The organism is Streptomyces sp. NPDC004838 (assembly GCF_053600955.1).
The window spans coordinates 1-55,750 of the sequence record NZ_JBSGAW010000037.1 but is presented as its reverse complement, the minus strand read 5'-3'; the positions used below and the strand labels follow the sequence as shown (position 1 = coordinate 55,750).

Annotated in this window: 49 protein-coding genes, 1 tRNA gene, 2 pseudogenes and 2 CRISPR repeat arrays (1 of these 54 cut by a window edge); of the genes and pseudogenes, 29 read left to right on the top strand and 23 right to left on the bottom strand. The window is 70.4% G+C overall.

Annotation, left to right across the window (positions count from 1 at the left end; all coding sequences use genetic code 11):
- On the bottom strand, window positions 1-1,081 hold the 5' portion of the coding sequence (locus ACWEFL_RS31965; protein ID WP_451719428.1) for a GNAT family N-acetyltransferase. 14 nt of this gene lie to the left of the window's left edge; only the first 1,081 of its 1,095 coding nucleotides appear in the window; the start codon lies at window positions 1,079-1,081; the stop codon falls past the left edge of the window.
- Between the two features lie 497 nt (window positions 1,082-1,578).
- Here ACWEFL_RS31965 and ACWEFL_RS31960 point away from each other — a divergent pair, with 497 nt between their 5' ends.
- The 5 genes from ACWEFL_RS31960 (at window position 1,579) to ACWEFL_RS31940 (ending at window position 6,826) form a co-directional block, all read left to right on the top strand.
- Window positions 1,579-3,846 (top strand): ATP-binding protein, encoded by a 2,268-nt coding sequence (locus tag ACWEFL_RS31960; protein WP_451719426.1) that lies wholly within the window; start codon window positions 1,579-1,581, stop codon window positions 3,844-3,846.
- On the top strand, window positions 3,843-4,289 hold the full coding sequence (locus ACWEFL_RS31955; RefSeq protein WP_451719423.1) for a roadblock/LC7 domain-containing protein: 447 nt from the start codon (window positions 3,843-3,845) through the stop codon (window positions 4,287-4,289). The genes ACWEFL_RS31960 and ACWEFL_RS31955 overlap by 4 nt, the downstream gene beginning before the upstream one ends.
- On the top strand, window positions 4,286-4,645 hold the full coding sequence (locus tag ACWEFL_RS31950; protein ID WP_451719420.1) for a DUF742 domain-containing protein: 360 nt from the start codon (window positions 4,286-4,288) through the stop codon (window positions 4,643-4,645). The genes ACWEFL_RS31955 and ACWEFL_RS31950 overlap by 4 nt, the downstream gene beginning before the upstream one ends.
- Before the next feature lie 145 nt (window positions 4,646-4,790).
- Window positions 4,791-5,513: a GTP-binding protein gene (locus ACWEFL_RS31945; RefSeq protein WP_451719418.1), complete on the top strand. Its 723-nt coding sequence runs from the start codon at window positions 4,791-4,793 to the stop codon at window positions 5,511-5,513.
- The gene (locus tag ACWEFL_RS31940) at window positions 5,510-6,826 is read left to right on the top strand and encodes a cytochrome P450 (protein WP_451719415.1); all 1,317 of its coding nucleotides are present in this window, start codon (window positions 5,510-5,512) and stop codon (window positions 6,824-6,826) included. The genes ACWEFL_RS31945 and ACWEFL_RS31940 overlap by 4 nt, the downstream gene beginning before the upstream one ends.
- Window positions 6,827-6,899: 73 nt before the next feature.
- Here the strand turns inward: ACWEFL_RS31940 and ACWEFL_RS31935 are convergent, their stop codons facing one another.
- Entirely contained in the window at window positions 6,900-7,850 is a 951-nt protein-coding gene (locus ACWEFL_RS31935; protein ID WP_451719413.1) for a helix-turn-helix transcriptional regulator, read from the bottom strand.
- Between the two features lie 64 nt (window positions 7,851-7,914).
- Between ACWEFL_RS31935 and ACWEFL_RS31930 the strand changes: the two genes are divergently transcribed.
- Together ACWEFL_RS31930 and ACWEFL_RS31925 are read left to right on the top strand one after the other, a co-directional pair.
- A complete protein-coding gene (locus ACWEFL_RS31930) occupies window positions 7,915-8,289 on the top strand; it encodes a VOC family protein (RefSeq protein ID WP_451719410.1) in 375 nt (124 codons plus the stop codon).
- Window positions 8,290-8,685: 396 nt separating this feature from the next.
- The gene (locus tag ACWEFL_RS31925) at window positions 8,686-9,231 is read left to right on the top strand and encodes an AAA family ATPase (RefSeq protein ID WP_451719408.1); all 546 of its coding nucleotides are present in this window, start codon (window positions 8,686-8,688) and stop codon (window positions 9,229-9,231) included.
- A 180-nt stretch (window positions 9,232-9,411) separates the two neighbouring features.
- Here ACWEFL_RS31925 and ACWEFL_RS31920 read toward each other — a convergent pair whose 3' ends face one another.
- Window positions 9,412-9,867 (bottom strand): ATP-binding protein, encoded by a 456-nt coding sequence (locus ACWEFL_RS31920; RefSeq protein ID WP_451719406.1) that lies wholly within the window; start codon window positions 9,865-9,867, stop codon window positions 9,412-9,414.
- A 178-nt stretch (window positions 9,868-10,045) separates the two neighbouring features.
- On the opposite strand from ACWEFL_RS31920, the gene ACWEFL_RS31915 reads away from it, so the two are divergent.
- The 3 genes from ACWEFL_RS31915 to ACWEFL_RS31905 all read left to right on the top strand — a co-directional run bounded on the left by ACWEFL_RS31915 (window position 10,046) and on the right by ACWEFL_RS31905 (window position 11,544).
- On the top strand, window positions 10,046-10,996 hold the full coding sequence (locus tag ACWEFL_RS31915; RefSeq protein WP_451719404.1) for a helix-turn-helix domain-containing protein: 951 nt from the start codon (window positions 10,046-10,048) through the stop codon (window positions 10,994-10,996).
- Window positions 10,914-11,084, top strand: a complete 171-nt coding sequence (locus ACWEFL_RS31910; protein ID WP_451719481.1) for a DUF397 domain-containing protein — start codon at window positions 10,914-10,916, stop codon at window positions 11,082-11,084. The genes ACWEFL_RS31915 and ACWEFL_RS31910 overlap by 83 nt, the downstream gene beginning before the upstream one ends.
- Before the next feature lie 106 nt (window positions 11,085-11,190).
- A complete protein-coding gene (locus tag ACWEFL_RS31905) occupies window positions 11,191-11,544 on the top strand; it encodes a DUF397 domain-containing protein (RefSeq protein WP_451719401.1) in 354 nt (117 codons plus the stop codon).
- A gap of 104 nt (window positions 11,545-11,648) precedes the next feature.
- Here the strand turns inward: ACWEFL_RS31905 and ACWEFL_RS31900 are convergent, their stop codons facing one another.
- Window positions 11,649-11,981 carry a glyoxalase superfamily protein gene (locus ACWEFL_RS31900; RefSeq protein WP_451719399.1) on the bottom strand — a complete coding sequence of 111 codons (333 nt, stop codon included), beginning with the start codon at window positions 11,979-11,981 and terminating at the stop codon, window positions 11,649-11,651.
- Between the two features lie 275 nt (window positions 11,982-12,256).
- Between ACWEFL_RS31900 and ACWEFL_RS31895 the strand changes: the two genes are divergently transcribed.
- Window positions 12,257-13,759: an amidase gene (locus tag ACWEFL_RS31895; RefSeq protein ID WP_451719396.1), complete on the top strand. Its 1,503-nt coding sequence runs from the start codon at window positions 12,257-12,259 to the stop codon at window positions 13,757-13,759.
- Between the two features lie 168 nt (window positions 13,760-13,927).
- On the opposite strand, the gene ACWEFL_RS31890 is transcribed toward ACWEFL_RS31895, so the two are convergent.
- The gene (locus ACWEFL_RS31890) at window positions 13,928-14,893 is read right to left on the bottom strand and encodes an SGNH/GDSL hydrolase family protein (RefSeq protein ID WP_451719393.1); all 966 of its coding nucleotides are present in this window, start codon (window positions 14,891-14,893) and stop codon (window positions 13,928-13,930) included.
- A gap of 813 nt (window positions 14,894-15,706) precedes the next feature.
- Here ACWEFL_RS31890 and ACWEFL_RS31885 point away from each other — a divergent pair.
- Window positions 15,707-16,918, top strand: coding sequence for a cytochrome P450 family protein (locus ACWEFL_RS31885; RefSeq protein ID WP_451719478.1), 1,212 nt, complete (start codon window positions 15,707-15,709; stop codon window positions 16,916-16,918).
- 202 nt (window positions 16,919-17,120) lie between these two features.
- Here the strand turns inward: ACWEFL_RS31885 and ACWEFL_RS31880 are convergent, their stop codons facing one another.
- Entirely contained in the window at window positions 17,121-18,005 is an 885-nt protein-coding gene (locus ACWEFL_RS31880) for a sigma-70 family RNA polymerase sigma factor (protein WP_451719390.1), read from the bottom strand.
- Between the two features lie 288 nt (window positions 18,006-18,293).
- On the opposite strand from ACWEFL_RS31880, the gene ACWEFL_RS31875 reads away from it, so the two are divergent.
- The gene (locus tag ACWEFL_RS31875) at window positions 18,294-19,424 is read left to right on the top strand and encodes an oxidoreductase (protein ID WP_451719387.1); all 1,131 of its coding nucleotides are present in this window, start codon (window positions 18,294-18,296) and stop codon (window positions 19,422-19,424) included.
- A 449-nt stretch (window positions 19,425-19,873) separates the two neighbouring features.
- On the top strand, window positions 19,874-20,782 hold the full coding sequence (locus ACWEFL_RS31870) for an NAD(P)H-binding protein (RefSeq protein WP_451719385.1): 909 nt from the start codon (window positions 19,874-19,876) through the stop codon (window positions 20,780-20,782).
- A gap of 119 nt (window positions 20,783-20,901) precedes the next feature.
- Here the strand turns inward: ACWEFL_RS31870 and hutI are convergent, their stop codons facing one another.
- The 4 genes from hutI to hutU all read right to left on the bottom strand — a co-directional run bounded on the left by hutI (window position 20,902) and on the right by hutU (window position 26,992).
- Window positions 20,902-22,143 (bottom strand): imidazolonepropionase, encoded by a 1,242-nt coding sequence (hutI, locus tag ACWEFL_RS31865; RefSeq protein ID WP_451719382.1) that lies wholly within the window; start codon window positions 22,141-22,143, stop codon window positions 20,902-20,904.
- Window positions 22,144-22,539: 396 nt separating this feature from the next.
- Window positions 22,540-23,892 carry a formimidoylglutamate deiminase gene (locus ACWEFL_RS31860; protein ID WP_451719379.1) on the bottom strand — a complete coding sequence of 451 codons (1,353 nt, stop codon included), beginning with the start codon at window positions 23,890-23,892 and terminating at the stop codon, window positions 22,540-22,542.
- Window positions 23,874-25,073 (bottom strand): allantoate amidohydrolase, encoded by a 1,200-nt coding sequence (locus ACWEFL_RS31855; RefSeq protein ID WP_451719475.1) that lies wholly within the window; start codon window positions 25,071-25,073, stop codon window positions 23,874-23,876. The genes ACWEFL_RS31860 and ACWEFL_RS31855 overlap by 19 nt, the downstream gene beginning before the upstream one ends.
- A 227-nt stretch (window positions 25,074-25,300) precedes the next feature.
- Window positions 25,301-26,992 (bottom strand): urocanate hydratase, encoded by a 1,692-nt coding sequence (gene hutU / locus ACWEFL_RS31850; RefSeq protein ID WP_451719376.1) that lies wholly within the window; start codon window positions 26,990-26,992, stop codon window positions 25,301-25,303.
- Between the two features lie 101 nt (window positions 26,993-27,093).
- Between hutU and ACWEFL_RS31845 the strand changes: the two genes are divergently transcribed.
- The 5 genes and pseudogenes from ACWEFL_RS31845 to ACWEFL_RS31825 all read left to right on the top strand — a co-directional run bounded on the left by ACWEFL_RS31845 (window position 27,094) and on the right by ACWEFL_RS31825 (window position 31,797).
- Window positions 27,094-28,686 carry a diaminopimelate decarboxylase gene (locus ACWEFL_RS31845; protein ID WP_451719374.1) on the top strand — a complete coding sequence of 531 codons (1,593 nt, stop codon included), beginning with the start codon at window positions 27,094-27,096 and terminating at the stop codon, window positions 28,684-28,686.
- Between the two features lie 315 nt (window positions 28,687-29,001).
- Window positions 29,002-29,511 carry a hypothetical protein gene (locus tag ACWEFL_RS31840; protein ID WP_451719371.1) on the top strand — a complete coding sequence of 170 codons (510 nt, stop codon included), beginning with the start codon at window positions 29,002-29,004 and terminating at the stop codon, window positions 29,509-29,511.
- Window positions 29,508-30,188, top strand: a pseudogene (locus ACWEFL_RS31835) (transcriptional regulator); the annotation flags it as partial. The gene ACWEFL_RS31840 and the pseudogene ACWEFL_RS31835, both read left to right, overlap by 4 nt.
- Before the next feature lie 667 nt (window positions 30,189-30,855).
- Entirely contained in the window at window positions 30,856-31,284 is a 429-nt protein-coding gene (locus ACWEFL_RS31830; protein ID WP_451719369.1) for a roadblock/LC7 domain-containing protein, read from the top strand.
- Between the two features lie 138 nt (window positions 31,285-31,422).
- On the top strand, window positions 31,423-31,797 hold the full coding sequence (locus tag ACWEFL_RS31825; RefSeq protein WP_451719366.1) for a hypothetical protein: 375 nt from the start codon (window positions 31,423-31,425) through the stop codon (window positions 31,795-31,797).
- Window positions 31,798-31,932: 135 nt separating this feature from the next.
- On the opposite strand, the gene ACWEFL_RS31820 is transcribed toward ACWEFL_RS31825, so the two are convergent.
- Together ACWEFL_RS31820 and ACWEFL_RS31815 are read right to left on the bottom strand one after the other, a co-directional pair.
- Window positions 31,933-32,493: a hypothetical protein gene (locus ACWEFL_RS31820; RefSeq protein ID WP_451719363.1), complete on the bottom strand. Its 561-nt coding sequence runs from the start codon at window positions 32,491-32,493 to the stop codon at window positions 31,933-31,935.
- 142 nt (window positions 32,494-32,635) lie between these two features.
- Complete coding sequence (locus ACWEFL_RS31815) at window positions 32,636-33,472, bottom strand: MurR/RpiR family transcriptional regulator (RefSeq protein ID WP_451719360.1); 837 nt, start codon at window positions 33,470-33,472, stop codon at window positions 32,636-32,638.
- Between the two features lie 678 nt (window positions 33,473-34,150).
- On the opposite strand from ACWEFL_RS31815, the gene ACWEFL_RS31810 reads away from it, so the two are divergent.
- On the top strand, window positions 34,151-34,573 hold the full coding sequence (locus ACWEFL_RS31810) for a hypothetical protein (protein WP_451719357.1): 423 nt from the start codon (window positions 34,151-34,153) through the stop codon (window positions 34,571-34,573).
- Between the two features lie 723 nt (window positions 34,574-35,296).
- Here the strand turns inward: ACWEFL_RS31810 and ACWEFL_RS31805 are convergent.
- Complete coding sequence (locus ACWEFL_RS31805) at window positions 35,297-36,697, bottom strand: cystathionine beta-synthase (RefSeq protein WP_451719354.1); 1,401 nt, start codon at window positions 36,695-36,697, stop codon at window positions 35,297-35,299.
- Window positions 36,698-36,823: 126 nt separating this feature from the next.
- Between ACWEFL_RS31805 and ACWEFL_RS31800 the strand changes: the two genes are divergently transcribed.
- The 3 genes from ACWEFL_RS31800 (at window position 36,824) to ACWEFL_RS31790 (ending at window position 41,022) form a co-directional block, all read left to right on the top strand.
- The gene (locus ACWEFL_RS31800; protein ID WP_451719472.1) at window positions 36,824-37,828 is read left to right on the top strand and encodes an SGNH/GDSL hydrolase family protein; all 1,005 of its coding nucleotides are present in this window, start codon (window positions 36,824-36,826) and stop codon (window positions 37,826-37,828) included.
- Between the two features lie 520 nt (window positions 37,829-38,348).
- Window positions 38,349-39,569 (top strand): acetyl-CoA C-acetyltransferase, encoded by a 1,221-nt coding sequence (locus ACWEFL_RS31795; RefSeq protein WP_451719352.1) that lies wholly within the window; start codon window positions 38,349-38,351, stop codon window positions 39,567-39,569.
- Between the two features lie 592 nt (window positions 39,570-40,161).
- Window positions 40,162-41,022 (top strand): hypothetical protein, encoded by an 861-nt coding sequence (locus ACWEFL_RS31790; RefSeq protein ID WP_451719470.1) that lies wholly within the window; start codon window positions 40,162-40,164, stop codon window positions 41,020-41,022.
- A gap of 219 nt (window positions 41,023-41,241) precedes the next feature.
- Here ACWEFL_RS31790 and ACWEFL_RS31785 read toward each other — a convergent pair whose 3' ends face one another.
- Entirely contained in the window at window positions 41,242-41,568 is a 327-nt protein-coding gene (locus ACWEFL_RS31785; RefSeq protein ID WP_451719349.1) for a hypothetical protein, read from the bottom strand.
- 98 nt (window positions 41,569-41,666) lie between these two features.
- Between ACWEFL_RS31785 and ACWEFL_RS31780 the strand changes: the two genes are divergently transcribed.
- Window positions 41,667-41,897 (top strand): DUF4287 domain-containing protein, encoded by a 231-nt coding sequence (locus tag ACWEFL_RS31780; protein ID WP_451719347.1) that lies wholly within the window; start codon window positions 41,667-41,669, stop codon window positions 41,895-41,897.
- A 145-nt stretch (window positions 41,898-42,042) separates the two neighbouring features.
- On the opposite strand, the gene ACWEFL_RS31775 is transcribed toward ACWEFL_RS31780, so the two are convergent.
- The 3 genes from ACWEFL_RS31775 to ACWEFL_RS31765 form a co-directional block, all read right to left on the bottom strand.
- Entirely contained in the window at window positions 42,043-42,945 is a 903-nt protein-coding gene (locus ACWEFL_RS31775) for a Bax inhibitor-1/YccA family protein (protein ID WP_451719345.1), read from the bottom strand.
- A 241-nt stretch (window positions 42,946-43,186) separates the two neighbouring features.
- Window positions 43,187-44,050 (bottom strand): SAM-dependent methyltransferase, encoded by an 864-nt coding sequence (locus ACWEFL_RS31770; RefSeq protein ID WP_451719343.1) that lies wholly within the window; start codon window positions 44,048-44,050, stop codon window positions 43,187-43,189.
- Between the two features lie 665 nt (window positions 44,051-44,715).
- Window positions 44,716-45,966 carry a helix-turn-helix domain-containing protein gene (locus tag ACWEFL_RS31765; protein ID WP_451719340.1) on the bottom strand — a complete coding sequence of 417 codons (1,251 nt, stop codon included), beginning with the start codon at window positions 45,964-45,966 and terminating at the stop codon, window positions 44,716-44,718.
- Between the two features lie 455 nt (window positions 45,967-46,421).
- A CRISPR array of direct repeats spans window positions 46,422-46,877; the repeat unit is 29 nt; unit sequence GGGACCATCCCCGCAGGCGCGGGGAGCAG.
- A gap of 479 nt (window positions 46,878-47,356) precedes the next feature.
- Between ACWEFL_RS31765 and ACWEFL_RS31760 the strand changes: the two are divergent.
- Together ACWEFL_RS31760 and ACWEFL_RS31755 are read left to right on the top strand one after the other, a co-directional pair.
- Window positions 47,357-47,476, top strand: a pseudogene (locus tag ACWEFL_RS31760) (NUDIX hydrolase); the annotation flags it as partial.
- Window positions 47,477-47,760: 284 nt separating this feature from the next.
- Window positions 47,761-48,072, top strand: coding sequence for a DUF4429 domain-containing protein (locus tag ACWEFL_RS31755; protein ID WP_451719338.1), 312 nt, complete (start codon window positions 47,761-47,763; stop codon window positions 48,070-48,072).
- A 104-nt stretch (window positions 48,073-48,176) separates the two neighbouring features.
- Window positions 48,177-48,450: a CRISPR direct-repeat array (repeat unit 29 nt).
- 191 nt (window positions 48,451-48,641) lie between these two features.
- Here ACWEFL_RS31755 and ACWEFL_RS31750 read toward each other — a convergent pair.
- Both ACWEFL_RS31750 and ACWEFL_RS31745 read right to left on the bottom strand, forming a co-directional pair.
- On the bottom strand, window positions 48,642-48,764 hold the full coding sequence (locus tag ACWEFL_RS31750; protein ID WP_451719335.1) for a hypothetical protein: 123 nt from the start codon (window positions 48,762-48,764) through the stop codon (window positions 48,642-48,644).
- A 279-nt stretch (window positions 48,765-49,043) separates the two neighbouring features.
- The gene (locus ACWEFL_RS31745) at window positions 49,044-49,991 is read right to left on the bottom strand and encodes a helix-turn-helix transcriptional regulator (protein ID WP_451719332.1); all 948 of its coding nucleotides are present in this window, start codon (window positions 49,989-49,991) and stop codon (window positions 49,044-49,046) included.
- Window positions 49,992-50,180: 189 nt separating this feature from the next.
- On the opposite strand from ACWEFL_RS31745, the gene ACWEFL_RS31740 reads away from it, so the two are divergent.
- Window positions 50,181-51,134, top strand: coding sequence for an alpha/beta fold hydrolase (locus ACWEFL_RS31740; RefSeq protein ID WP_451719329.1), 954 nt, complete (start codon window positions 50,181-50,183; stop codon window positions 51,132-51,134).
- Window positions 51,135-51,574: 440 nt separating this feature from the next.
- On the opposite strand, the gene ACWEFL_RS31735 is transcribed toward ACWEFL_RS31740, so the two are convergent.
- On the bottom strand, window positions 51,575-52,069 hold the full coding sequence (locus ACWEFL_RS31735) for a DUF6194 family protein (RefSeq protein ID WP_451719326.1): 495 nt from the start codon (window positions 52,067-52,069) through the stop codon (window positions 51,575-51,577).
- 43 nt (window positions 52,070-52,112) lie between these two features.
- On the opposite strand from ACWEFL_RS31735, the gene ACWEFL_RS31730 reads away from it, so the two are divergent.
- On the top strand, window positions 52,113-52,970 hold the full coding sequence (locus ACWEFL_RS31730) for a MerR family transcriptional regulator (protein ID WP_451719323.1): 858 nt from the start codon (window positions 52,113-52,115) through the stop codon (window positions 52,968-52,970).
- Here the strand turns inward: ACWEFL_RS31730 and ACWEFL_RS31725 are convergent.
- From ACWEFL_RS31725 to ACWEFL_RS31715, 3 genes are all read right to left on the bottom strand, one after another.
- Window positions 52,957-53,385, bottom strand: a complete 429-nt coding sequence (locus ACWEFL_RS31725; protein WP_451719320.1) for a hypothetical protein — start codon at window positions 53,383-53,385, stop codon at window positions 52,957-52,959. The genes ACWEFL_RS31730 and ACWEFL_RS31725 overlap by 14 nt on opposite strands.
- Window positions 53,386-53,451: 66 nt before the next feature.
- Window positions 53,452-53,949 (bottom strand): GbsR/MarR family transcriptional regulator, encoded by a 498-nt coding sequence (locus ACWEFL_RS31720; RefSeq protein WP_451719317.1) that lies wholly within the window; start codon window positions 53,947-53,949, stop codon window positions 53,452-53,454.
- A gap of 284 nt (window positions 53,950-54,233) precedes the next feature.
- Window positions 54,234-54,316: transfer RNA gene (locus tag ACWEFL_RS31715), tRNA-Leu, on the bottom strand.
- A gap of 460 nt (window positions 54,317-54,776) precedes the next feature.
- On the opposite strand from ACWEFL_RS31715, the gene ACWEFL_RS31710 reads away from it, so the two are divergent.
- Entirely contained in the window at window positions 54,777-55,547 is a 771-nt protein-coding gene (locus ACWEFL_RS31710) for an ABC transporter ATP-binding protein (protein WP_451719314.1), read from the top strand.
- Window positions 55,548-55,750 lie beyond the last annotated feature (203 nt).

Sequence of the window (55,750 nt, the reverse complement as noted above, 5' to 3'; positions counted from 1 at the left end):
GTTTGCCCAGCCGGTTCAGCGTCTGCTGTGCGAAACGAGCCAGCCGGGGCCGTTCGCGTACGAATCCATGAGCGCGCCGGACGGGCTCGCGGGAGGCCCAGTGAAGTGCCGCTCCCGGACCGGGCCGGGCCAGGAATCCCTCGGAGACCTCCAGCTCACCGGTCCTGAAGGCGTCCTTGTAGACGGCGTCCCCCCGGCCGAAGTCGAAGGTGGCGATGCCTTCGGCCGCGGCGGCCTCCAGCATGCGCAGATGAAGGATGAGTCCGGGCGAGTACTTGGCGAAATCGGTGTCGTACGCGGGGAACCAGCAGCACAGGACGGACTGCGAGCGCAGCCCGAAGTGGGCGGCGATGGGCCGGTCACCCACGTACAGCACGGAGAGCACCCCGGAGCAGCCGGGTGTCCGGGTGTCGTGGAGCAGGTTCACCAGGGTGTTGATCCACCCCTTGGCGAACCGGTCGCGACGGCCGGTTCTTCGGTACTGCGCGGACTTCCAGCCCATGAGGGTGCGGAGCAGTGCGGGGTCGCGCTCGTCGAAGACGAACCGGACCTCGCCCTCCCGGCGGCCAAGCCTGCGCTCCTTGGCGAGGGTGGACTTGAGGAACTTGGGCGACCGGGCCCGCAGCGCCTGCTCGTACGCCGGGAAGCCCTCGCTTATGTCGGCCGTGGGGGCGTCGAAGCGCTCCTCCGCGGCGGAGGCGAATCGTTCCTGGCCCGCTTCGAGGTTGTCGTACTCCCAGGTGGACAGGGAGCAGGCCCGCATCAGCTCGCGTGCGGTGATCCGCACGTCGGGCCGGATGACCGCGCCCTGGCAGTCGGAGACGCCGAAGCCGATGGCCCGGCCCAGGCCGAGCGGACCGCGTTCGTACGGAAAGAACCCGACGATCTCGCCGGTCTCGCCGGTCTCGCCGTCCTTCTCCAGGACGGCGACCCTGGCGGCCTGACTGACCCGGCCCACCGCGACCGTGAACTCCGGCTCCATGAACGGACTGCTGGACACGGCGGCCTCGGCGCGCAGCCGACGCCAGGTGTCGAGCTCCGATTCTCCCAGGTCAGCGGGTTTTACGACCCGAATACGCAAGCCGCGAATGGTGGTGCCGCGGTTTTGCGCACCCTGATTTCGCGCGCCGCTCTTCAGTACGCTGCTCAATTTCCGAACCCCCCGGCCCTTCCCACTCCCACGCGCATTCCCCCGGGACAGGACGGTACCGGGCTGTATACCCAACAGGATAGGAGCCCTGGTCATCCTGTGACGGACCTGTGAAACCTTGGGAAACACGTTACGCGTGATGCTGCAGTTATGGATGGGACGTAACGTCCAATCTTGACCTGAGTTGGCCAACTGATATTCGAACAGGCCCGGTTGATCGTAGGATTCTGTTTGCTCCCGTCCCCCTGCGGGTGTACGACGTGTCCTGGAAGGGCTCTGTCTGCAGTGATTCTGGTCTACAAAGTCGTGGATTGCAGTGACCTGATTCTCAAACGCTTCATAGCGAGCGGGCCGGAATCGTCGCAGGTCCCCGCCCTGTCGAAGCCGTCGGAGCCCCTCGGGTGGCGCTTGGCGCCGGGCCCCGCGTGATGAGCCGCAGACGCGATCGGGCCCCGCTCTGGTGGCCCCTGGCGACCCTGGTGGCCGTCGCCGCCGCGGGCGCGGCGGCGAGCCGGTACACCCCCGCCGACTGGCGGCAGATCCTGACGGGCGTGTGCGCGGCCGTCGCAGTGCTGGCGCTGTCCTGGCTGCTTCTGCTGGCCAGGCTGGGGCGCGCCCAAGGCGCCCGCTACGCGTCCGAACTGCGGACCGCCGAGGCGCGGGACGCGGAAGTGACCCATCTCGCGTCCGTACGGGTGCCCGCGATCGGCGAGCGGCTGCGGACCGGACGGCGGCTGGACGACGTCCCCGGCCCGCTGTCGACGCCCGCGGACCTGGGCGAGGAGTTCGCCCGCTCGCTGGGCGCGGTGGTGGAGGCGCTCGGCTCGGACGACGCGGTACGCCGTGAGCGCGCCCTGCGCGACTCGGTGCAGGCCGCCTTCGAGTCCGTCGCCCGCAATATGCACGCGATGGCCACCGTCCAGCAGCAGGTGCTCGACCGGGTCGAGCAGACCATCGAGGACCCCCGGCTGATGGCCGAGGTGATGAAGGCCGACCACGCGGCGGCCCAGATGACCCGCAAGGCGCAGACCCTGCTGGTCATGTGCGGCATCTGGCCGGCCCGTCGCGAGACCCGCCCGGTCTCGCTGTACGACTGCGTACGCGGGGCCCAGTCCCGGATCGTGGAGTTCACCCGCGTCGAGATCCACGGCGGCCAGACGCTGTACGTGGTGCCGCCGGCGGTCGAGGGCCTGATGCACGCCGTCGCCGAGCTGCTGGAGAACGCGACGGTCTTCTCCCCCTCCCGCACCCAGGTGGTGGTCACCATCCGCGAGGTGGGCGCGGGCGCGGTCGTGGAGATCGACGACGCGGGCCTCGGGATGCCGCCGGACGTGATGCAGCAGGCCACGGCCCGTCTGCGGGACGAGCTGGACCTGGCGAACCTGGGCGCGGTGCCGCGTCTGGGGCTCGCCTGTGTCGGACGGTGGACCCGTGAGCTGGGCTTCAGCGTGGAGCTGACCGGCGCGTCGGCCTACGGGGGCACGCGCGCGGTGACCTTCGTGCCGTACCGGCTGCTGACCGAGCCGCTGTCGCACTTCTCCGCCGACGATTCCGGCAGCAGCGTGCCCCGGCAGCGGGTGTCCCCGACGGGCCACGACTGGACCCGTTCGCAGCAGGGCGGTCACTCCGCCGGCCCGTCGTCACCGGGCCAGTACACGGATCCGTACGCCTCCGGCCCGCCCGGCCCGCCCGCCGCCGGTCCGTACGACGAAGGCCGTCACGGCGACGGCCGTCGCGGCGAGGGTCCGCGCGCTTCGGCGGTGCGCGCCACGGACGCGGACCCGGACGTGTTCGAGGCCGGCGCGCGGAGCGCCCGTTCTCGTACGCCGGGCGGCTACCGGAGCAGCGGACACGACGCCGGAACGCGGGGAACCCAGCCGCGGCGGACGCCCCTGCGGGGAGCGCCGCCGGAGGGAACCTCGTCGCATGACACCGGGTCACATGACACCGGGTCGCACGGCCCCGGAACGCACGGCTCCGGAACGCATGACGCCTCGTCACACGACACCGGATCGCACGACTCCGGATGGCACGACTCCGGATGGCACCGGCGGGCGGGCCTGCCGGGGGCGAGGTGGTCGGCGCGTACGACGGGACCGACCGGAACGACGGGAACGACGGGAGCCGCCGCTACGGATGGGGCGTACGGGACGACGGGGGCGTACGATGCCGACGCGCACACCCCCGCGCCGTACGGCCCCGCCTACCAGGCGGCCGGCGGACAACCGGGCGCACGGCACCGCACACAGCTCGGCGGAGAACACGCCGGACAGTTCGGCGCGCTGCCGAACGCCGAACACGGCGGCACCGGTTACCAGGGCGGCGCCCGGCGAGACACCGCGCCCGCCACTTTTTCCGCCTCCTCCTCCGCCTCGCAGAGGCAGAGCGCGGCCCAGCACCCCACCGCCGCCCACCAGGCGACGGCGCAGGACCGGCCCGACACCCGTGACGCGCTGCCCCGCAGGCGCAGCCGGCGCGGCGCGGCCGTGGAGGCCGCGGCCCAGCAGGCGCTCCAGCCGCAGCCGCCGAGACCGCTCGCACCGCCCCTTCCCGACCAGCCGGCCTGGACCCCGGAGGCCGCGCGGGCGTCGATCGCCAGCGTGGTGTCCGGTTCACGCCGAGGGCGCGCCACGGTCGCGGAGAATGAGCCCACCCCCCCGACAGCACCCGACGCGCACCATGGAGGCCGGCCGTGACCGGGACCATAACGAGACTTCCCGACCTGGGCTGGATGCTCCGACCCCTCACCGAGATCCCCGGCGTACGGCATGCCGTCGTCGTGTCCGAGGACGGCCTGCGGCTCGGCCACGCCTCGGCCGAGAAGCTCACCGGGCCGGTCTCCGCGCTCAGCCTCGCCGAGGCCGAGTCGCTCTCCGCCGCCTGCGCCGCGATGAACATGACGGGGCGCTCCACCGCCGCGCTCCTGTTCGGCTCGGGCGCGGGGGTACGCCAGCTGATGCTGGAGTCCGAGCACGGCTTCGTGCTCTTCACCCACGCCGGTGTGGGCGCGCATCTCGGCGTCGCCACCGGCACCGACGCGGACGTCGGTCTGGTCGCCCAGCAGATGCAGCTCCTGGTGGCCAAGATCGGAGCACACCTGGGCAGCCAGCCGAGGGATCCGGTCACCGATTCGTCATGACGGACCGTCCGGAGGAACGGACCACGTCCGCCGTACGGCCGTATGTGATCACCGGGGGCCGCTCGGAGAGCGGCGGCGAGCCGCTCTCCTGGGAGACCCTGGTGATGGCCACGGACGCCGCTTTTCCCGCGTCCCTCCAGCCGGAGCACCACATGATCCTGAAGCACTGTCAGGGTCTGCTTTCGGTCGCCGAGGTGGCCGCCCATCTCGGCCAGCCGCCCTCGGTGGTGCAGGTATTGCTGTCGGACCTCGTCCATTGGGGTCTGATCGTGATACGTCCCCCCATCCCACCGGCCGATCGTGCCGATGTGACCATGCTGAGAAAGGTTCTCCATGGCCTCGAAAGCCGTCTCTGACGCCCTGGAAAGGGCGTCGGGACAACCGGGCGCTCTCCCCCCACAGGGCCCCGGCACCCCCCACACCACACCGACCGTTCCGACCACGGCGGTTCACGCTGCGACCAGGGCGGTTCCCGGTACGTCCGCACCGCCCCGTACGTCCGTGCCGCCCGGCGCGGGCCCTCAGTCCGGCAAATACGTCACCGCCAATGTGGCGGGCGCGGCCAAGATCCTCGTCGTCGGCCCGCTGGGGGTCGGCAAGACCACGCTCATCGGCACCGTCTCCGAGATCAAGCCACTCTCCACCGAGGCGACGATGACACAGGCGGGCGCGCGGGTGGACACCCGGGTCCGCCCCGGCAAGACCACCACCACCGTCGCCCTCGACTTCGGCCGGTTGACGATCGACGGCGCGCTGGTGCTCTATCTCTTCGGCACCCCCGGACAGCAGCGGTTCCTGCCCGCCTGGCGGGAACTGGCCAGAGGCGCGCTGGGCGCGCTGGCGCTGGTGGACACCCGCGACCTGGCCGCGTCCTTCGACGCGATCGGCAATCTGGAGGACCTGGGGCTGCCGTTCGCCGTCGCCGTCAATCTCTTCCCCGGCAGCCCACGGCACGAGGAGAGCGAACTGCGGGCCGCCCTCGACCTGTTGCCCGATACCCCGCTCGTGGCCTGTGACGCCCGGAATCTGCACTCCTCGGTCCAGGCGCTGATCGCGCTGCTGCGCCATCTCATCGATGACACGGCCGATACGGCTGACACGGCCGATACGGCCGCCGGTTCAGTGGGCGCGGCCCCTGGCGGTTCCGGCCTCGTCGGCAGCGCGGGCGGTGCGAGCGCGCCCGGCGTCCACGACGCCTTCCACCGAGCCCCGGAGCCGTCATGACCTTCCCGCCGCCGCACTCCGTACCCCCGCAGCACCCCTATCCGCAGTCGCGTGGCACGGCGGGCGGTCGCGGGAGCGCCGCGCCCGCGCTGTACTCTCCGAGCCTCGACGGCGACTCCCTGCCCGCGTTCTACGAGGAGTTGCGCCGCGAGAACGGCGCGGTCGCCCCGGTGATGATCGCGCCGGGCATCGGGGCGTGGCTGGTGCTCGGCCACCGTGAGCTGCTGCGGCTCACCCGCGAGGAGCAGGACTTCTCGCGCGACCCGCGCCGCTGGAACCTGCTCCGCGAGGGACGCGTGCCGCCCGATTCGCCGATCATGCCGATCGTGGGCTGGCGGCCCGCGCTGCTCTACACCGACGGACAGCAGCACCGCCGGATGCGTACGGCCGTGTCCGACGCGATCGCCCGCATCAACGGCCATGAACTGCGCCGCAGCGTACGGGCCATGGCCGAGCGCCTCATCGCCTCCTTCGCCGACCGCCGCGAGGCCGATCTCGTACCGCACTACGCCCGGAAGCTGCCGCTCCAGGTGATCATCGGGCTGCTCGGTATCGACGACCGGACCGGGCAGCAGCTCGGGCAGGCGATCACCGGCACGATCATCGCCAACGCGGACTCGGTCAACGCCAGCAAGCGGCTGACCGCGATCCTGCTGGAGCTGATCCAGGAGAAGCGCCGGACGCCCGGCGAGGACATCACCTCGGAGCTGCTGCACCATCCTGCGGAACTCACCGACGAGGAGGTGCTGCACAACCTGGTGGTGATGTTCGTCGCGGGCTACCAGAGCACGGTCAACTGGATCTCCACCACGCTGCGCGTCCTGCTCTGCGACCCGGCGTTCCGCACCTCGGTGACGGGCGGGGATCTCACGGTGGACGACGCGCTCGACCTGGTGCTGTGGCGGCATCCGCCGACGCAGAACCTCCCCGCCCGGTACGCCACCCGCGACCTGGTCTTCGGGGGGCAGCAGATCCGTGCCGGGGACATGCTGCTGCTCGGCCTGGCGGCGGCCAACCAGGACCCGGAGATCCTGCCCGTGGACGGCGCTCCGGTGATCGGCAACCGCTCGCATCTGGCGTTCGGGGCCGGCCCCCACACCTGCCCGGCACAGGATCCGGCGCGGCTCATCACCCGTACCGCCGTGGACACCATCCGCCACCGGCTGCCCGATCTGGAGCTGGCCGTGCCGGAGTCGGAGCTTGCCTGGCTCAAATCCCCGTGGAGCAAGGGCCTGGCGGCGCTTCCGGTGCGGTTCACGCATCCGCAACTGCCGCCGCGAACGGACGCTTCGGCCTCCCGAACCGCCCGCTGAGGGCTCGCCGCCGTGCCCCGCGACCGCCGCCTGTGGACTCCTCGTCGGACTCGGCGGTGGACTCTCCGCACCATCAGCGGTTGGCCGCCAGAAGGGCTTGCGCCCGCCGGGAGAGTGCTTCGCGCACGTCTTTCGGGGACAGCACGGTCAGCTCGGTGCCCAGGCTGAGGAGGTAGGCGGCCAGGTACTCGGCGCTGTTGCCGCCGATGCGGACCACGGTGGCTTCGGGGCCATCGGGGCTGTGGGTGCCGATGGTGGGCGGGACCGCTTCCAGGGCGCGGTCCAGGGGCAGCGGAAGGCGGATGGTCGTGTACACCGGGTAGTTGACGCTCGCGATGCCCTGGGAGACCAGCTGTGCTGCCTCGGGGGGATCGGTCAGGTCGGCCGGTTCGGTGGTGGGGTGCACGGCCGTCACCCGGTCGGCGCGGAACGTGCGCCACTCCTGCTTGACCACGTCCCTGGCCACCAGGTACCAGCGAAGACCGGTGTGGACCAAGCGGTAGGGGTCTATCTCCCGGACGGTGGCGCGACCGGCGTGGTCTCGGTAGGACAGGGTGGCGCGCAGCTCGCTGCTGCAGGCCCGCGCCAGTTCCAGCAGCATCGGCATACCGATCTGCGGTTCGCCGGAGCGGGGGGTGTGATCGAGGGCCCCCTCCAGTGCCGCCATCTGGTCCCCAAGGTGTTTGGGGAGGATCTGGCGGAGCTTGATCAGCGCTGAAAGGGCGGCTTGACCGGTGCCGAGGACTCCGCTGAGAGCGGCCTCCCGCAGGCCGACGGCGACGGCCAGAGCCTCCTCGTCGTCCAGCACCAGCGGTGGCATCCGGGCACCGGGAGTGAGCCGGTAGCCGCCCCAGGGGCCGGGCTCGGACTCGACGCCGTAGCCCAGGTCCCGCAGCCGGGCGATGTCCCGGCGGATCGTGCGGTCGGTGACCGCCATCCGCTCGGCCAGTTCACGGCAGGTCCACACCGGGCGCGTGGACAGCAGTGACACCAGGCGCAGCAGGCGGGAGGAAGTCCTGATCACAATCACGAGTGTCCACCATGACCAGGACACTGACTGTCCTGGTCATGGCCTACCGTCCGGCTCCATGAACACACCTGAGATACGTCTCCTCTCCTTTGACCTCGACTGCCTCGACCCGGACGAGCTGGCGCGCTTCTACGGCAGCGCCCTGGATTTGCCCGTGCTGTTCCGCAGCGACGACTTCGTCCTGCTCGGCAGGGAAGGGGCGCCCGGGCTAGGCTTCATCCGCCAGGCCGACTTCCAACCCCCGACCTGGCCCGATCCCGCCCGCGGCAAGCAGGCACACCTGGAACTCGGCGTCGACGACCTGGACGCCGCACAGGAGCGGATGCTCGCCCTGGGCGCCACGCTGCCGTCCTTCCAGCCGCGCCCCGACGTATGGCGGGTACTCCTGGATCCGGCAGGTCATCCCTTCTGCCTGTCGACACACGGAGTCTGAGCCGCCTCTGGCTTCGACCTCCTATGCGGCTTCCTCGCCGGAACCGTCCTCGTGCTTGACCGCCCAACGCCTTCACTTCGAAGGGAAATGTGGAGGCGGTGGCAACTGCAGTGAGCCTTCGCCAACTTGAAGGTGCAGGTCAAAGCGCTGGTGTGCGGGTCTGGCGGCGCTTCCGGTACGGTTCACGCATCCGCAGCTACCTCCGCGGACGAACGTTTCGGCCCCCCGAACCGCCCGCCGAGGGCTCGCCGGTCGTGCCTCGCGACCGCCGCCGGTTCCCGCCGCCACCGCCGGTTTCGCCACCTGTGAATTCCTCAACGGCCTCCTCAACAGCCTCATCGGTGGACCTTCACCGGTGGACTCTCACTGCACGTCGCCCCAAAGGAGGTGCTCCGCATGGCAGCGGAGTCACAGCAGTTCATCGTCATCACCGGCGGGCCCGGCTCGGGAAAGAGCACCTTGCTCGACCATCTGCAAGGAATGGGCCACGCCCGATCACACGAAGCCGGGCGCGGAATCATCCAGGACCAGATCGCCGTCAACGGACGCGCGCTGCCCTGGAAGGATCCGGCCCTCTTCGCCGAACTCATGCTCTGCTGGGAGCTGCGCTCCTACCGCATCGCCGCGGCGCAGTCGGCCCCGGTCTTCTTCGATCGCGGTGTCCCCGACATCGTGGGCTACCTGGAGTTGGAAGGACTGACCGTCCCGGATCACCTCCACACCGCCGCGAAGAGGTTCCGGTACCACCGCCGGGTGTTCATCGCACCGCCCTGGCCGGAGATCTACGAACAGGACGACGAGCGCCGACAGACCTACGGGGAGGCGGTGCGCACCTACGAGTCGATGGCCACCGCCTACACCGCTTACGGCTACGAACTGGTGCACCTTCCGCTCGCCCCCGTCGCGGAGCGAGCACGTTTCCTCATCTCGTCTCTCCGCTGAACGCACGGGGGTGCTCGTCGGGGGTGGGGCCTGGGGTGAGGAACGGCGCGCAGTGGGGACACGCGTACCGGATCGACCGGTCGATCCAGCCAACGGCTACGGGCGCGGTGGTGGGGCGTCCGCAGTGGGCGCAGTCGGCGGTGAACGGTTCCGGTACGCCGCCGGTGAGGGCGGCGACGATCACCCCGCCGCTCCGGTGAGGGCCTCCGCGCGGGCGGGCGGCGGGGTGGTCTCCAGTTCGGCCCATACGACCTTGCCGGGCCCCTCCCGTTCGGATACGCCCCACCGGTCCGCCAGCGTGTCGACGAGCCACAGCCCCCGCCCTCCGGTCGCGTCCGGCGCGGGTTCCTTCGGCGACGGCCGCCCCTCCCCCGCGTCGTGGACCTCGATCCGCAGACCGCCGGGCGACCGCGTGCACCGCGTCTCGATCTCCCGCCCCGGCGTCATGACCGCGTGACACACGGCGTTGGTGAGCAGCTCCGACAGCACGAGCAGCGCCGCGTCCTCGATGACCGTGAGCCCCCAGCGCGCCAGCGCCTTGCTCAATTGCGCGCGGGCCAGCCCGACACAGCTCGGATGACGGCTCCACCGCGACACCACGGTGTCGCCACCGCCGCACGGTCCGTTCGTCGGCATGGCTGCGCTCCTCTTCGGAAGGGGAGGTGAACAGAGCACCTCAAGTTAACCGGAATCATCTGATCCTTAGTCAGATCAGGTGAAATGCAACGGTTATGGGAGTTCAAGCCTGACGGGTCGCCGTTATTTTCAACAGGCCAAAAGCGTGCCAACGACGGACTGTCACAAGGAGACGGCCATGGGACGACGCAACGACAAGCCGGGCGAAAAGGCCGGAGCCACCACATCCGCCGCGTTGTTCGGCGAGTTGTTACGGGAACACCGCGACGGCGCGGGCATGTCGCAGGACAGGCTGGCGAGCCGGATCCCGTGTGACCGCTCCCTGATCGCCAAGATCGAGGCGGGCGCGCGGGTACCACAACAGCCCTTTGTCATCCGCTGTGACGAGTTGCTGGAGACCGGGGGGATATTGGCGCGGCTGTGGGCACGGATTGACTGGTACTCGCCAGCGGATCACCCGGATTGGTTCCGTAGGCGGGCGGCGATGGAGGCTGAGGCGACGGTCCTGCGCGTGTATCAGAACCAGGTCGTGCCAGGACTCCTCCAGACCGAGGACTACGCCCGAGCACTGTTCTTGACCCGTGCCCCGAACACTCACGATGCCGAGGAAAGAGTCGCTGCACGCCTCAGCCGACAACAACGCCTTCTACTCCCGGACGGGCCACTGCTGATAGCCGTCCTGGACGAAAGCTCACTGCGGAACGTGGTCGGGGATGCCTCGGTCATGAGGGACCAATGCGCCCGCCTTCTCACCATGGGGCGCCGATCGAACATCTGGGTCCAAATCGCACCGGCCAGTCGGCCCCTCGATCGGCCTGACACATCACTGTCGCTGATCACGCTGCCCGATGGGCATCAGTGGGTCTACTCGGAGTCGCTAGACCGAGGCCATTTCAGCGACGATCCAACCGTCTACGCCCGGCATGCCCAGACCTATGATGTGCTCAGAGCGAATGTTCTGTCCGCTGGCGAATCTGCCGCTCTGATCAGCGACTTCATGGAAGGGCACTCCGAAAATGGACCAGAATCTCAGTGCGGCGACATGGATCAAAAGCAGCTACAGCGGCGCAAACGGCGGCGACTGCATCGAGGTGGCCCCCGGATACACAGACATCGTCCCCGTACGTGACAGCAAGACCCCCACCGGCCCGGCCCTGCACCTGACACCCAACGCCTTCGCCGGACTCGTCACGTACGCCAAGAACGCCAGCATCTGAACCACCGCGCCAACCGGCCCCGCCAGTCCCTCACTCGGGATTGGCTGGGCCACCCCCGTACAGTCCGCAGCTCTGATCAGCGACTTCACGGAAGGGCACTCCAACCATGGAACACGACCTCCGCGACACGGCGACATGGATCAAAAGCAGCTACAGCGCCGCCAACGGCGGCAACTGCGTAGAGGTGGCCCCGGGGTCCACTCTGGCGACCTGGGTCAAGAGCAGCTACAGCGGCACCAATGGGGGCAACTGCATAGAGGTAGCCCCCAGGCACGCCGTGGCCACGTGGGCCAAGAGCAGCTACAGCGGCTCCAACGGCGGTGACTGTATCGAGGTGGCCTCCGGGCTCACCAATGTCGTCGCTGTCCGTGACAGCAAGAACCCGTCCGGCCCCCGCCTGCACCTGACACCCAACGCCTTCGCCGGACTCGTCACGTACGCCAAAAACGCCAGCATCTGAACCACCGCACCAACCGGCCCCGCCTGCCCTCGTCGTCATCGATGTCGCGGACCGTACTCGCTCAGCACCACCACGGCTTCCCCGGCGTGCGCCGCAGGCGAGTGTCATTCCGTCGGCGTGCCGATCCGAAGCCGGTTGCCGTCAGGGTCGCGCAGCTCGATCTCACGCGCCCACGGAGCGTCCTTCACCTGCACACCGAACTCGGAGGCGATGGCCTCGACGTCACGAACGCGGAGGTAGACCAACGTGTCGGGGCGGGCGTCGCCCTCGTGCTCCGACAAGAACAACCGCACCTCGCCCCGGGCGACCTCCACGAACGCGGGAAATCCCGGTTCGAAGCGGTGTTCCCACTCCTTGGCGAAGCCCAGCCGCTCGTACCAGGTGACCGCCGCCGCAGAGTCCTCGACGCGAAGAATGGGAATGACCGCCTCGTTCATGGAGCCATCGTCGCAGACCCTCCTGCGGGCTCAGATCCTCCACACGGGTCTGGATCCAGTACAGGTTGCCCTGCGCATCAACGGACACGACGTTCGTCGATGTGAGTACGGCATGGGCTCCGTCGAAGCCGACGAAACCGCCGATATATCGTCTTCTCGGACAACACCATGAACTGCACCAAAGACGCCGTCCATGACATCGAGGTCCTCATCACCATGATCGACCGCGAAGCCGTCTTCGGTCACAAGGTGCTCACCCGGCACGTGGAGAACCCATGAACGACCTGCCCGACATCCGTTTCATGCCCGCCACCGAGCTGGCCCAGCGCATCCGCAGCCGCGAGCTGTCACCCGTGGAGGTGATGGAGAGCGTCGTCTCCCGGATCGAGGAGCGCAACCCGGAGATCAACGCCGTCGTCTACAAGGGGTACGACGAGGCCAGGGAGCGGGCGCGCGCCGCCGAGAAGACGGTGCTGAACGCCGACCCGGACGAGCCGCTCGGCGTCTTCTACGGGGTGCCGACGCTGATGAAGGACCTCTTCGACTCCAAGCCCGGCTGGCCCACCACCTTGGGCGGCATCCGCGCGCTGGCCGACTACGTGCCCCAGCACTACTGCGTGTGGGCGGAGCGGATGGAGGCCGCCGGAGCGATCATCGTCGGCAAGACCAATGCTCCCGTCCTGGGCTTCCGGGGAGTGTCCGACAATCCCCTCTTCGGCCCCACCGGCAATCCCTTCGACCCGACGAGAAACGCCGGAGGCTCCTCCGGCGGCAGCGCCGCCGCGGTCGCCGACGGCATGGTCCCGTTCGCGGAGGGCACGGACGCGGGGGGCTCCATCCGGATCCCCTCCTCCTGGTGCGGAGTCTTCGGGTTCAAGCAGTCGGCGGGTCTGGTGCCGGCGGCCATCCGGCCCAACGCCTTCGGCGGGATCAACCCCTTCGTCCACGAGGGCATGATCACGCGTACGGTCAGGGACGCCGCGGTCGGGCTCGGGGCGCTCGCCGGGGCCGACCCCCGCGACCCGTTCAGCTGGGGAGCTCCCACGGACTTCTCGGCCTTCCTCGGCCGGGAGGTGCGGAACTGGCGGATCGCCTACAGCCCCGACTTCGGCACATACCCGGTCGATCCCGAGGTCGCGGCCGTCGTGGCGGAGGCCGTCCGGGTTTTCGAACGTGCGGGCGCCAGCGTCGAGAAGATCGACATGGACTTCGGGCTCAGCCACGGTGAGCTGACCGATTTGTTCTACCGGATCATCGCGGTCTCGAACATGGATGCGATCTACAACCTCAAGGAGCAGGGTGTGGACCTCCTCGGCGCGCACGCGGCCGACATGCCCAGGGAACTCCACGAGTCGGTGGAGACCGGTGCGCGGCTGACCGGCCTCGACTTCGTCCGGGACCAGGCTCAGCGTTCCCATGTGTACGACGTTCTACAGAACGTGTTCACCGACTACCAGCTGCTGCTGACGCCCACCGTCGGGGTGACGGCGGTCGCCAACACGACGGACGGCGACACGAAGGGCCCGACCGAGATCAACGGCGAGCCGGTCAGTCCGCTGCTCGGCTGGTGCCTGACCTACATCATGAACATGACCGGGAATCCCGCCGCCTCCGTCCCCGCCGGACTCACCGCCCAGGGCATGCCGGTGGGTCTGCAGATCATCGGACGGCGGCAGCACGACGCCGACGTCCTCGCAGCCAGTGCGGTGTTCGAGGGCATCCAGCCGTGGCACCACACCTACCCGGGCGCCGACGGCTCCCCCGCCGGCTCCCGCTGAGAAGCGGTAACCGGAGCGGACTCACGGTCTCGGACCGGAGCCGGGTCTGTCTCTCATGCCTGACCGTCGGTTTGTCCGGAACGCGGAACGGGCCTCCGGCTGATGCCGGAGGCCCGTTCGCCGCAGGACCGTCGGGCGGGGCCTGGGGCGGGCTTGGGGCGGGTCGGCTCAGGCGAGGGTGTTCAGCATCGCTTCTTCGACGTGGTCGGCGGCGTTGCGGTGACCGAGGGCGTTGGGGTGCACGAAGGACAGCTGGTCAGGGGCGGTGATGAAGCCCTCCATCCACTTGCCGGCGTCACAGACGCTGTGGTTCTGGGAGGAGTCGTAGAGGTCGACGAAGCCGGCGGCTGCCTGTGTGCCGGTCGACTTCTCAATGGTCGCGTTGAGGGGTTCCAGGACGTCCTGGCGCAGCCAGTCCAGGTCGCCCTGGGTGATCGAGCCGAACTGCGTCAGGTCGTTGTAGCGGCACTTGGAGGTGTCCTTGGGGACGATCGTGGGGTAGCCGACAGCCAGGATCTTCGCGTGCGGGGCGCGCTCGTGGAGCACGTTGAGCATCCGGTCGTACTCCTGGCTCACCTTGTTCAGCCTGTCCGGGATCCCGGCGGCCAGGGCGTCCTTGCACGGGGTGCCCACGCCACCGCTTTCCTGGCCCAGCTCCGGGCACTTGCGGAGGATGTCGGCGAAGCCGAGGGTGTTTCCGCCCACGCCGACGGTGATCACGTCGGTGCCGGGGCCCACCGCCTCGGACTGAGGCGGCACCGCGGGGAAGGGGTAGTCCGGGTCCTCGACGAAGGGCGGCAGGTGACGGCCGATCGGCTGCTGGGCCTCATCGGTGACGTTCTCGATGGTGGCGGCTCCGCAGCTGACGTTGGTCAGGTCGAAGAGCGAGCCGAGGTCGCGGTCGATCACCTGGGGGTAGGACCGGTCGGTGCGCTCACAGCCGTCGCGCGGGATTTCGAAGGTGTCGCCCGCGGCCCGGATGACCCCGGCGGTGTAGGAGTCACCCAGGGCGACCCACTGGCGGTCCGCCGCGGCGGCGGGCTGAGCCCCGACGAACTGCGCGGGGACGACGGCGCCGGCGGCGAGAGCGGTGGCCGAGCCGAGCAGGGCCAGACGGGTACGGAAGCGTGCCACGAGTTCTCCAGACAGAAGGTGCTGCTACCACTTCGGATACGAACGGAGAGCAACCGTATTCACAGCATCCGACACTGAGAGTCACATTTGGACGATGGGTGCACCTTCTGTGAGCACCTGGGTTTTCCGCGTGTCAGCCGTACCTGCCCCTGGGGATGACCGCTTTGGTGCGCTCCTTGCGCGACATGGGCACCGCTCTTGATCGTTTACGGGATTCCGGACGGACACACGTCCCGTCGGTGGCTGTCTTGTTCTTGATCACCGACAGGGTCGCCCTTCCCCCTTTCGTGGCCGGTCAGGCACCGACTCCACCTGTACCGGTGAGTCCACCGAATCGCCGACGCCGCCTCAGCACCAACCGGCCCCGCCAGCCCGACATTCAGGAGTGACGGAGCCGTCCCGTACAGGGCATTGACAGTGCTCACACCGGCCGCGATCGTTCCCTCTGAATGTGAGGGGAGTGGCCGTGGCCGGAGCGCTCAGCGGCGAGTACACGGTGGGGCGAGCGCTGTGCGGAAACGGCGGGAAAGCCGGGTGTCCGGGGCGTGTGCCGTCGGGGCGGGCCGTTGCCGTCGAGGCGATCCGGGTGACGCGTGCGACGCGGGTTCTCAGGGCGCTGTACGTGGTCGGTCCATGGCTCCCGGCCCGGATCTCGCGGTGTTCCACGCCCCTGGCGGTGACGCCGTCGCCCCGGCCCTGACCGTCCCGTATCGGATTCCCGGGGACGCGGGGCCGGTGGCACGTACCGGCCTGGCGTTCCCGTCACTAAGGAGAGCCGAGTTGAATCCCTCATCCGCCACCCCGCCCCACCGTATGGACCTCCGCGGCGGCTGCCCGCACGCGGTCAACACCCGGCTACGCGCCCGGAACGCCGTGGCCGAGGTCTTACTTCCCGACGGCGTCCCCGGCATGGTCGTGCTCGGCCATGAGGCGCTCAGGGAGTTCCTCTCCCACCCCGACGTCGCCAAGGGGCCCGAGTACTTCACCGCGCTCCGGGACGGCCGGATTCCCGATGGATGGCCGCTGCGGACCTTCGCCACCGTCCCCGGAATGCTCACCGCCGACGGGGATGAACACCGCAGGCTGCGTTCGCTGGTGAGCAAGGCGTTCACCGTACGGCGGGTGGAAGCCATGCGGCCGAAGGTGGAGGCCGTCACGGCCGGGCTGCTGGACGGGCTGGGCGAGGCGGCACGGGCGAACGGCGGCGTCGTCGATCTGCGGACCCATTTCGCACTGCCGCTGCCGATGAGCGTGATCTGCGAGCTGTTCGGCGTGGATCCCGAGCACCAGGACCGGTTGCACCGGCTGTCCGAGCGGATCGTGAGCACCTCGACCGGCCCGCAGGAGGCGATCGCGGCGAACCAGGAGATGATCCAGGCCCTCTCCGGCATCGCGGCCACCCGTGCGCGGAATCCGGGCGACGATCTGACCAGCGCGCTGATCGCCGCGCGTGAGGACCACGGCGACCGGCTGAGCCAGCCGGAGCTGATAGGCACCCTGCTGCTCTTCGTCGTCGCGGGCCATGAGACCACCCTCAACCTGATCACCAACGCCGTACGGGCGCTCTGCGGCCACCGCGACCAACTCGCGCTCCTGCTCTCCGGCAAGGCGTCCTGGGCGGGCGCGGTGGAAGAGACCCTGCGCTGGGACAGCCCGGTCAGCTACTTCCCCTTCCGGTACCCGACGCGGGACATCACCCTGAGCGGGACGGTCATCCCGAAGGGCACCCCCGTACTCGCGGGCTACTCCGCCGCCGGACGCGACCCGGGCTCCCACGGCCGGGACGCCGACCGCTTCGACGTGACCCGGGTCCCGGCGACCCGCCATCTCTCGCTCGGGCACGGCGCGCACTACTGCGTGGGCTCCCCGCTGGCCCGGCTGGAGACGACGATCGCGCTGGAGCGGCTGTTCACGCGTTACCCGGAACTGGATCTCGCGATTCCCGAGGCGGAGCTGCCGCGCCACGCCGGTTTCGTCGGGAACAGCGTGGAGGTGCTGCCGGTTCGGGTGGGCGGGGCGGCCTGACGCCTGGGGCGCCATGGCGCGTACGGATTCGGGGGGCGCTCACGGGGGCGGTGGGCGCGGCGGATCGTGCGGGGGCACGCACGGGCGCGGCGGATCGTGCGGGGGCACGCACGGGCGCGGCGGATCGTGCGGGGGCACGCACGGGGGCGGCGGGCGCGGCGGATCGTGCGGGGGCGGCGGATCGTGCGGGTGGGCCGTTCCGTCACGCGTCGAGAACAGCCAGGTGGAGCCGGAGCAGACGGGCGGGATCGGCGATCACCTCGTACGCCGTGATCCTTCCGCCCTCGATCGTGAGGGCGAGTACGCGCATCAGCCGTCCGTGCGGGGCAACGACGACCCCCACGGCTCCGTTCACGAGCGCCGGTTCCGCGAACCGAGCCATCCGCCCGAGGACCATGGTCTCCTCCGCCACGTTCCGCGCGCCGCGCGCTTCCGTCGCCACGCCCGGCGGGAGGGCGGCGCGGTCGGCCCGGCGTACGACGTCGGGGTCCAGCACCGCCAGCAGCGCGTCCAGATCGCCGCTGCGCGACGCGGCGAGGAAGGCGTCGACGACCAGCCGGTGCCGGGCCAGATCGGCCACGGGCAGCGCCGCCGAGCCCTTCACCCGTTGGCGGGCACGGCTGGCGAGCTTCTTCGTGGCGGCCGTCGAGCGTTCCACGATGGGAGCGATCTCGCCGAACGGCACGGCGAACATGTCGTGCAGGACGAACGCGATCCGCTCCGCCGGCCCCAGGGTGTCCAGCACCACGAGCAGCGCCCGGCCGACCGAGTCGATCAGCACGGTCTCGTGCTCGGGGTCGCCTCCGTCGCCGAGGTCCGCGATCCGGTCGGGCATCCACTGCCCGACCGGATCCTCCTGCCGTGACGCGCGGGAGCGGAGCATGTCGAGGCAGACCCGCGAGACGACCGTCGTCAGCCAGGCCGCCAGATTCTCGATGTCGTCGGCGTGGACACGGCTGAGGCGCAGCCAGGACTCCTGGACCGCGTCGTCGGCATCGGTGAGCGAGCCGAGCATCCGGTAGGCGACCGCTCGCAGACGGCTCCGGTGCGTCTCGAAGCGTTCCGCCAGCCCGTCCCGCTCGTCCATCGGTCACCTTTCCCGCTCGCGGTGCGTCGATCTTATGAGGCACCGGGCGCGGCCGATGTGACCGTCCCGCCCGGCGGCCTCACCGTCCTGCCGCCTTCCTGTCGGCGTACGGCCCTTCCAGGCATACGGCCCTTCCAGGTGTACGGCGCGTACACCCCTCGTGCGCCGGACCTGACCGGACTGGCCGGGCCCGGACCGACCGGGCCTTCGCCGGCCCCGGCCCCGATCCCTGCTCCGGCCTCGGCCTCGGCCTCGGCGGCAGGAGAAACCCATGATGAGGAGATATCCATGACGAACACCGTTCAGCCGACCGCCCTCGACCAGCCGCTGCTGCGGCGGGCGGACTTCGGTGACCTCTCGCTGCCCAACCGGGTGGTGATGGCCTCGGCCACCCGTGCCCGCGCGGCCAACGACGGGCTGGTGCCGACGGAGCTGCACGCCGCGTACTACGCCCAGCGGGCCGCCGCCGGGCTGATCATCACCGAGGGGACCTGGGTCTGTGAGCGGGCCATCGGCTTCGCCAACGTCCCCGGCGTCTACAGCGAGGAGCAGGTCGCCGGGTGGCGGCGCGTCACCGACGTCGTCCACGCGCTCGGCGGCCGTATCGTGCTCCAGCTCTGGCACAGCGGGGCCGTATCGCACCCTGATCTCCTCCGGGGAGAACTGCCCGCCGGGCCGTCCGCCGTCAACCCTCGGGAGATGTCCTTCACCGCGGACGGCTTCCGGGAGACGGTCGTCCCCCGCGAGATGAGCGTCCCGGACATCGAGCGCACGATCGCGGACTACCGCTCGGCCGCGGCGAACGCCCGGCGCGCGGGGTTCGACGGGGTCGAGATCCATGCCGTCGGCCCCTTTCTCATACCGCAGTTCCTCAACCCCCGTCTGAACCACCGCACCGACTCCTACGGCGGGAGCGCAGCCGGGCGGCGACGCCTGCTGCTGGAGATCATCGACGCCGTCGCCGTCCCGTGGGACGGACGGAACATCGGTGTCCGGCTCTCGCCCTACTGGAATGTCGGCGAGCTGTTCACCCCCGACGACCGGACCCTCGCGGACTACGACGAGCTGGTGGCGGAGCTGCGCGACCGTCCCGTGGCGTATCTGCACCTCCAGGGGCGGCAGCTCACTGATCCGGGCGACGCACCCGACTTTGAAGCGTTCGCACGCTACCGACGGCTGTTCGACGGCCCCCTGATCGCCAACCTCGGTTTCGGCCACGGCTCCGGGAACGCGGTCATCGAGGCGGGGATCGCGGACGCGGTGTCGTTCGCCAGGCACTTCATCGCCAACCCCGACCTCGTCGCCCGCTTCGCGCTGAGCCGCGACCTGACGCTCGGGGACCCGTCCACGTACTACTCGGGCAATGCGGACGGCTACCTCGACTACCCGATGGGCGGCTGGCACGACGACGCCCGATAACAAGGACGCGCACGGCGGGCGGGCGGGACGGGCTCCCGAATCCAGGGCGGGCGGATGGACGTAGACGAGCGCCTGCATGGATCGCAACATTGATCGCAACATGGAAATGACCGTAGATCGGCCCACTGACATCCGCGGCCGCGGGAGCGGGCGTTCCACCGGTCCGGTCTATGTCGAACATGCGGTTCTGCCTGGTCGGAGGCGGTTCTGGCGACTTCACGCCAGTACCCGGAGCCATCGCGTCCGGCTCCCGCCGCGCCCACCGGGACTCCCGCGCCGCCCAGCCGCGCCCACCGGCTCCCCGACCTGCCACGGCCGACACTCCTGTCGGCCAACCCCGGTGTGCGCTGCGGTCGTACGCCTCTGGGCCAGACTTGCGCTCGATACGCCCGCCCGTACTCCGAACGCCCCGCCCCTACGCCGCCGTCTACCGCTGAAGGACCGACCCCATGCCGTCAGAGCCCACCCCCGCACCCGCGCCCGCCCACGTCACCTCCCATGTCATCGCCGTCACCGGAGCGAGCGGCAAGATCGGCGGGCGGGTGGCGCGCCGGCTCGCCGAGCGGGGAGCCGCGACCCGGCTCCTCGGCCGCGCCCCCGCGCGGCTGCCCCGGCTCGCGGGCAGTTCCATCGCCCCGGCCGCCGCGTACGGGGACGGCGAAGCGATGCGGCGCGCCTGTGACGGGACGCGGACCCTGTTCCTGGTCTCCGCGCACGAGTCGCCGGGCCGGGTCGCCGAGCACACCGCCGCCGTGGACGCGGCGGTCGCGGCCGGGGTCGAGCGGATCGTGTACCTGTCGTTCCTGGGGGCGTCGCCCGAGGCCACCTTCACCTTCGCCCGCGACCACTGGCACACGGAGGAGTACATCCGCGCGTCCGGGCTGCGCCACACGTTCCTGCGCGACAGCTTCTACCTCGCCGCGCTCGCGGGCATGGCCGGGGCGGACGGGGTGATCCGGGGGCCGGCCGGAAAGGGGCGCGTCTCGGCGGTCGCACACGACGACGTCGCGGACGCGGCGGTCGGCGTACTCCTCGGCGACGGCCATGACTCGGTGACGTACGAGATGACCGGCCCGTCGGCGATCACCCTCGCGGAGGCCGCCGCCGAACTGACCAGGTTCGCCGGGCGCACGGTGACCTATGTGCCCGAGAGCGAGGAGGAGGCGTACGCCTCGCGGTCCGGCTACGGCGCGGAGGAGTGGGAGGTGACCGGCTGGGTTACCTCGTACGAGGCCATCGCGGCGGGCGAGATGGCGACCGTCTCCGACGCCGTGCCCAAGCTGGCGGGCCACCCGGCCCAGAGCTTCGGCGAGTTCCTGCGGGCCAACCCCGGCGTCTACCGGCATCTGCGGCCCTGACCCGTCCCCGACGTCTGGCGTTCCCGACGTCTGGCGTTCCTGGCGTCCGGTTTTCCTGGCGTCCGGTTTTCCTGGCGTCCGGCGCCCCCGACGTCGTGCGGACGGGGGCGCGGCGGGTTTCAGGTCCGGCGTCCGTGACGCCATACGTCCCGCACCAGAGGGACCCCCGGCCGGTACGCCAGATGCACATGGCTCGGCGCGTCCAGCACCACGAGGTCGGCCCGTGCGCCGGGGGCGATCCGGCCGATGTCCGTACGTCTCAGGGCCGCCGCACCGCCCGCCGTGGCCGACCACAGCGCCTCGTCGGGGGTCATCCCCATGTCGCGTACGGCGAGGGCGACGCAGAACGGCATGGACGAGGTGAACGACGAGCCCGGATTGCAGTCCGTCGACAGTGCGACGGTGACCCCCGCGTCCAGCAGCCGCCGGGCGTCCGGCCACTCGGCCCGAGTCGAGAACTCCGCGCCCGGCAGCAGGGTCGCGACCGTGTTCCCGTCGGCGAGGGCGTCGACGTCCTGCCGGGTGAGGTGGGTGCAGTGGTCCGCGCTGGCCGCGTCCAGTTCCACGGCGAGTCGTACTCCGGGGCCGTGACCCAGCTGGTTGGCGTGTACGCGGGGGACGAGCCCCTTCGCCCGGCCCGCCGTCAGGATCGCGCGCGCCTGGTCCCCGTCGAACGCGCCCGTCTCGCAGAACACGTCGACCCAGCGGGCGTGGGGCGCGCAGGCGTCCAGCATCTCGCCTGTGACCAGCTCCACGTAGGCGGCCGGATCGTCCGCGTACTCCGGCGCGACGATGTGCGCGCCGAGATAGGTCACCTCGTCCGTGTGCCGCGCGGCGATCCTCAGCGCGCGGGCCTCGTCGTGGGTGGTGAGCCCGTATCCGGACTTCGTCTCGAACGTCGTCGTCCCCTGGCGGAGGGCTTCGCCGAGATAGCGGACGAGGTTCGCCTCCAGCGCCTCGTCGGTGGCGGCGCGGGTGGCGGCGACGGTCGTACGGATGCCGCCCGCCTCGTAGAGGCGGCCGGACATGCGGGCGTTGAACTCCTGGGTCCGGTCGCCCGCGAACACGAGGTGCGAGTGCGAGTCGACGAAGCCGGGGACGACGGCTCGGCCCTCGGCGTCGTACACCTCGTCGGCGGCCGGGGCGGTCGCGGCGGGGCCGGTCCAGGCGATGTGGTCACCCTCGATGAGGACGGCGGCGTTCTCGACGAGGTGGAGGGGGTGGGTGTCACGGTCGCCCTGCTCAGGGTCGTTGGTGACGAGGCTCCCGATGTTGGTGAGAAGGGTGGTGCGGGGGTCGCTGTCGCGACCGGTGGTGGTGCGAGGGGCGCTGCCGCTGCTGGTGGGGGTGTCGGTGTTCATGGCTCCCTTTCCGTGAGTACTACGAGGTGTCCCCCGCCCTTCCCTTGGCCGGGGCGGTCTCCTACGGCGCGTCCGGCACCGGAGCGTGGGCTCCAGACCGGACCGCCCGGCGACCCGCGACCCGGCGACCCGCGACCCGGAAACCCCCGACCCGGCGACCCGGCGAGGACCGACCGCATCCAGCCACTCCGGCAAGCCGAACCCGCCAGCCCGCGCAGAACCCGCCGCCTCCAGCCCGTCCGGCGTCTGTGAACGGACCCGAATCGTGGTCCGGGCCGCGTGGCCGTGGGACGGCCGGGCCTGCCAGGCCCCGTCACGTCCCCCGTCCCCCGTCCCGCGAACGAGGACCGCCCCGCGCCCCGAACGCCGACGGGACCGGCTTCCGACACCCCGCCCTCACCGCCGCAACGCGGCAATCGTCGCGGCGAGTTCCGACGCCGCGTCCGGCACCAGAGCGTGCGCCCCGGACCGGACCACCCGGCGGCCCGCGACCACCACATCGCGGACATCGGCCGCCGTCGCCGCGAACACCGCCGTCTCCGCCCCGAGCCGCGCCGCCGGGCCCGCGGTGCGGACGGTGTCGAGGGCGAGGGTGGTGAAGTCGGCGAGCGCGCCGGGCTCCAGGCGGCCCGCGTCGGGACGGCCGAGGGCCGCGTGGCCGTCGGCGGTCGCGGCGCGCAGCAGTGCGGCGGCGGTCCAGTGGCCTCGGGTGCGGGTGCGGAGGCGTTCGTTCAGTTCGAGGGCGCGGGCCTCTTCCAGGAGGTCGATGACGGCGTGACTGTCGCTGCCCAGGGAGAGGGTGGAGCCCTCGCGCTGGAGGGCGACGGCCGGGCCGATGCCGTCGGCGAGGTCGCGTTCCGTCGTCGGGCACATGCAGACGCCCGCCCCCGCCGCGCCCAGGACCCGGATGTCGTCGTCCGTGAGATGCGTCGCGTGGACGGCCGTCGTCGTCGGCTTCCAGAAGCCGGCGCGGTCCAGGAGCCGCGTCGGCGTGCAGCCGTGGACGGCGAGGCACGCCGCGTTCTCGGCGGGCTGTTCGGAGAGGTGCACATGGACGGGTACGCCGTCGGTGCGGGCCGCGAACTCCTCGTACCCGTCGGTCGTCGAGAACGCCCGTACGGAGTGCACCGCCGCGCCGATCAGCGCGTGCCCGCTCGGCTTGAGCCGGGACCAGCGCTCGTACCAGCCGTCCGCCGAGCCGTCGCCGAACCGCAGTTGCGGTCCCTCGAGGGGCCGGTAGCCGTCGCGGGTGAGGCCGCCGTGGAGGTAGACCGTGTCGAGGAGGGTGATGCGGATGCCCGCGTCGGCCGCCGCCGCGATGAGGGCTTCGCCCATCGCGTTGGGGTCGGCGTACGGGACGCCGCCGGGGCCGTGGTGGAGGTAGTGGAACTCGCCCACCGCCGTGATCCCGGCGAGCGCCATCTCCGCGTACACCGCTCGCGCGAGCGCGAAGTAGCTGTCGGGGGTCAGCCGGGCGGCGACGTCGTACATGATCTCGCGCCAGGTCCAGAACGTGCCGGTGCCGACCTGGGCACTCCCCCGCAGCGCCCGGTGGAAGGCGTGCGAGTGGGTGTTCGCCAGGCCGGGGATCGTCAGGCCGCGCAGTACTTCCGCGCCCGGCGGGGGGCTCTCGGTCCCGGTGCGTACGGCGGCGACGCGGCCGTCCCGTACGTCCAGCGCGACGCCCGGCTCGACATGGGTGTCCAGCCAGGCGTACTCCGCCCAGTAGGTCACGGGTGCGTCCTGCATGCCAGGCCCTCCAGTACGTCGGCGAGCGCCAGCACCCCGGCCACGCAGTCGTCCTCCGCCGCGAACTCGGCCGGGGAGTGCGAGACGCCCGTGGGGTTCCGTACGAACAGCATGGCGGCCGGGACCGCGGCGGACAGGATTCCGGCGTCGTGTCCCGCGCCCGTGCCGAGGACGGGGATCCGTCCGCCGAGGACGCGGTTCAGCTCGTCCCGCAGGGCGTGCTCGAACTCGACGACCGGGGTGAAGGACTCCCGTACGACGGTGAGGTCCACTCCGTCGTTCCGGGCGCGGTCCCGCGCGGCCTGTTCGATCGCGGCGACGACCGTGTCGAGGGTGGTCTGGTCCGTGGCGCGGGAGTCGAGCCAGCCCCGGACGAGGGACGGGATCGCGTTGACGCCGTTGGGCTCGACGGAGACCTTGCCGAAAGTGGCGACCGCGCCCGCGAGTTCGGCCTCGCGGCGGGCGGTGAGGACGGTCTCGGCGTAGGTGAGCATCGGGTCGCGGCGGTCGGCGAGGCGGGTGGTGCCCGCGTGGTTGGCCTCGCCGTGGAAGTCGAACCGCCAGCGGCCGTGCGGCCAGATCGCGGAGGCGATGCCGACGGGGGCTCCGGACAGATCGAGGGCGCGGCCCTGTTCGACGTGGAGTTCCACGAACGCGCCGATGCGGGAGAGCCGTTCGGGGTCGGGGCCGATGGCGTCGGGGTCGTGGCCCGCCGCCTCCATGGCCTGCGGGAGGGTGACGCCGTCGGCGTCCCTCAGCGCGTACGCCTTCTCCTTCGTCAGCTGTCCCACGGTGAGGCGGGAGCCGACGCAGGCGAGTCCGAAGCGCGCGCCTTCCTCGTCGCCGAAGTTGGCGATCGCCACCGGTCTGGTGAACTCCGCTCCCCGGCCCCGGAGTTCGTCGAGCGCGGCGAAGGAGGAGACGACGCCGAGCGGGCCGTCGAAGGCACCGCCGTCCGGTACGGAGTCGAGGTGCGAGCCGGTGACGACGGCGTCCCCGGCGGCCGGGTCGCCGAGCCAGGCCCACTGGTTGCCGTTGCGGTCGGTCTCGTAGGCGAGCCCGCGCGCGAGGGCCTGTTCGCGGAACCAGGCCCGGCAGTCGGCGTCCGCGCCGGTCCAGGCGAAGCGCCGGTAGCCGTGGCTGTGCCGGTCGCGGCCGACGGGAGCGAGCTGCCGCCACATGGCGTGGAAGCCGGGGCCGGGGCCGGGAGCGGAGTCAGTACCGGGGCCGGGGCTGGTACGGGAGCCGGGGCCGGGGCCCTCGCCTCGGCCCGCGCCCGTACTGGATCCCGTACCGGAGGCCCCGCCTCGGCCCGCGTCCGACCCCGTACCGGATGGTCCCGTACCGGAGGCCCCGCCTCGGCCCGCGTCCGACCCCGTACCGGAGGAGCCGTCCGCCGCAGGAGTGGTCACTCCGAGCCCTCCCCCATCGGTACGCGTACGCCCTTCTCCTCCGCCACCGACTCGGCCAGGTCGTACCCCGCGTCGACGTGCCGGATGACGCCCATCCCCGGATCGTTCGTCAGAACCCTGCGCACCTTCTCGCCCGCCAGCTCCGTGCCGTCCGCGACCGTCACCTGACCCGCGTGGATGGAGCGGCCCATGCCCACTCCCCCGCCGTGGTGGATGGAGACCCAGGACGCGCCGGAGGCGACGTTCACCATGGCGTTCAGCAGCGGCCAGTCGGCGATCGCGTCCGAACCGTCGAGCATCGCCTCGGTCTCGCGGTACGGGGAGGCGACCGAACCGCAGTCGAGGTGGTCGCGGCCGATGGCGAGGGGCGCGGCCAGCTCGCCGCTCGCGACCATGTCGTTGAAGCGCTCGCCCGCCCGGTCGCGTTCGCCGTAGCCGAGCCAGCAGATACGGGCCGGGAGCCCCTGGAAGTGGACGCGTTCGCCCGCCAGCCTGATCCAGCGGTGCAGGGACTCGTTCTCCGGGAACAGCTCCAGGATCGCCTTGTCCGTCTTGGCGATGTCGGACGCCTCGCCCGAGAGGGCCGCCCAGCGGAACGGGCCCTTGCCCTCGCAGAACAGCGGCCGGATGTAGGCGGGTACGAAGCCGGGGAAGGCGAAGGCCCGGTCGTAGCCCGCGAGCCTGGCCTCGCCGCGGATGGAGTTCCCGTAGTCGAAGACCTCCGCTCCCGCGTCCATGAAGCCGACCATCGCCTCGACGTGACGGGCCATGGACTCCCGCGCCCGCCGGGTGAAGTCGGCGGGCTTCTCGGCCGCGTACGAGGCCATGTCGGCGAAGTCGACGCCGCTGGGGAGGTATGAGAGCGGGTCGTGGGCGCTGGTCTGGTCGGTGACGATGTCGATGGGCGCGCCCATCGCGAGCAGCCGGGGAACCACGTCCGCCGCGTTGCCGAGGACGCCGATGGAGAGGGGGCGGCGGGCGTCGCGGGCGTCGGTCGCGAGCTGGAGGGCGTGTTCCAGCGAATCGGCGCGTACGTCGAGATAGCGGTGCTCGATACGGCGGTCGATGGCGCGGGGGTCGCAGTCGACGCAGATCGCCACGCCGTCGTTCATGGTGACGGCGAGGGGCTGCGCGCCGCCCATGCCGCCGAGGCCGGCGGTGAGGGTGATCGTCCCGGCGAGGGAGCCGCCGGCCGGGCCGCCCGCGCCCTTGCCCAGGGAGTGCAGCTTGGCGGCGACGGCCGCGAAGGTCTCGTACGTCCCCTGGAGGATGCCCTGGGTGCCGATGTAGATCCAGGAGCCGGCGGTCATCTGGCCGTACATGGTCAGGCCGAGGGCCTCGAGCCGCCGGAACTCCTCCCAGTTCGCCCAGTCGCCGACCAGGTTGGAGTTGGCGATCAGGACGCGTGGGGCCCATTCGTGGGTCTGCATCACACCGACCGGGCGGCCGGACTGGACGAGCATCGTCTCGTCCTGCTTGAGGGTCCTGAGCGTGCGGACCATGGCGTCGAAGGAGCGCCAGTCGCGGGCCGCCTTGCCGGTGCCGCCGTAGACGACGAGCTTGTCGGGGTGTTCGGCGACCTCGGGGTCGAGGTTGTTCTGAAGCATGCGGAGGGCGGCTTCCTGCTGCCATCCCAAGGCGCTCAGTTCCGTACCGCGCGGCGCCCGTACGGGGCGGGGTCCTGACATGGAGACGCCTCCTCGCGACTCGAATTATTCACATCCTGATCCCCTGAATAGTTCTAGTCAACAGGTCGCGCCGGAGGAGGCCGGGTGATTGGCTTGCCCGCATGACCGTGGAACGCCGTGATCAAGCCGTCCGGGCAGCCGTCGAGCGGGGACTTCTCAGCGAGGAGCAGCCCGTCGTCGCCCTCCTCGACGTGGCCGGTGTGCGCGCCTCGGCCGCCTCCCTGCGGAACGCTTTCGCCGCCGTCACCGACGCGCCCGTCCTGCACGCCTTCGCCGTGAAGGCCGCGCCCCTGGTGCCCGTACTGGCCCTGCTGAACGCCGAGGGCATCGGCGCGGAGGTCGCGAGCCCCGGTGAGCTGGCGCTGGCGCGCGCGGCGGGCTTCGGCGCGGACCGCATGGTCCTCGACTCGCCCGCCAAGACGCCGGGCGAGCTGCGCGAGGCGCTCGCCCTGGGGATCGCGGTCAACGCCGACAATCCGCAGGAGCTGGCCCGGATCGACGCGCTCGTGGCCGGGGGCGGCGCGGACTCGGCACGCGGCGCGGACTCGGGAGGCGGTACGGACTCGGGAGGCGGTACGGGCTCGGCGGGCGGCGCGGGCTCGCGTGGGGGCACGGAATCAGCGCGCGGCACGGCCTCCCCGCTGGGGCTGCGGGTCAATCCGCAGATCGGCGGAGGGTCGATCGGCGCGCTGTCCACCGCCACCGCGACCTCCAAGTTCGGGGTGGCGCTGCGCGACGAGGGCGCGCGGGAGGCCGTCGTACGGATGTATCTGGACCGGCCCTGGCTGACGCGGCTGCACACGCACTCCGGCTCGCAGGGCGTTCCGCTGGACCGGATGATCGAGGGTGTACGGGAGGTGTACGCGCTCGCCGAGGAGATCAACGCGGCGGCCGGGCGTCGACAGGTCGACACGATCGACATCGGCGGCGGACTCCCCGTCAACTTCGCCTCCGACGAGACGACTCCGACCTTCGCCGCGTACGCGGCGCTGCTGAAGGAGCGGGTCCCCGGCCTGCTGGACGGGCGGTACGGGCTGGTCACGGAGTTCGGGCGCGCGCTGCTCGCCAAGCACGGCACGATCCTCACGCGGGTCGAGTACGCGAAGGTCTCGGGCTCGCGCCCCATCGCGGTCACCCACGCGGGCGTCCAGGTCGCCACCCGTACCGTCTACGACCCGGCCTCCTGGCCGCTGCGGATCGTCGCGTACGACGCCGGGGGGCTCCCCAAGCCGGGCGAGCCCGTGGCGCAGGACATCGCGGGGCCCGCCTGTTTCGCGGGCGACCTGCTGGCCGAGGCGCGGAAGTTGCCGTTGCTGGAGCAGGGCGATGTGGTCGCGGTGCTCGACACCGGGGCGTACTACTTCTCCAACCACTACGGGTACAACAGCCTGCCGCGGCCGGGGGTGTACGGGTTCGACACGGCCGCAGCAGGAAGCGGGAGCCGGAACGAGGGCGGGAGCGGGAGCGGGGCCGGGAGCCTCGGCGGGAACGAGCGCGGAAACGAGCGCGGGAACGAGCGCGGGAACGAGGACCGGAACCAGCGCGGGAACGACGTCACGGACGGGCGCGCGACCGGCGGCGCGGAGACCACCGCGCGGGACGAATCGGTGCGATTCTCCCTCGTACGGGCTCCGCAGAGCCTCGCCGAGATCGTCGCGGAGTCGGGCGGCGGCCTCGCGGACGCCCTGCTGTAGGCGCGGCGGGGGAGGCCCGGAGCGGTGGACGGGTAGCACCTGAAGTCGTTTTAGATGATCTTTACATGTTTTTCCGGAGGACCCCATTCCGCACAACACCCCTGGCCAGATAGGGTGTGTTCGAGCGCGGGCCCCCAGGGGTCCAGCTCTGAAACGACAAAAGCTGACGACTGGTGAGCGAACCTTATCGGGACAGTGGCAAGTTCCGATGGAATTTGCCACAACTCCCCACGACACCCGCAACGTTGCGTAACCTTTCCGTCACAGGCCCGCACATCAGTGCGCGGACCGCCGGAGGCGGAGAAGGGAAGCGACGTGCCCGGAATCGACGAGTGTCTGCTGGAAGCCATGCTGGTGCCGGGTGCGCGCGGGGCGTCCATCGTGGACTGGGTCAGCGGGCTCTCCCTCGGCACGGTCGGCGAAGCGCCGGGCGGCGACCACGAGGCGATGGCGGCGGAGACCGCCGAACTGTCGCGGGTGGCAACCGAGTACGCGGCCTTCGCGCTGCTGACCCCGAGGGCGGCCATCGCAGCCGCACCCTCCGGCACGGTACCTGACGAAACGGCACCCGCCGTCTATCCGCCCACTACAGACGGGCCGTCAGGAGCTGGTCCGGCCCACGAGAATCCGGCCGCCAAGGACGACGGGCCCCTCGTCGAGGACTTCATCGTCACCACCCGGACCTGCTACCACGTGGTGCGCTTCGTGGAGACCACCTTCGACAGCAGCGTCTTCCTCCATCTCTGGCTCGACCGGGACCTCGGAAATCTCGCGCTCGCCAGGATGCGGATGCAGAACCTCGCCGAGAGGCTGGTGCTCGGATGAGCGCCGCCGCCGTCTCCCCGATGCTCGTCAGGCTCGCGGACGAGCGGGCCACCGGGGTGCTGATCCGCGACCATGGCGCGCTGTATCTGGTGGACGGTCAGGTCGTGCACGCCGAGGCCCCCGCCGCGCCGGGCCTCGACGTACTGCTGACCGCGAGCGGGCGGCTGCGGCCCGACCGCTGGGAGGACGCCGTCGCCCAGGCGGGCGCGCGTAACGGGGTCGCCCGCTATCTGGTCGACAGCGGCCAGGTCGCCGACGGGGAGATGGAGATCTGCCATCTCGCCGCGCTGTACGACGCGGCCTACTTCGCGCTGGGACCGGCGGGCGGGCCGACCCGGTTCCGCTACGGCGTCCACCACTGGCTCGGCCGGGTGCGGCCGGTGCCGACCAGGGCCGTGGAGCGCGAGGCGCTGCGGCGCGGGCGGCTGCTGAACTCCGTATGGCCGCACGCCTCGGTCGACACCGCGCCGGTCGCCGTACGGGCCCAGCTCCGCGGGCGCGTGGTCAGTCCGCTGCGGCGTTCGCTGCTGGAGCTGGCCGACGGGGTGCGGACTCCGGCCGCCATCGCCCGCAAGCTGGGACGCCCCGCCTTCAACACGCTGATCGAGGTGCGCAGGCTCGCCGCTGAGGGCCTGATCGGCACGCCCGCGCCCACGCCTGTGCTGGTGCCTGTGCCCGCGACGGCGTACAGGTCGGGAGCCGGGACCGGGACGGCGTACGGATCGGGAGCCGGGACGGGGACCGGGACGGCGTACGGGTCCGGTGCCGGGACTGGGACCGGGACGGCGTACGGGTCCGGGGGCACGGCTTCGCCCCGGCACGCGCGGCCTTCGGGCCGGGGCCCCGAGAGCATCGGCTTCCGCGGCCCTCGCCCCGACGGCCGTACGGGCACGGGCGCCAACACGGACACCGCCACCGGTACGGGCGCCGGCAGGCGCGGCCGACTGCCGGACGACGGCACGGGAACGCGCGAGCAGGCACCGGACGATCCGGAGGCGCACCGGCAAGCGGCACTCGGCACCGAGACGTACCGACAGGAAGCGACCGGCGCCGAGACGTACCGGCAGGCACCGGGAGGCACCGGCCCCGGAACCCACGATCGGCAAGCCGCGGCCGGAGCCGAAGCCCACGGCCGCGCGCCGGACGGTACGGAGGCGCACCGGCGGACAGCGGGCGGTCCCGGATTCGACGGACTGGTATTCCCCGGTCCGGGCCCCCTGGGCCTGGGGCCGATGTCCCCACCGGACACCGCGCTGCTCCGCCGGATCCGCGACGCACTGGAGGCACCCCTGTGACGCCCCGCCCCGCCCACCACCACACCCCTTGCAGCACGGTCCGCACACCATGAGGCGCGCGTTGAGGCTGCGGGCCGAGAGGAGACAGCTCATGTCGGCCGAAGCCGATGTGCTCGCCGAACTGAAGCGGCTGCGCGTGCGGATGCCACAGCTCACCGGCGCGCTCGCCGCCAGCACGGACGGGCTGATACTGGCGTCCGACACCGGGGACGCGGAAGGCGTCGCCGCGCTGACCGCCGCCGCGCTCGGCGTCTCCGCACGGCTGACGGAGGCCACCGGACAGGGCGGCTTCCGCGAACTCCTCGTCCGGGGTGACCGGGGCTATGTCGCGACGTACGCGGCGGGCTCGTCGGCCGTCCTCACCCTGCTCGCCGGACCACGCGTCAACGTGGGCCGGCTCCATCTGGAGGCCCGGCGTTCGGGCGGCCGCATCGGCGAACTGGTCGATGGGGTCCTCGAACGGCCGGAGCCCTCCTGACCCACGAACGCCACCCCCACACGCACCACCGGACGGACTCCGAGTCCGTCCCGAACCACCGGACGGACCTCAACTCCGTCCCGAAACACCAAACCCTCACGCACGAGATCAAGCAGTACGAAGGGAAGTACGCCTCTCATGGCCAATACCGAAACCGCTCTCAAGGAAGCCACCTCGTCGATCGACGGCGCGCTGGGCGCGGCCCTCGTCGACTACACCAGCGGCATGGCCCTCGGCACCATCGGCGGTGGCAAGGACCTCGACCTGACGGTGGCCGCGGCGGGCAACACCGACGTGGTACGCGCCAAGGTGCGCACCATGGAACAGCTCGGGCTCAAGGACGGCATCGAGGACATACTGATCACCCTGGGCACCCAGTACCACCTGATCCGGCTGCTCAAGGGCCGCGGTATGGACGGGCTCTTCCTCTACCTGGCACTCGACAAGAACCGGTCGAACCTGGCGATGGCCCGCCACCAGCTCAAGAAGATCGAGGCCGAGCTGGAGGTCTGAGCCCTCTCGCCGAGGCCGTTCCGTGCTGAGACCGAGGCCGCTGTGACCGAGGTCGCTGAGGCACCGCCCCGAGGCTGGTCACAGCCTCTCAGGGCCACCGGTCTCACCGCGGAACGGCCTCGCCACGGATCCGGGTCATCGACGCCGCGCCCCACCGGGCGCGGCGTCGCCGGCCGCGATCCCGGTTGCCCGGAACCCCTTGACGTGCTTGCTCACGGGCCCGGCGGAGGCCCAGTCCGTACGGAGCCAGAGCAGGGTCTCGTCGTCGCGTTCACGGCGGCCGAGCCAGAGCGCCTTCGCCCACAGCCCGGCCCCGACGCCCGCGAGGAGCGCGCCGCCCGCGGCGGGCAGCACGAACGAGCTGCCGAGGGCCGCGAGGAACGCGAGCAGCAGCCACCACCGGTGGGCCCGCCGCCAGCTCCGCAGGGTCACCGTGCGGTCCTGGAGGACGTCGGTGCGCCCGGCGCGCGTGGCCGCCCCGGCAAGGTGCGTATAGCGGCCACGGCGTACGACGGCCGTCACGGCGGCCGTGACGATGAAGAGCGCCGCCCCGGCGAGCAGACCGATACGGCGGCCGGTGAGCCCCGGCACCAGAGCGCCGATCGCGGCGGCCGACAGCCCCAGCCACCACAGGGGCGCCGCCCCGGCCCGTACGACCACCGCCACTCTCACCAGCGACTGCGCCCCGCGCCCCACGTCCGTACTCCTCTCACAGGTTCCGTTGCGCGCGGAGATTAGCGGCATTTTCTTAAGGCCGTCTGAGAAAGACCGGGAAAGGCCCGAAAGGCCGCCGGAACGGAAGGCCGGTCCACGTAGAGGCGGCTACTCGTAGAGGCGGCTACTCCGCGAAGAGGCCGCGGGCCTGCGCCCTCGCGTCGAACTCCTCCAGCCGGGCCTGCGCGTCCGGCAGTTCGTCGCACATCGCCTCCAGCAGCACCCGCCCCAGCAGCATCGGCGCGCACGCAGTGTCGAAGGAGAGACCGGTGCCGACGGCGGCCGGGATCAGCAGGTCGCTGTGGCCCGCGACGGGCGCGAAGGCGGAGTCCGCGACCGTCACCACCAGCAGCCCGGCCTCGCGCGCGTACACCAGCGCCTCCACGACCTCCTTGGGGTGGCGGGGCAGCGCGAAGCAGAGCAGCGCCGTCGCGCCGGCGTGACGGGCGTCGTCGATACGGTCGGCGAGCAGGGTGCCGCCCTCGTCCAGGAGCCGCACATCCGGATGGACCTTGCCCGCGAAGTACGCGAAACCGCGGGCCTGCGAGGCCGCGGCCCGCAGGCCGAGGACGGGCAGCGGGCGGGAGGCGGCGAGCAGTCCGCCCGCGCGCACGAGCGGCGCGGGGTCGGCGAGCAGCTCGGCCAGATGGCGCAGATTCTCGATCTCGGCCCAGACCGCCTGCTGGTACTCGTTGGGCAGGTCCTCGGCCGTCGCGCTCTCCGGGGGCGCGATCTCCCGCAGATGTCTGCGGAGCGCCGGATAGCCGTCGAAGCCGAGCGCGACGGCGAAGCGGGTGACGGACGGCTGGCTGACCCCGGCGACCTCCGCCAGCTCGACGCTGGACAGAAACGGCACGTCGGCGGCGCGGCGGACCATGCTGTGGGCGATCCGCCGCTGGGTGGGGGTGAGCCGGTGCCCCTCGAAGAGCTGCTGCAGCCGTGCGGCGGGGCTGTCGGTCATGCCGTCCCTCTCGTCCCTCTCGTTGGAACATCGAGCACTTCGGGTAGGCCGGACGCCTCGGGTGCGCCGAGTACACCGTCTACGCCGGGCGCGCGGCGTGTCGGCCGCAAGTCACATCATCGGTCAGCGGGCGGTCGGCGAACGAGCCGTCCTGTACGTTCCCCGCCCGCGCGAAGGCGGTGCCGGCGGGCAGTGCCGACTCCGGCCCCGGCTCCGGCTCCGGTCCCGGCTGGGGGCGCGGGGCCTGCGGGCGCGGGGCCCGCGTGCGTACCGCCGCGACGGGTTCCCGGCCGGGAGGCTGTCGTCGCCGAGGACGACGGGGCCGGTCGCTCTCGTGGTCACGTCCGGGCTCACCGGGCCGGGTGAGCCCACGATGCGGGTCGACAGCACGCGAAGCACCTCCCTTCCCGGCCAGGCGTCTCGCCGCGCGGGCACCCGTGACCAGCGCTTCACCCCGGGGCATCGACAAGTTATTCAGCCACCCAGAACTCTGCATGACGATATGCAGCCGGGCAAGGGCAGTCGATCCGGGCAGCCGGTACCCGAGCGCCTCGGAAGCCCTCGGACGGACAGGAATCCAAGGACTGTCCCGTAAGGGGCCTTTCCGGGTAGCCCGGCGGGAAAGAGTGGGGCTACCCCCACTGACGGGGCGTGCCCGCGGCCCTAGCGTGAGGGGTTATGGAAGCCCGCGATCCTGAGCTGAAGAAAGAACTCGACGCCACCCTCCACGCACGCCGTGAGCTGGGCGAGGAGTACGAGTCCGCGCTTGTCGAATCCTTCCTGGAGAAGGTCGAGCAGCGCCTCGACGGCACAGTGGACCGGCGTGTCCGCCGCCAGCTCGCCGAGCAGCAGATGGTGGTCGCCCGCGGCGCCCGCCCGCCGAGCCACGTCACCGATCCGAACTTCGGCGAGCGCTTCGGCTTCGCCATCATCTCGATGATCCTCGCGGTGCCGCTCTCCGCGATCGGCGTGGTCCAGGCCGGCATCTCGGGCCTGATTGTGACCTGGGTGGGCATCGTCGGGGTGAACGTGGTGCACGCGGGCGGCTGGTTGCCGTGGCGGCGGAGCAGGAGCAAGGAGAAGTCCGACTGGGAGGACTGAGCCGCAGAGACGGGGGGCGGCACCCGGGACCGGGGAGGGTCGGACAGCCGGAAGGCCGGGAAGCCGGGCGTGGGGCGTGGTCTCGGTGCCGAGCCGCAACCGGTGCCGAGCCACGTCCGGAGCCGAGCCGCGCGGATCGGTGCGGCCAGGGGTTCGGCCAGGGCCTGGTGCCATGCGCTGCGGCCCGTGCGACGGCATGGGCGACCGGCACGGAGTGGCGCGGGTGACGCGAGGACCGCCGCACCTCCGGCCGCCGACCGGAGGGCGGGACGGCGGCGGTCCCCGCGTGGGACACGGTCCGGGTGACGGCCGGTCCGCGTCCGGGCGCCGTCGGGTCCGGGAGCCGCTCCGGGAGTCCAAGACGCCGCCTGTGGTGCCGGCCGGGGTCCCCGCCCGGTTCGCCGTGCCGACATCCACCACTCTGCGGGACGCGTGTTAAGCCGATGCTGCGCGCATGTGACACGCACGTACCAATCGCGCACGTACCCAATGAGGCGAAACCGGCCCGCCACCGCCCGTCACCGCCCGCCAGGGGCCGAGTGAGCTCGTGAGGGCCGGGCCGGGCCGCCGACGGGAACTGCGGCTTCCGGCGCGGTCCGGTCCGGCCCCGGCGGCAGGATCAGCGGCCGTCAGCAGCCGGACCGCCGTAGAAAGACCCGCCGCAGCCGGACCCGCCGGACCCGCCGTAACCGCACGGGCCGCGACGGCGATCGCCGTAACCGCTCAGCTTGCGCCGCCCGCCAGGAACGACAGCAGGTCCTGACGGCTCACGACACCCGTCGGCTTGCCTTCCACCAGGACGATCGCCGCGTCCGCCGCAGCCGTCGTATCGCTGAGAACGCTCATCAGATCCGCCACCGGCTCGCCCGAGCCGACCTGCGGCAGCGGCGCGCTCATGTGCTTCTCCAGCGGGTCGGCCAGGGAGGCGCGCTGGGTGAAGAGCGCCCCCAGCAGCTCCCGCTCCACCACCGAGCCGATGACCTCGGCGGCCATCACGTCCGGGTGACCGGCCCCCGGCTTCACGATGGGCATCTGGGAGACGCCGTACTCCCGCAGGACCTCGATCGCCTCGCCGACCGTCTCCTCCGGGTGCATATGCACGAGGCTGGGGATCTTGCCGCCCTCCTTGTGCCGCAGGACGTCGCCGACGGAGGCCGACGGGCCCGCGTCCTCCAGGAAGCCGTAGTCCGCCATCCACTCGTCGTTGAAGATCTTGGAGAGATAGCCGCGGCCGCTGTCCGGGAGCAGTACGACGACCACGTCGTCCGGCCCGAGGCCCTCGGCCACGCGGAGCGCCGCGACGACCGCCATGCCGCAGGAGCCGCCGACGAGCAGTCCCTCCTCCTTGGCGAGGCGGCGGGTCATCTGGAAGGAGTCCTTGTCGGAGACGGCGACGATGTCGTCCGTGACCGTACGGTCGTAGGCGCTGGGCCAGAAGTCCTCGCCGACGCCCTCGACCAGATACGGGCGGCCCGAGCCGCCGCTGTAGACGGAGCCCTCCGGATCCGCGCCGATGATCTTCACCGCGCCGCCGCTGACGTCCTTCAGATACCGGCCGGTGCCGGAGATCGTGCCCCCGGTGCCCACGCCCGCGACGAAATGGGTGATCTTTCCGTCCGTCTGGTCCCACAGCTCGGGGCCGGTGGACTCGTAGTGCGAACGGGGGTTGTCCGGGTTCGAGTACTGGTCCGGCTTCCACGCTCCGGGGGTCTCGCGAACGAGACGGTCGGAGACGTTGTAATACGAGTCGGGGTGCTCCGGATCGACGGCGGTGGGGCAGACGACGACCTCGGCGCCGTACGCGCGCAGCACATTGATCTTGTCCGTGGAGACTTTGTCCGGGCAGACGAAGATGCACTTGTAGCCCTTCTGCTGAGCCACGATCGCCAGCCCCACACCGGTGTTTCCGCTGGTCGGCTCCACGATCGTGCCACCCGGCTGAAGCGCACCGCTGGCTTCGGCCGCCTCGATCATGCGCAGGGCGATGCGGTCCTTCACCGAGCCGCCGGGGTTGAAGTACTCCACCTTGGCCAGGACCGTCGCCGGAATGCCCGCGGTCACACTGTTCAGCTTCACCAGCGGCGTGTTGCCGACAAGACTGATCATCGAGTTGTGGAAGCGCACAATTGTTCTCCGGGATCTCCGTAGTGAATGCGGCAAGAGTATGCGGACATGGACGGGATTGGGCGACGGCCGCTACTGGGCAGTCAGCTCTTGATGAGAGGAGGTCGCTCGGTGTCGAGGGCGAGAGTGGCGCGGCGTATCGCGGCGGGCGCGGCCTATGGCGGCGGGAGCATCGGTCTGGTCGGAGTGGCGGCGGTCGGACTGCTGCTGGCGGAGGTCCAACTGGCGAAGCGGTCGGTCGGCGGAGGCATCGCGCCGGTGCCGCCGCGCGGTGACGGTCTGCACGGGCTGGCCTTCGGGCGCGAGGATCCGATCTCCCTCGGCATTCTGGGCGACTCCACGGCGGCCGGCCAGGGCGTACGGCGGGCCGGGCAGACCCCGGCGGCGCTGCTGGCGTCCGGGCTCGCGGCGGTGGCCGAGCGGCCCGTGGACGTCTGCAATGTCGCACTGCCGGGGGCGCGGTCAGACGACCTCGAGCGACAGGTGACACAGCTGCTCTCGGACACGTCACGGATGCCGGACGTCTGCGTGATCATGATCGGCGCGAACGACGTGACACACCGGATTCCGCCTACGGAGTCCGTCCGTCATCTGTCCGCCGCGGTGCGCAGGCTCCGTACGGCGGGCGCCGAGGTGGTGGTCGGCACCTGCCCCGACCTGGGCACGATCGAGCCGGTGTACCAGCCGCTGCGGTGGCTGGCACGGCGGGCGTCGCGCCAGCTGGCGGCGGCGCAGACGATCGTGACGGTGGAGCAGGGCGGGCGCACGGTGTCGCTGGGCGATCTGCTGGGGCCCGAGTTCGCGGCGAATCCGCGCGAGATGTTCAGCATGGACAACTACCACCCCTCCGCGGAGGGGTACGCGACGGCCGCGATGGCGATGCTGCCCACGATGTGCGCGGCGCTGGGCCTGTGGCCGGAGGCCGACCGGCTGGAGGCCGAGCGGGACGAGGACATCCTCCCGGTGGCGAAGGCGGCGGCCACGGCGGCGAAGGAGGCGGGCACGGAGGTCACGGCGGCCCGTGCTCCCTGGGCCCTGCTGAAGCACCGCAGGCGCCGGCGGCTCCCGGTGGAGCCGACGACGGCCACGGAAGCCGAGGAGCCGTCTCCGTCGGAGGCGACGCCACGCTGACGGCCCCTGACGGCGCGGCGGCGGCCCCTGACGGCATGGGCCGGGCCAGGGCGCAGGCTCGGCCCTGGTCCGGTCATCGCCGTGGGCACGTGGGCACGTGGGCGTGGGGCCGTGGGGCCGTGGGCACGCGGGGCCGTGAACCCCGCGTGAGCCACCCGTGAGCCGCCCGTGAGCCACGGCCTCCGGACAGTCCGGACGCCGTCCGCCGTACACGTGCGCTGTGCGCCGCACACGTGCGCTGTGCGCCGTACGCGTACGCCGTGCGCCGTACGCGTACGCCGTGCGCTTGGGGCCGGGGTGAGCGCCCTACCTCCCCGTACAGACCGGCGCTCACGAGGCCGCGAAAGGGTCGGGGGCCCTTCGGCGGGCCCTGTGGATCCTCGCGGAGACCCACAGCGCCAAAAACTGAGCGCCCGCTTAGAATTGAGGGAGCGGTCGCACTCCGACTCCCGTGACCACGTGCTTACCTAGAGGTAGCTTCCACCCTGTCCACCAGCCCTCATCTCCTTCTGGAGCCGTGATGCCCGAAGCCGTCATCGTTTCCGCCGCCCGCTCCCCCATCGGCCGGGCCTTCAAGGGCTCCCTCAAGGATCTGCGGGCGGACGACCTGACCGCGACGATCATTCAGGCCGCGCTGGCCAAGGTCCCCGGACTGGACCCCAAGGACATCGACGACCTGATGCTGGGCTGCGGCCTGCCGGGCGGCGAGCAGGGGTACAACCTCGGGCGGATCGTCGCCGTACAGATGGGGATGGACCACCTCCCCGGCTGCACGATCACCCGCTACTGCTCCTCGTCGCTCCAGACCTCCCGTATGGCGCTGCACGCCATCAAGGCGGGCGAGGGCGACGTCTTCATCTCGGCGGGCGTCGAGATGGTGTCCCGCTTCGCCAAGGGCTCGTCCGACGGCCTGCCGGACACGCAGAACCCGATCTTCGCCGAGGCCCAGGCCCGTACCGCGAAGGTCGCCGAGGGCGGGGTGGACAACTGGCACGACCCGCGCGAGGACGGCCTGCTGCCGGACGCGTACATCGCGATGGGGCAGACGGCGGAGAACCTGGCCCGTCTCAAGGGCGTGACCCGCCGCGAGATGGACGAGTTCGGCGTACGTTCGCAGAACCTCGCCGAGAAGGCCATCGAGAACGGCTTCTGGGAGCGCGAGATCACCCCGGTGACCACCCCGGACGGCACGGTCGTCACCAAGGACGACGGCCCGCGCGCGGGCGTGACCCTGGAGGGCGTCGAGGGCCTGAAGCCGGTCTTCCGCCCCGACGGCCTGATCACCGCAGGCAACTGCTGCCCGCTGAACGACGGCGCCGCCGCGCTGGTGATCATGAGCGACACCAAGGCGCGCGAGCTGGGGCTGACCCCGCTCGCCCGGATCGTGTCCACCGGTGTCTCGGGGCTCTCCCCGGAGATCATGGGGTACGGCCCGGTGGAGGCGTCGAAGCAGGCGCTGTCCCGCGCGGGGCTGACCATCGACGACATCGACCTGGTCGAGATCAACGAGGCGTTCGCGGCGCAGGTGATCCCCTCGTACCGGGACCTGGGCATCGACATCGACAAGCTGAACGTCAACGGCGGAGCGATCGCGGTCGGCCACCCGTACGGCATGACCGGCGCGCGCATCACGGGCACGCTGATCAACAGCCTCCAGTTCCACGACAAGCAGTTCGCGCTGGAGACGATGTGCGTGGGCGGCGGCCAGGGCATGGCCATGATCATCGAGCGGCTGAGCTGAGGTGCAGTGGAGGGTGGGGGTCGTCCGAGGCACGAGGACGGCACCCGCCCGCAACGGAACCGAAGCCCAGCGCGACCAACAACGCCGTGCGGCTGAGCCGAGGCGCAGTGACGGAACCAAAACTCAGCCCGTCCGGCGCTTGAGGACACGGCCGCAGGCCGTGCACCCCCACGCGGGTGCACGCGACCCGCGACCGGCCACGAACACCGCACCCACCCGCCCGCAACGGACCGGTGCCGGCCGGCGACCGGCCACGAACCCCGCGGCGCAGCCGCGCCCCGCCCCGCCCCGCGCCCCCGCCGAAAACGATCGGTCACACACGGCCGAATGGAGGCGTTCGGCTCAAGTGAGCGGGGGCCGTCTCGCCTTCGCGTACGATCTCAAGTCGTGACCGAAACTCCCCCAGGATGTGATCTACGCCCTGGGGGAGAATCGTTTCCGCAGGTCAGCGCCCATCTCCCCGTAAACGCTGGGACAAAAGTCCTGTCCATTTCGTGACGTAATGCACTGACAGAACGGCCAGGTCCCCCGCAAGCTGATGTAGGAAGTTCGGGGTGTGTCGAATGAAACCGGGAGTACGTCAGTGAGCGCCATGTTTCTTGCCCTGCTGCTGACCACGGCCGCTGCCACGGCCGTGGGCGTCGTCGCCCTGTATGCCGCACTCAGACTCCGTAAGCAGATCACCGCTCTTCGCACCGAGCTGTTCGCCGCCACCGCCGCGCACACCGGGCAGAGCGGGGAAGCCGTCGCCACCGTGCCGCAGGCACGCCCCGCCCCCGCCGCGGAGATACGCGCCGCGGTCGCGGAGGCGCTCGCCGAGGAGCGGGAGCGCGAACTGGCCGAGGCGCGCGCCTTCTGGGCCGCGCAGGAGTCCCGTGACGCCGCGGACGCCACCGCCAGGCTCGGCGGCGAGGCTCCCCTGCCGCTGGTGGGCGGCCTGTCGGCGCCGGGCGAGGAACTGCCGTACTACGTCCCGCGCCAGGCCGACTTCGCGGGCCTGGAAGCCGTCGACTTCGAGATCGCGGAGGCGATCGAGGACATGACCGACCTCCCCGAGTCGCCGGAGTTCGCCGAGGACTCCCCCGAACTGGCCGCGGCCCGCCGCCGGCACCCCTCGCACCCCGACTTCGTACCGGTCCAGACGCCTGTGGTCACCGACCATGAGCGGACCGTGTCCCGGCTGGAGGAGCTGGCCGAGGCGCGGACCGCGCTCTCGGACGTACGCCCCGGTCCGCTCGGCACGCTCGACGTGTACGTCTTCGTGGACGGTACGACCCTCTGTATGACCCCCGGCCACCGCGAGACCGCGGAGCGGCTGGCGCAGGCGCTGCGCGACGGGGACGCCCCGGTGCTGCTGGGCGGCTCGACCGTCTCGGGCGCGTACGCGCTGACGTTCGTCTGCGGCGAGGAGACGGTCTACATACTGGCGGACCGTGTCATAGCGTCGATCTAGATCCATACCGCGCTGAATCCGGAGCTTCATTCCACACCCCCGGACCCGCCGGAGATCCACCCGGCGATCCGCCCCTGACGTACCGCTGGCGCACCCCTGACGCACCCTGAATACGCCGGACCCGCCGAGGGACTCCCTGGCCCCGCACCGCGGAATCCGGCCCCGGCGCACTCGGGCACTCGGGAACGGCCCCCAGGCGTCGTCACCAGCCCCCAGAGGCTAGGAAAACGCCCGCTTCTCCGCTTCAAGGATCAACCGCACGGCCTCGTCCAGCTCCGGCGCACCGGAGAACGGGGCGGTTCTCAGCGCCTCGGCCAGATCCGTCCCGGCCACGGTCAGCTGATCCGCGACTGCGAACATCCCGGCGTCCGGCATCGTCATCGCCGCCCGGTCCGGCGTCTCGATCCGCTGGGCACGCAGTGCCAATTCCCTGGCCAGCCCCAGCCCCTCCGCGGCCGCACCCCGCTGGAGACGGCTCTGCGGGGCCGCCCGCAACCGGTCGGCGAAGTGATCCACGGCGGTGAGGAGCGCATTCGTATCGAGCACATCGCACCCTATGCACACCCCACTGAGTGTTGCCAATACGCGAACGCTCAGGCACGGTGGCGTGAAGGAGCACACGCGCAACGCGTCCGGAGGCGCCGATGTCCCAAGTCTTCTCCGAAGAGACCCATCGAAATCTGCTCTCCCGAATCCCCCATTGCACCGGTCGTGAAATCTCCGACTGGCTGCACACCGTCGAGGAAGGACCGGCCCTCCTCCGCTTCGAGGAGAAGGTCAGCTGGCTGCGGGGCGAGCACAATCTCTCGTACGGCCACGCCAAAGCGATCATCCATGAGTACGACCTGAGGCGTGCCGCACGGAAACTCCTGTAGGTCGTCCGAAACCGAGGTCTCACGACGCCGAAGGGCCTGCAAGGCATATGCCTCGCAGGCCCTTCGTCAGTACTCGGTCAGACGTCCTCGGTCAGACTTTCGTCAGCCCTTTTGGTCAACGCTGACGCACCGGCGTGCGCTGGTGCTAGTCGTTGCCCTGGAGGATCGACAGGACGCGCAGCATCTCCAGGTAGATCCAGACCAGGGTCAGGGTCAGGCCGAAGGCGGCCAGCCAGGACTCCTCGCGCGGAGCGCCGTAGGTGATGCCGTCCTCGACCTGCTTGAAGTCGAGGGCGAGGAAGCAGGCGCCGAGGATGATGCCGATGACGCCGAACAGGATGCCGAGACCGCCGCTGCGGAAGCCGAGGCCGTCACCGCCGCCGAAGACGGCGAACAGCAGGTTGACCGCCATCAGCAGCATGAAACCGATGGCGGCGGCCATCACGAAGCCGTAGAAACGGCGGGTGACGCGGATCCAGCGCATCTTGTACGCGATGAGCACGCCGGCGAAGACGGACATGGTGCCCAGGACCGCCTGCGGGACCACGCCGGCGCTGACGTACGTGCTGACGGCGCTCGAGATGACTCCGAGGAAGACGCCCTCGAAGGCCGCGTACGCCAGGATCAGCGCGGGAACCGGCTTGCTCTTGAACGCCTGGATCAACGACAGGACCATGGCCACCAGGGCCGCGCCGATCGCGATGCCGTACGACTTGCCGATGTTGGCCTCGTCGACGGGCAGCAGGACCCAGGAGAGGACAGCGGTGAGGACGACCGTGCCGAGCGTCATCGCGGTACGCGACACGACGTCGTCGATCGTCATCACGTTGGGCCGCGCGGGTGCCGGCACACCGGTGGTCTGGGTGTCGGCCGTCGGCGCGTACGGGTTGGTCGCGTACGGGTTGCCGGTGCCCTGGGCGTAAGGGTTGGTTCCTACGGTGCTGGTACCTGCGGCGGGGCCCCCGGCCTGCGGCTGCGCGTTGAAGCCCGCAATGCCGTTGTCGCGGCTGAACCCCCGTCGCGAGAAGACCGGGTTACTGCTCCTCATCTCACTCCTCCATGGCCACCTTGCGCGGCCTTGCGTCAAGAGTAATAGGAGAGCAAAGCTTCGGCCCTCGTGCTAGCGGAGGATCTTTCCGGATCGTGACCCTTTCCATACGCGGTATCCGGCGGTTTCACGGTTCCGCCACCATGCGCCGGTGTCCATAACCCGCCCGTGGCACCGGCCCCGGCCGGGGGCGCGGGGCGAGGACCGTCCCCGCGCGTGCGGGGCCGGGCGCGACCCGATTTCACCGGCGGGCGACACCCGCGTAGGCGGCGGACACATGAGGGGGCTCTTGTGCCTGGGGGTGGTCGGGGTGCCATTGGCCGGTGGGGACGATGCCGGGTCCGAGGCGGGTCCAGTCGCCGAGCAGGGCACCGACGGCGGTCTCGTCGCGTGGCCGGTACGCGATCCCGGCGCTCGCGTACTGCTCCGTGACGGCGGCCGACTCCTGTGGGCGCAGGTCCGCCGTCGCATGGGTGAGAGAGAGCGCGCTACCGGCTGGCAGCCAGTGCCGCAGTGTCGTCAGGGTCCGGTCGACGGTCTGGTCGTCGGGGATGCACGGCAGGACGTCGTGGAGGAGAACGGCGATGGGCTGGGTGAGGTCGAAGGCGTCCAGTTCGGGTGCCGTGAGGATCTGGTCGAGGCCGGTGGCGATGTCGCCGTGGACGACGTGGATGGAGGCCGGTGGTCCGGTGTGGCGGGCGCGGGCGTGGGCGGCGACAACGGGGTGGCCGTCGACGTAGACGACCACCGGGTTCACGCCCCTGACACCGCATGCGGCGGCTTCGTGGGTGTCGGGTGTGCGTGGGCGTCCATCCCGTCCCGGTGGTGTGGGGTATCCGCAGCCGAGGTCGAGGAACTGGCTGATCCCCTGCCGGGCCAGATACGCGGTGGTCAGCGCGCCGTGGGCACGGTTGATCCGGGCCGCCGTCCCGGTCCAGGGCGCGGCCAGGGTCAGGAGACGGGCCAGGGCCTCGTCGGCCGGATAACTGTCACCGCCGCCGAGGAGAGCGTCGGAGACGCGGGCCGGATGCGCGAGGGCGGCCCAGTTCGCCGGGAGTCCGTCGATGACCGGAGACAGCGGCTGTGGAAAGGCCGGGGTCGTCACTGCGCCCCTCCCGATCGCTTCGACCCGCCGGGTCCGGCGTGCTCGGCGTCCAGGGTGGTTCGGGTGCAGGGCAGAGGGGTCGCAGCCCGCCGCCGGGAACCCGTCCCCTTCAGAGCCGGGCATTAGGCCCGGCGCGCCGGGGAGGGGGTCGGTTTCCCGTACGCCCTCAGGCAAGTCCCGCCCCACTTCCTGCCGCACTGGTGGCACGTCGGCGGTGGGCGCGTCCGGACACACCGGCTGTCCACAGGAGCACGGAGGCCACACCAGGCCCGACCGCACCGGAGATCCATCCCACTCCTGGGCTGATGTACTCCCCGCGCTCATCCCGCAGCTTCCCGACGCAAAGTGGGCGAGCCGTCCGTGGGCGGTCGGGGCTCGGTGGCTGGTGCGAGGGGCGGCTCCAAGCGGCAGAGCGGGGCGGTCCAGCCTTCGCCCCCGCCTTCGGGCCTGAGTTGATAAGTGGTGGTGCCCATATCCTCCGGCAGTGCGACCACGACACCGACGGCAGACCGGTCAGTGTCGTAGGCGAGGTCTCCGCGCTGGGGTTCCCAGCAGGTACCGGAAGCGGCGTCGGCCAATAAGCGTCGGCGGCGGCGGTCTTGGGAGGTGCGGCGTCCTTCGGTCATGCCACAGACCGTAGTGACGCGATCACCGCTCAGTATGCATCAGCCGAATAGCCCCTGGTCATCAAGGTGAAATCGGCTTGACATCCCCCGCAGTTGCTCGCGCGTGGAGGCCCTCTCGGCGTAGACGATCTGGCGCAGAGTAGCTCTGGCGATGGGGTGATTGCGCACCAGTTGGGGGGCCAACGACTCGGCCAACCGCAGCTCCCCGAGCGCTTTTCGCCGGTCGCCGTTCCACAGCCAGGCGCGCGACATGTCCATGTGGTGGTGCCCCTTGCGAGAATTCGGGAGCCGGGCGAACAACTGCGGGTCGGTCCGGCGCTCCAGGTCGATGGCCTCGATCTGGTCGCCGAGTTCCAGCGCGGCCGAAATGGCGTGGATCGCGACGTTGCCGTCGGAGAAGTTCAGCGAGTACCGGTCGAATACTTGGGGTCCGGCGTACGTGGTGAGGCGCTCCCCGGCCTCGCGGGCGAGGCGGATCCGGTCCCGCGTCTCCTCCCTGCGGCCCGCCCTCGCCAAGCTGACGGCCGCCCGAAGCTGCCCCGCCCCCCATACGCGCATGGCCAGCGGGTCGCCCCGGTCATAGGCATCCTGCGCGGTGGAAATAGCCTTGTCGGAAAGGGTTACGGCGTCGTCCCAGGCGGCGGTCGCCCACATGTCCCACACCCGCATCCAGTCCGCTACGGAGGGCATCAGCGGATCGCCGGAGAGCTGCGCCGACCACACTGCCCGCTCGCAGGACAGGGTGATCAGCTCCACATGGCCGAGTGCGTGAGCGGCGGTGTGCGCGAACTTGGCCAGCACAGCGTAGATCGCCCACGCCTCCTCCCGCTCGCGGCCAGTGGACACCTCGGCCAGAGCACGGGCCTCGCGGAACAGATCCGGGAGACTCCTGATAATCGCCGTATTGGCAGCCGCGTCCCGCAGCCGGTGGAGCCGCTCGGTTTCGAGCCACAGCTTCTCCGCCGGTCTGGGAACGCCGTCGAAGATCGGTGCTAGGTCATAGCGGCGCAGCTCCCGCAGGATGGCTGCCGCGGCCTGCGGCCACTGATTGTCCGTAGCGGTACCGGTGTACGGACGGTCTATCAAGTCGTTCGGGTGGCAGTGCAGCGCAGCGGCGATGGAGTTGACCAGCGTGGCCCGGTCCAGCTCCAAACGGCCTTTCTCGACACGGGATACCCAGCCCTGCGATTTCCCGATCGCGTTTCCGAGGTCCGCCTGCGCCATCCCAAGGCGGAGCCGCCGACGCTTGATCCGGCGTCCGATGGCCTCTTGCTCTTCTTCGTACGGCATACCCGGCACGTCCTGTTCCGTGGGATTGAGCCTCCATCAGAAGGTACTCGTGGCGGCCATGCCGCGTGAGACGCATGCGGCCGGTACCTTCCTGCGGTGCAACCGTTCGCGTACGCAGCGGAGTTGATCTGGGTCCACAGCTATCGGACATGGACGCCGCCTGGACCCCGGACCCTGTCGCCGATACGGAGACCGTCTTCACCCCGTCGCCGACACAGGCCGCGCTGGTCACAGCGTTGTCCGCGACGAGTTCGCGACACAGGTCCGGGGACGAACGCCCCTCCCCGGAGCTGGGCGAACCCCCCGACTCCGTCGGCGACGACGGCAAGGTCGGGGGCGCTCGGCGCTCACACTAGCCGGAGCCGGGCAAGCCGTGTGCCGGACGTTTCGGGCCCGGCTTATCCCCGCGTGCGCGGGGAGCAGAGACCTCCCCAGAGCTGGATCTGGGACTTGGCGGGACCATCCCCGCGGGCGCGGGGAGCAGTCGGGATCGTCGGGTACGCGGTGTACGGGATGGGGACCATCCCCGCAGGCGCGGGGAGCAGGAGCCGTGGACGACCGCGTTGGCGACTAGTTCGGGACCATCCCCGCAGGCGCGGGGAGCAGGCGGGTGCGCGTGTGCTTCGCCATGTCACCCCAGGGCCATCCCCGCAGGCGCGGGGAGCAGTACGGCACCGGGGTCTGGGCGTTCACCGCCCCGGGACCATCCCCGCAGGCGCGGGGAGCAGTCCAGGGGCCACACCGGCACCCTTCCGGGCGTGGGACCATCCCCGCAGGCGCGGGGAGCAGCGGGGGCCGGGGACGAACCGGAGCCCGACGGTGGGACCATCCCCGCAGGCGCGGGGAGCAGCCGCCAGTCCAGAAGCAGCGGCGGGGGCGGGGGGGACCATCCCCGCAGGCGCGGGGAGCAGACTCGGTGACCTGCGGTCTTACGTAGGGCGGGCGTAGTTTTCGAGCACTTTCGTCGATTCCGGCAATCTACACATATCCCAACCAATTCTTGTCTGCCCCTGCGGCCGCGTCAGGATGCTCCATTCCAGCCCGCTTCCCGGCCGCTCAAAGTTCGCTGACGAGTATCCATCACGACGGACGCCCCCTGTACTCAGCCGTAGCCGTAATACGAACTCAGCACCTGGCAGTACCACATTTCCCAACCTCACAGGGCAACACAGCCGGCGCCACGGCCGGAGCGATCGCCCGTCAGTACGCGGCATCCGGTTTCAGTACAGCGGAAGATGGAGGCGCACCGCTCGTACGCCCGGACCGAGCACGGCGGAGAGCCGTCACTACAGTGTCGCGCGCCCCTCGGACAGCGAGATCATGCTCAACGCGCGCGTGCGGACGGGCCACCTCGACCCGCCCGCACGCGGCACACCCCACACCATCGGGGTCTGCGCGCCGCGAGTGGGTGCCGCTCAAGCGGGTCCCGGACCTGATCGCCCGCGGTGACGTCCCTGCCGCGAACATGTCAGCCGCATTGCTGATGCTGCATCACCGTCGGCTGGGCTGACCGACAGAACCGTGCCCCTTCCGCCGAAGCGAGAGGGGCACGGGGCGGAGAGTCATGAGGGGGAGCTCCGCCTCAGCGGGCAGTACGGGACTCGGGGGACACGCCGAGTGCGCGGGGAACAGGCCACCGTCGCGGAGCCGATGTTGGCCCCGACAGGACCGTACCCGCACGTGCAGAGAGCAGCAATTGCCCGATGCCGGCATGGGACGCTCTGAACGTGCTGCCACTAAAATCGGCCTCCTCAACTCAAGCTGTCCGGGGGCGACATGAGGGTCAGAGGCGTGATGAGCAGCATCGAGTTCGACGGCGAGTGGATCACGATCACCAAGAAGGAGTTACTCCAGCGGGACTGGGAGGTCCGGATCAAGGCTGCTGACGTCACGGAGACCCGGCTCAAGCCTGCGAACTGGGCGTTCCACGGCTATATACAGTTCGTGCTGCCCGGTTCGCCTCCGGCCCCCGAATTAAGAGGGCTGCAGCATGGGGGCCGACCGCCGCACACCGATCCGCACAGCCTGTCGATTCCCCGGCGGTCCAACGCGGCGGCGGCCGAGCTGGTGGCCGCGGTGGAGCAAGCCCGCGGCGTCAGCACGTGACCACCGAGGAGCAGCCGTCGCCCGCATAGCCGAGCGGCGGCCGGTGGACTATCCCCGCGTGCACAGGGAGCAGTCTCGGAGAATCCCATCCTGTCTCTCCCCAGAGGGACCATCCCCGCGTGTGCAGGGAGCAGTGCCTGTTCCAGGAGTACGAGGGCCTGGGCCGGGGACCATCCCCGCGTGCGCGGGGAGCAGTGGCGGACATCGTTGAACCACAGGTCCGGCCCGGGACCATCCCCGCGTGCGCGGGGAGCAGATCGACGGTGGATGGGCGTATGTCCCGAGCCGGGGACCATCCCCGCGTGCGCGGGGAGCAGCGTCCTCGGGTGGAAAGGGGAGTCCGGGTGACAGGACCATCCCCGCGTGCGCGGGGAGCAGACTCGGTGACCTGCGATCTTAGGTAGGGCGGGCGTAGTTTTCGAGCACTTTCATCGATTCCGGCAATCTGCGCATATCCAACTCACTCGTCATCTGCCGATACCGCCGCGTCGAGATACTCCACTCCAGCCGGGCTCCCGACCGCCCGTAGCTTGCCGACGAGCCTCCATCACGATGGACACCCGCCACTCTCAGCCGCACTCATAGTACGAGGCCAGCACGTTGTTCACGCCGACCGGAGCGGTCGATGCGGGAGGCTGGCCGTCGTGGGCGCCGTGGGGTCGGTGGTAGTTGTAGTGCAGGTTCCAGAGCACCAGACCTGACCTGCGAGGTGTCAGGTCTGCGTGAGACTCGGGTCGCGGGCGGGCAGCCTTGGGATCGGGGATCGGATCTGGAGGGATCGGGTGCCCCATCGATCACGGTGGGGGTGTGGGCTCCGGGCTGTGGTGCGTCAGCTCGGCTGAGACGTCTCCGGCGGGATTCTCACGGAGCATGGCAGTTTCGGCGTGCTGGTCAACTGGCTGTGTAGCCGACCAGCCCGCTTTCCGCGAGGACGCCTCCAAGATCCGCGCTTCGACACCATGGGTACGGTCTCAGCCGTATCGCTCGACGAGCGCGTCGCCGATCGAGGCCAGGTGGTCTCGTACACCCGGAGGGCCGGTCACCTCGATCCATTCGACCAGCCCGGCAAGCTCGCCGGCGAGCGCGTACTCGTTGTAGCCGCGGATCACGACCTCGATACGGCCGTCGGTCGTGGAACCTCCCACCTGGAGCCGATCGCCGAGCACCATCCGGAGCTTGCCTATCCCGTGGGGCACGCATACCGCCTGGATCTCGAGGGGCGTTCGCCTGCGTTCGACCTCGTCGGCGATCTCGCGCCAGCTCGCGGCAAGGTCGAAGTCCTCGGGGCGGTGCACGGGATCGTCGGTCGGGTCGACGGACGACACGCGGTCGATTCGGAAGGTCCGCCGACCGGCCTCGGTGTTGGAGACGAGGTACCACGACGGACCTTTGGCGACGATGCCCAGCGGGTGGACGGTTCTCTCGGTTTCGGCGCCTTCGCCGTCGACGTAGCCGAGCCGCACCTGGACGCCGCGGATCACCGCGTCCTGGAGTTCGTCGAGGAAGCGAGGCGATGGGTACTCGACCCGATTCGACCCCCATCGCTGCGGGTCCCTGACCAGCGACGACGCTGCTGCCTCGGCCTGCCCCCGGAAGGGCTCCGGCAGGGCGTGGACGAGCTTGCGCAGAGCTGCTTTCACCGCCGGCGTCGCAGCCGAGGCCGGGCCGGCGACCAGAAACAGGGCGCGGGCCTCACTCGCAGTCAACCCGGACAGGTCGGTGCGGGCACCGCCCACGAGCCGCCAGCCGCCGCCTCGGCCCTGCATGGAATACACGGGCACCCCGGCCATGGCCAGAGCGTCGAGGTCGCGGCGGGCGGTGCGCTCGGAGATCTCCAGCTCCCGGGCGACCTCTGCCGCTGTCACCTGCTCGCGCCGTTGCAGCAGCAGGAGGATGGCCACCAGCCGGTCGGTTCGCATGTGGGCAACATTTTCACATAAACCGGTCACGGGGTGACCTGTTTCGGTCCCCAAGATGGCGACATGGCCTCACCGACGAGTCCCACCATCCACGACCGTGTCGACCCTCGCCCTGTCCGGGGTGCGCTGACGCTGTCTTCGGGAACCTTCGCCGCCTGAAACACCCCGAAAAGATCGAGAGGAAATGCCATGTTCAATCCAACCGATTTCCCCAAGCCCACCCTTATTTCAGTCAACGGTGTGGAACTTGAAGTCTTCGAAGCAGGTCGAGAAAACGCAGGAAAGCCCATTGTGCTCTGTCACGGCTGGCCGGAGCACGCCTTTTCCTGGCGTCACCAGATTCCCGCCCTCGCCGCAGCGGGCTACCATGTCATCGTCCCGAACCAGCGAGGTTACGGCAATTCATCCCGTCCGGCTGAGGTGACAGACTACGACCTTGAGCACCTGGCGGGTGATCTCGTCGCGCTTCTCGATCACTTCGGATACGAAGACGCCACCTTTGTCGGTCACGATTGGGGTGCGATGGTCGTTTGGGGGCTGACCCTGTTGCACCCAAGCCGTGTGAACAAGGTGATCAACCTCAGCCTTCCTTACCAGGAGCGCGGAGAGCAGCCCTGGATCGAGTTCATGGAAGCCGTGCTCGGCGGCGACTTCTACTTCGTCCACTTCAATCGGCAGCCGGGCGTCGCGGACGCCGTCTTCGAAGAAAACACATTCCAGTTCCTTCGCAACTTGTACCGGAAGAACGAGCCCCCCAAGGCACCTCAGCCGGGTATGGCGTTGATCGATCTCGCCAGGGCGGAAACACCGCTCGGTGAGCCCGTGATGAGCGACAGCGAACTGGCCGTTCTTGTCTCCGCCTTCGAATCATCCGGGTTCACGGGCAGTGTGAATTGGTACAGAAACCTCGACCGCAACTGGCACTTGCTGGCGGACGTGGACCCGATCATCCAGCAGCCCGCACTCATGATCTACGGCGACCGGGATACGGTCCAGAGGTCTGAAAATCTGGCAGAGTTCGTGCCCAATGTGGAAGTGGTCAGTCTGGATTCCGGTCACTGGATCCAGCAGGAAAGGCCGGAAGAGACAAACCAAGTGATGATGAAGTGGCTGGAGCAGCAGGACGCCACCAGTGGCTCGTGATCCGGTTCGTGTCGCCTGAAGCTCTTCGAGTCGTGGAGCAGTGTGCGAATCCCTCTGCCATCGAGGCCCGAGCAGCAGCCGCCACCGCCTGATCGACCACAGCCACAGCCACCCGGCCGTACGGCAAGCCGAGGGCGGACTCACGGGGAACAGCGGCACAGCGAGGCAGCGGCCGAGCCGCCACTCTTCCAGTACCCCGCCGGGGCATCTGAAAGCGGTACGGAGAACCCGAACGGGCCGGAGGGAAATCCCTCCGGCCCGTTCTTCGCATGTACAAGCTGAAAACGTGGCTACGACGGCGCCGGAATCGGATTGACCGGCGGGACCGGCGGGACCGGCGGGACCGGCCACCACATGTGATCACACCTTGCCGATCCGCCTGGGACGAGCGGTCATGTCGCCGCGCTGCGGGTGCGGTGCGTTGCGATGAACGCCGGGGCTCATCCGTCCTGCGCCGCGTTCGCGCCGCCTCGGCCCTCTCGACGTACGACGCGGCGCTGGTCGGCGAGGTGCGCCTCATGGAGCACCTCCAGCGCGCGAGCTGTTGTCGCGAGGCCGGGGTTCACGACCGCGACCCACCCGTATGCGCCGTAGAGCGGGTGCGGAAGGAACACGTCCGTCGCGCTGAAGTCGACAGCCGACCCCTCGATCGACTCAGGCGGGTATCCGACGAGATCGGTGAAGAGCTGTGTCCCGACGTGGATGTTCAAACGCCACCGATCGGGCGCATCGAGTCGCGAGCCGGTGTCGTCGGGGTAATCCTTCGTGACGATCGTCGCGTAGGGCTGCCGGTTCCGGGGAACCTCGCCGTCAGGCGCGTAGTAGAAGAAGAAGTCACCCCAGGAGATCTCGGGATGCTCGCTCCCTGCTCGGGGAGCAAGCTCCAGCACACCGGCGTAGCTTCTGGCCTCTGAGAGAATCCGTTCCATAGCCATGGGTTCAAGTGTGACCTTGAAGTGCTTATGGAGGGTTGGCGTCATGGATGGGGTCATCGCGTCCGCGCCCGACGCCTATACGACCAGTCGCCTGGCCGCAGCCGCAGGCTATTCCGCACAGCAGGTTCGCGACCTCGAACGGCTCGGTGTGATCCCTCCCGCGATCCGGCGACCGAATGGCTACCGTCGCTTCGGACGCGAGCACCTCACGGCGCTGCGCGCCTACCGGCAACTGGCCGTCGCTGTCGGTCCGGTCCTCGCCCGCGACACCATGCGAGAAGCACGCCAGCTCCCGCACGACGAGGCGATCGCGCGAGTCGTCGCGCTCCATGTCAAGCTGGCTCGGTCCCGTGACGACACCATCGCCGCTCTGCGGGCACTGGACAGCATCGTCGAAGACGATGCCCGCGCTGCGCCCCCGACATCTGCCGATGCGATGAGCATCAGCGAACTCGCGGCCGCGCTCGGCGTGCGTTCGTCCACACTCCGTTTCTGGGAGCAGCAGGGCCTCGTCACCCCGGAACGAACCACACGGTTCAACGCGCGGAGCTATCCGCTCGCCGCGATCCAAGAGGCACGGATCGTCGCTGCGCTCCGCGCAGGCGGCTACCGGATCCCCGCAGTGCAAGCAGTCATGGAGTCAATCCGTGCGGTCAGCCACGCAGACGACGCCCGTGACGCGCTCCACGACCGACTCCGGACGATCGCCACCCGCTCAGACGCGCTACTCCGCGCCGGCACCGACATCGCCGACCTCATCTCGCGTCACAGGGCCGCGCGCCCCTCGGACCGCGAGACCACGCTCAACGCGCACGAACAGACGGACCACCCCGACCCGCCCGACGCCGCGAGCTACTCCAGCGCGTCGGGGCGCGTCGGCGGCGCGCCTACTCGGCGGTGAGTTCCGCGAGTTGTTCGGCCGCAGTGGTGTTGCCCTGGTCGGCGAGGCGTCGCAACTCGTCCAGGTCGCCTTGCTCGGAGGCAAGTTCGATCAACTGGTCCGCCGCCGTGCCATTGCCCCCATCAGCGAGGCGCCGCAAGTCGCTCAAGTCGCCATGTTCGGCGGCTAGTTCAATCAAGTGGTCCACCGCCGCGCCGTTGCCGCAGTCGGCCAAGCGCCGCAATTCGCCGACGTCACCCCGCTCCGCCGCGAGTTCAATCAACTGGTCCGCCGCGGTGGCGTTCCCTCCGTCGGCCAGACGTCGCAGCTGGCCCACATCGCCCCGCTCCGCCGCGAGTTCGATGAGTTCGTCCGTAGCGTCCGGATCACCCTTCTCAGCTCGCTCCCGGAGTGCGGACAGGTCGGAGTCAGTCATGGCGTGGCACCCTCTTCCTGGTCTTGGGCGGGGCCGGCGGGCTTGGGGCCGGCGGGCCTCCCGTGGCTACTCGCCGGGGGTGGGCAAGGCTCCTGATGCTTGAAGCGCGTCCCGATGCGCATGCCACTCCTTCAGCAGAGCGGGCAGCCGCTCGGCGAGGAAGTCGGCCAGCGCGACCATCTCTTCCAGTACGGCGCGGCGTTCCGGCGGAGCGCCCGCCAGCAGAGCCAGCCCCTCCCGGAACAGAGCCGCGTGTTCCTGGTGGACCGCGGAGTCGAAGTTCTTCGGCTGCTGACTCGCCGGATCCAGCCGCACCCGGTCCATCCGTTCACCGGCAGTGCGTGCCCGTCGCGCCATCCCATAGCTCTCCAGCAACTTGACCGCGCCGGTGATCGCGCTCCGGCTCGCCAGCAGGGCCTCGCTCAACTCGTCGATCGTCTGCTGAGGCGGATCACAGACGAGCAGGTACCCGAGCAGACGTCCGGCCATAGGTGGAAAGCCGTACTGACGTGCGTAGAAGCGGCCGACGTGGTCGGCGAAGATCAGGTGACTGTCATGCGGCACGTCGCAACCATAGCATTGATGACTGAAATGACACAGATTTGTGTCATCTCAGTCAGCGATTGACCCAGTACCCCACTCGGCGGCGAGCACACGCCCCACCAGGGGCCCGAACCCGAGGCCGATAGGGCGCGAAAGGGGCAGAACCGGGGCCATCGAAGGGGTAGATCACCCAATCGAGTGACACGACTTCGGGAGATTTGCGTGCGGCGCGGATAGATACCAGATACACTCATTGAACGATTTCGGGTTCAACGTTTTCCGGCCGAACCTCGGGCACCGTCGAGTGCCCGGAGCCGGACTCGAACCGGCACGCCCGCGAAGGGCAGCGAGGTTTAAGCTCGCCGTGTCTACGTTCCACCATCCGGGCCAGGTGTGTGGCTCCGCGCGTAAGTCCACGACCCTATCCGGGTAGATCCCCCGACCTGGCGGGCTATGGCCCGATGTTGTCTTATTTTATTGCCACTTGAGGATGCGTCAGCCCTGGTGAAAGGCGCGTAGGGGCACATGTCCCGACAGGTGGTCACCCTCACGACATCACGCGATTGACGGAAACTCGACGCACCCACCCTCACCCCGGCGCGAGCCGCGTGGACGAAGGGCGCGCGGGCTCACGCCGGAGCTCGAGAAGGGCTCGCGCGAGCCGTTCCCGTACTCCCCCCAAAGGCGCCCGGGCTAAGGGGCTCCGTCATACCAGAGGAGGAGGAAGGGCCGGGGCGGTCCGCCCAAAGAGGGCCCTGGGAACGGGCACGGGGACTGACGATCGGGGGCTCGGCGGCCGGGAGGATGGGAACGTCCCCGAACGCGACGCAGAACAGGAGTGTTCCCTCGTGACCACCACGCCCCTCGCACACCGCGCCACCGCCGTGGCCGCCCGCGCCACGGATCTGTCCAAGGTGTACGGACAGGGTGAGACCCAGGTGGTCGCGCTCGACCGGGTCACCGTCGACTTCCAGCGGGCCGAGTTCACCGCGATCATGGGCCCCTCGGGCTCCGGCAAGTCCACCCTCATGCACTGCGTCGCCGGACTCGACACCTTCAGCTCCGGCTCCGTACGCATCGGAGAGACCGAACTCGGCTCCCTCAAGGACAAACAGCTCACCCAGCTCCGCCGCGACAAGATCGGCTTCATCTTCCAGGCGTTCAACCTCCTGCCGACCCTGACCGCCCTGGAGAACATCACCCTCCCCATGGACATCGCCGGCCGCAAGCCCGACAAGCAGTGGCTCGACAACGTCATCGCCATGGTCGGCCTCCGCGACCGCCTCAGCCACCGGCCCACCCAGCTCTCCGGCGGCCAGCAGCAGCGCGTCGCCGTCGCCCGCGCCCTCGCCTCCCAGCCCGAGATCATCTTCGGCGACGAACCCACCGGAAACCTCGACTCCCGCTCCGGCGCCGAAGTCCTCGGCTTCCTCCGCAACTCCGTACGCGAACTCGGCCAGACCGTCGTCATCGTCACCCACGACCCCGTCGCCGCCTCCTACTCCGACCGCGTCATCTTCCTGGCCGACGGCCGGATCGTCGACGAGATGCTCCACCCCTCCGCCGACGGCGTCCTCGACCGGATGAAGGCATTCGACGCCAAGGGCCGCACCAGCTGACCCCGGCCGCCCCGCAGACCCCCGGCCCCCACCACAGGACTCACTGACATGTTCCGTACCGCCCTGCGCAACGTGCTCGCGCACAAGGCCCGGCTCCTGATGACCGTCCTCGCCGTGATGCTCGGCGTCGCCTTCGTCTCCGGCACCCTCATCTTCACCGACACCCTCGGCAACGCCTTCCGCAACCAGTCGGCCAAGAGCTA

Excerpts from the sequence above, each read along its gene's own strand:
- ACWEFL_RS31960 (WP_451719426.1), top strand. The coding sequence starts at position 1,579 with ATGAGCCGCAGACGCGATCGGGCCCCGCTCTGGTGGCCCCTGGCGACC.
- ACWEFL_RS31950 (WP_451719420.1), top strand. The coding sequence starts at position 4,286 with ATGACGGACCGTCCGGAGGAACGGACCACGTCCGCCGTACGGCCGTAT.
- ACWEFL_RS31940 (WP_451719415.1), top strand. The coding sequence starts at position 5,510 with ATGACCTTCCCGCCGCCGCACTCCGTACCCCCGCAGCACCCCTATCCG.
- ACWEFL_RS31930 (WP_451719410.1), top strand. The coding sequence starts at position 7,915 with ATGAACACACCTGAGATACGTCTCCTCTCCTTTGACCTCGACTGCCTC.
- ACWEFL_RS31925 (WP_451719408.1), top strand. The coding sequence starts at position 8,686 with ATGGCAGCGGAGTCACAGCAGTTCATCGTCATCACCGGCGGGCCCGGC.
- ACWEFL_RS31920 (WP_451719406.1), bottom strand. The coding sequence starts at position 9,867 with ATGCCGACGAACGGACCGTGCGGCGGTGGCGACACCGTGGTGTCGCGG.
- ACWEFL_RS31915 (WP_451719404.1), top strand. The coding sequence starts at position 10,046 with ATGGGACGACGCAACGACAAGCCGGGCGAAAAGGCCGGAGCCACCACA.
- ACWEFL_RS31905 (WP_451719401.1), top strand. The coding sequence starts at position 11,191 with ATGGAACACGACCTCCGCGACACGGCGACATGGATCAAAAGCAGCTAC.
- ACWEFL_RS31900 (WP_451719399.1), bottom strand. The coding sequence starts at position 11,981 with ATGAACGAGGCGGTCATTCCCATTCTTCGCGTCGAGGACTCTGCGGCG.
- ACWEFL_RS31895 (WP_451719396.1), top strand. The coding sequence starts at position 12,257 with ATGAACGACCTGCCCGACATCCGTTTCATGCCCGCCACCGAGCTGGCC.
- ACWEFL_RS31885 (WP_451719478.1), top strand. The coding sequence starts at position 15,707 with ATGGACCTCCGCGGCGGCTGCCCGCACGCGGTCAACACCCGGCTACGC.
- ACWEFL_RS31880 (WP_451719390.1), bottom strand. The coding sequence starts at position 18,005 with ATGGACGAGCGGGACGGGCTGGCGGAACGCTTCGAGACGCACCGGAGC.
- ACWEFL_RS31875 (WP_451719387.1), top strand. The coding sequence starts at position 18,294 with ATGACGAACACCGTTCAGCCGACCGCCCTCGACCAGCCGCTGCTGCGG.
- ACWEFL_RS31870 (WP_451719385.1), top strand. The coding sequence starts at position 19,874 with ATGCCGTCAGAGCCCACCCCCGCACCCGCGCCCGCCCACGTCACCTCC.
- hutI (WP_451719382.1), bottom strand. The coding sequence starts at position 22,143 with ATGAACACCGACACCCCCACCAGCAGCGGCAGCGCCCCTCGCACCACC.
- ACWEFL_RS31860 (WP_451719379.1), bottom strand. The coding sequence starts at position 23,892 with ATGCAGGACGCACCCGTGACCTACTGGGCGGAGTACGCCTGGCTGGAC.
- ACWEFL_RS31855 (WP_451719475.1), bottom strand. The coding sequence starts at position 25,073 with ATGTGGCGGCAGCTCGCTCCCGTCGGCCGCGACCGGCACAGCCACGGC.
- hutU (WP_451719376.1), bottom strand. The coding sequence starts at position 26,992 with ATGTCAGGACCCCGCCCCGTACGGGCGCCGCGCGGTACGGAACTGAGC.
- ACWEFL_RS31845 (WP_451719374.1), top strand. The coding sequence starts at position 27,094 with ATGACCGTGGAACGCCGTGATCAAGCCGTCCGGGCAGCCGTCGAGCGG.
- ACWEFL_RS31830 (WP_451719369.1), top strand. The coding sequence starts at position 30,856 with ATGAGGCGCGCGTTGAGGCTGCGGGCCGAGAGGAGACAGCTCATGTCG.
- ACWEFL_RS31825 (WP_451719366.1), top strand. The coding sequence starts at position 31,423 with ATGGCCAATACCGAAACCGCTCTCAAGGAAGCCACCTCGTCGATCGAC.
- ACWEFL_RS31815 (WP_451719360.1), bottom strand. The coding sequence starts at position 33,472 with ATGACCGACAGCCCCGCCGCACGGCTGCAGCAGCTCTTCGAGGGGCAC.
- ACWEFL_RS31810 (WP_451719357.1), top strand. The coding sequence starts at position 34,151 with ATGGAAGCCCGCGATCCTGAGCTGAAGAAAGAACTCGACGCCACCCTC.
- ACWEFL_RS31795 (WP_451719352.1), top strand. The coding sequence starts at position 38,349 with ATGCCCGAAGCCGTCATCGTTTCCGCCGCCCGCTCCCCCATCGGCCGG.
- ACWEFL_RS31790 (WP_451719470.1), top strand. The coding sequence starts at position 40,162 with ATGTTTCTTGCCCTGCTGCTGACCACGGCCGCTGCCACGGCCGTGGGC.
- ACWEFL_RS31780 (WP_451719347.1), top strand. The coding sequence starts at position 41,667 with ATGTCCCAAGTCTTCTCCGAAGAGACCCATCGAAATCTGCTCTCCCGA.
- ACWEFL_RS31775 (WP_451719345.1), bottom strand. The coding sequence starts at position 42,945 with ATGAGGAGCAGTAACCCGGTCTTCTCGCGACGGGGGTTCAGCCGCGAC.
- ACWEFL_RS31765 (WP_451719340.1), bottom strand. The coding sequence starts at position 45,966 with ATGCCGTACGAAGAAGAGCAAGAGGCCATCGGACGCCGGATCAAGCGT.
- ACWEFL_RS31755 (WP_451719338.1), top strand. The coding sequence starts at position 47,761 with ATGAGCAGCATCGAGTTCGACGGCGAGTGGATCACGATCACCAAGAAG.
- ACWEFL_RS31745 (WP_451719332.1), bottom strand. The coding sequence starts at position 49,991 with ATGCGAACCGACCGGCTGGTGGCCATCCTCCTGCTGCTGCAACGGCGC.
- ACWEFL_RS31740 (WP_451719329.1), top strand. The coding sequence starts at position 50,181 with ATGTTCAATCCAACCGATTTCCCCAAGCCCACCCTTATTTCAGTCAAC.
- ACWEFL_RS31735 (WP_451719326.1), bottom strand. The coding sequence starts at position 52,069 with ATGGCTATGGAACGGATTCTCTCAGAGGCCAGAAGCTACGCCGGTGTG.
- ACWEFL_RS31730 (WP_451719323.1), top strand. The coding sequence starts at position 52,113 with ATGGATGGGGTCATCGCGTCCGCGCCCGACGCCTATACGACCAGTCGC.
- ACWEFL_RS31725 (WP_451719320.1), bottom strand. The coding sequence starts at position 53,385 with ATGACTGACTCCGACCTGTCCGCACTCCGGGAGCGAGCTGAGAAGGGT.